Source organism: Cribrihabitans marinus (assembly GCF_900109035.1).
Taxonomy (GTDB): Bacteria; Pseudomonadota; Alphaproteobacteria; order Rhodobacterales; family Rhodobacteraceae; genus Cribrihabitans; species Cribrihabitans marinus.
The window spans coordinates 53,346-108,367 of the sequence record NZ_FNYD01000011.1 but is presented as its reverse complement, the minus strand read 5'-3'; the positions used below and the strand labels follow the sequence as shown (position 1 = coordinate 108,367).

Here is a 55,022-nt window from a genome sequence, read left to right as displayed (position 1 = left end):
CGCCGCCGACCGGCTGGACCAGGGGCTGCCCGCCAACCGCGAGATCGCCTCGGCCAAGCTTTACGCGTCCGAGATGCTGGGGCGCGTGACGGATGCGGCGATCCAGATCCACGGGGGCATGGGGCTGATGGACGATTTCCCGCTGGAACGCTTCTGGCGCGACGCGCGGGTCGAGCGGATCTGGGACGGCACCAGCGAAATCCAGCGCCACATCATCAGCCGCGAATTGCTGCGGCCGCTGGGCGCATGAGCGTGGATCGAATGGGCCTTGCCCATCCGACAGGAGCGAGGGGCCAGCCCCTCGCGCTCCCCGGGATATTCTCAGCAAGAGGAAAAGGGGGCGGTCTAGTGACCACCCCCCGCAGAAAGAGTGTGACCTCTTCCCCTTGCACGGTCATCGGCGTCCCCGCCTGTACCGTGACACAAACTTGCCGCAGAAAGGTGAACAAACCCCTGCTTCCTCTTGCTAAAAATATCCCCGCCGGAGGCTCCCGTCGGTGCCGGGATCGCGAGGGACGGGGGTGATGTGCAACCTGTCGCGCCTGTTGCGGCCCGAGAGCATTGCGGTGATCGGGGGCGGTGACTGGGGCCGATCGGTGATCGAGCAATGTCGAAAGATGGGGTTCTCCGGGCCGATTTGGCCGGTGCACCCGTCGCGCGAAGAGGTCTCGGGATTGCCGGCCTGGCGATCGGTTGCGGATTTGCCGGGTGTGCCCGATGCTGCCTTTGTCGGCGTCAATCGTTTGGCCACGATCGAGGCGGTCCGGGCGCTTTCGGCCGGTGGCGCGGGTGGCGCGGTGTGTTTCGCCTCGGGCTTTCGCGAGGCATCGGCGGAGGATGAGAGCGGGGCCGGGCTGCAGGCGGCGTTGCTGGCCGCGGCGGGGGACATGCCGTTTCTCGGGCCGAACTGCTATGGGTTCATCAACTATCTCGATGGTGCGTTGCTGTGGCCGGACCAGCATGGCGGGGTCCGGACCGATCGCGGTGTTGCGATTGTCGCGCAGAGCTCGAATATCGCGATCAACCTGACGATGCAGACCCGTGGCCTGCCGCTGGCCTATATGGTGACCGCAGGAAACCAGGCCCGCTGCGGGCTGGCCGGGATCGGGGCGCATCTGATCGAGGATCCGCGCGTGAGCGCGCTGGGGCTCTACATCGAGGGAATCGGCGATCTGCGGGCGTTCGAGGCCCTTGCGGCGCGGGCCGGCGCGCTGGGAAAGCCGATCGTGGCGTTGAAGGTCGGCCGCTCGGACCAGGCCCGGACCGCCGCGGTCTCGCATTCCGCATCGCTGGCCGGAAGCGAGGCCGGCGCGCGCGCCTTCCTCGACCGTCTGGGGATCGCGCGGGCCGCCACCCTGCCGGAGTTCCTCGAGACGCTCAAATTGCTGCATGTTGCGGGGCCTTTGTCGGGAACCCGGATCGCATCCGTCAGCTGTTCCGGGGGCGAGGCCGGCCTGGTGGCGGATATCGCCCCCGAACATGGCCTGGGCTTCCCGCCTCTGACGCCGCACCAGCAGAGCGCGTTGCGGTCGGTTCTGGGGCCGATGGTCGCCCTGGCCAATCCGCTCGACTATCACACCCATGTCTGGCGCGATGTTCCGGCGATGACGCAGGTGTTTGCGGCGATGACCGGGGCGGACCTGGCGATGACCTTGCTGATCGCCGATTTTCCGCGTGCCGATCGGTGCGACGCTGCTGATTGGGACTGCGTCGTGGAGGCCGCAATCGGGGCGCATTTGCAAACCGGGCGGCCGATGGCGGTTGTCGCCACGCTGCCCGAACTGATGCCCGAAACGGTGTCGGCGCGCCTGATGGCGGCGGGGGTTGTGCCGTTCTCGGGCCTGTCCGAGGCGCTGGCCGCCTTTGCGGGCGGCCGCACCCCGCAACCGGCCCCGCCGCCGCCGGTGATGCTGCCGGAGCCCGTGGCGCCTGCCCCGGTTCTTGCCGAGGGCGAGGCCAAGCGGCGGTTGCAGGACTTCGGCCTGCGGGTGCCGCGCGGCCGGCGCTGCGCCGATGCTGCGGCTGCGGGCCGGGCCGCCGCGGCGCTGGGCGGTCGGGTGGTGTTGAAGGGCGAAGGGATGGCGCATAAGACCGAGGCGGGCGCCGTTGTCCTGAACCTGTGCGGAGCGGACGAGGTTGAAGGGGCGGCCCGCGCCATGCCGGCCGAACGGTTCCTGGTGGAGGAGATGGTGGGCGGCGCGGTAGCGGAACTGCTGATCGGCGTGGTCAAGGACGCGGCGCATGGCTATGTGCTGACGCTGGGCGCCGGCGGCATCCTGGCCGAATTGCTGGACGACCGGGCCTCGGTGCTGCTGCCCGCGACCGACGCGATGATCTGTGATGCGCTGGACGGGTTGCGCATCGCGCCGCTGCTCGCCGGGTATCGCGGGCGCCCGCCGGCAAGGCGTGACGCGATTCTCGCTGCGGTCCGGGCGGTTGCGGACTATGCTCGGGCCCATGCCGCAACCCTGGAAGAGATCGAGATCAACCCGCTCATCTGCACGCCGGACGATGCCGTGGCAGTGGATGCGCTGATAAGACAAAGGGAGTGAGCCATGACCGACGGCCCGGTGAAGACCCAACGCAACGGCGCGGTGCTGGAGGTGGTTCTGGACCGCCCCAAGGCGAACGCGATCGACCTGAACACCAGCCGGATCATGGGCGAGGTGTTTCGGGAGTTCCGCGACGACGACAGCTTGCGGGTGGCGATCCTGACCGGCGGGGGCGACAAGTTCTTCTGCCCCGGATGGGATCTGAAGGCGGCCGCCGAGGGCGATGCGGTGGATGGCGACTATGGCGTTGGCGGGTTCGGCGGGCTGCAGGAGCTGCGCGACATGAACAAGCCGGTGATCGCGGCGGTCAACGGAATTGCCTGCGGCGGCGGGCTGGAACTGGCGCTGAGCGCTGACCTGATCCTGGCCGCAGATCACGCCAGCTTTGCCCTGCCCGAGATCCGCTCGGGCACAGTGGCGGACGCCGCCAGTGTCAAGCTGCCCAGGCGCATCCCCTATCACATCGCCATGGAGCTGTTGCTGACCGGGCGCTGGTTCGATGCCGCCGAGGCGCATCGATGGGGGCTGGTCAACGAGATCCTGCCGCAAGAGCAGCTGATGGCGCGCGCCCGAGAGCTGGCCGACCTGCTGGCCGCGGGGCCGCCGCTGGTCTATGCCGCGATCAAGGAAATCGTGCGCGAGGCCGAGGATCTGAAGTTCCAGGACGCGATGAACCGGATCACCCGGCGGCAGTTTGCCACCGTCGATACCCTTTATTCGTCGGAGGATCAGCTGGAAGGCGCCCGCGCCTTTGCCGAGAAGCGTGCGCCCGAGTGGAAGGGGCGCTAGGGGGCTCCGTCCTCGCCGCCCTTCTGGCGACTCCCCTTGGGTGTTTCCAGACAGATGAAGGGCGGATCGCCGCTCAGGATTTCTCGAAGAGCGCGATCAGGGCGGTGTCGTCCTTGTTGGGGCCGGCGGCCAAATCGCCGTAGATCCGCACCTCGGTCAGGGTGAAGTCCGAGATCCGGTCCCTTTGAAGGTCGGCAAAGGCTGCATCGAAACCGGCCTCGGCATAGTGCTGCGCGTTGATCGAGATGGCGAATTGCGCGCCCCGGCGCGCAACGTCCAGAAGGTTGGGCAGGGCGGATGGGCCGACATGGCCGAGGGTGAATGTGCCCGAGGATACGATTCCCGCATAGCTGTCGGCGGGGGCGGGAATCCCCACGTTCAGATCGGCGACGATGGCGTCACGATAGATGTCCTTGGTCATCGCCCGGTCCAGCATCTCGGCGCTGATATCGGTGGCGTCGATGGGGCCAAGGCCGAACTGGGACAGGACCGCGCCGCACAGCCCGGTTCCCGCGCCGACATCCAGGACCGGCCCCTGGCCGCCGGCCGTGGCAAAGGCGCGCGCAGTGTGCAGCGGCAGCATGTAATCTTCGCGCGCGGCGAAACCCTGGTCGTAATCCTCGGCCCATTGCGCATAGAGGCGGCGGGACTCCTCGGGGGAGTCCAGCGCGTAGGCGGCATGCAGGTCCGGCGTCTTGCGGGTCATGCCCCATCAAGCGGTCATCGGGGGATTCGAATCAAGTGCGTCCATCCGGCGCTTGCATCCCGTGGGCCACCGCATCATCAATTGGCCATGACCGGCACACTGTTTTCCTTTGGACACGGATATTCCGCCCGCACTCTGTCGCGACGGCTTGCGCCGCAAGGCTGGCGCGTCATCGGAACGACCCGCGACCCTGCCCAGCTTGCGGCGATCCGCGCGTCGGGCGCCGAACCGATGGTTTGGCCGGGCGCGGCGCCAGACCTGGACGGGGTGAGCCACCTGTTGATCTCGACCGCGCCCACGGGTGAAGGCGACCCGGTTCTGGCCGCGCTGGGCGATCAGATCGCGGCGCGCGCGGGCCAGTTCACCTGGGTCGGCTACCTGTCCACCACGTCCGTCTATGGCGACCACGGCGGCGATTGGGTGGACGAGACGACACCGCCCGCGCCCACGGCCCGACGCGGCCGCTGGCGCGCCGAGGCCGAGCGGCAATGGGCGGCGATCCCCGGCCTGCCGCTGCACATCTTTCGCCTGGCCGGGATCTATGGCCCGGGGCGCGGGCCGTTCTCGAAGCTCAAGCGGGGCGGCCTGCGGCGGGTCATCAAGCCGGGGCAGGTGTTCAGCCGCATCCATGTGGACGACATCGCGCAGGTTCTGGCGGCCTCGATGGCGCGGCCGGATCCCGGCGCGATCTACAATGTCTGCGACGACGAACCGGTGCCGCCGCAGGACGTGATCGCCTATGCCGCCGAGTTGCAGGGGCTGCCCCTGCCGCCCGCGGTGCCATTTGAGGAGGCCGATATGACGCCGATGGCGCGCAGCTTCTATTCCGAGAACAAGCGAGTGCGCAACGACCGGATCAAGGCGGAGCTGGGCGTCGAGCTGCTTTACCCGGACTACCGGGCAGGGCTGGAGGCGCTGCAGGCCGATACCACGGCGCAGTAGCTAGGCCCGTTTCTCTCCGATCCGCGTCACGCCCAGCACGTCCAGCACCTTCGCCTCGATCTGCTCGGCATTCATGCCCGCGACCGCGTACATGTCCGCGGGGCTGGCCTGGTCGATGAAGATGTCGGGCAGGACCATCTGGCGGAACTTCAGGCCGCTGTCGAAGACACCCGCATCCGCCAGCAATTGCGCCACATGGCTGCCGAAGCCGCCGATGGCGCCTTCCTCGATGGTGATCAGCGCCTCGTGATCCGCCGCCAGTTGCAGGATCAGGTCGCGGTCCAAAGGCTTGGCGAAACGTGCGTCGGCCACGGTGGGGGTGATGCCCTTGGCCGCCAGCGCCTCGGCGGCCTTTTCGACCTCGGCCAGCCTGGTCCCGAAGGACAGGATCGCCACGCGCGAGCCGTCCCGGATCATCCGGCCCTTGCCGATCTCCAGCACCTCGCCGCGTTCGGGCAGCTCGACCCCCGCCCCTTCGCCGCGCGGGTAACGGAAGGCGATGGGGCCGTCGTCATGCGCCGCGGCAGTGGCGACCATGTGTTTCAGCTCGGCCTCGTCGGCAGCGGCCATGACCACCATGCCGGGCAGGGTGGCCATGTAGGCAATGTCGAAGGCCCCGGCATGGGTCGCGCCGTCGGCGCCCACCAGCCCGGCGCGGTCGATGGCGAACCGCACCGGCAGGCGCTGGATCGCCACGTCATGCACCACCTGGTCATAGCCGCGTTGCAGGAAGGTGGAATAGATCGCGCAGAACGGCTTCATCCCGCCCGCCGCCAGCGCCGCCGAGAAGGTCACGCCGTGCTGCTCGGCGATGCCCACGTCGAAACAGCGCGACGGGTAGCGTTCGGCAAAGAGGTTCAGCCCGGTGCCGTCCGGCATCGCCGCGGTGACCGCGACGATCTTGTCATCCCGAGATGCCTCGTCCACCAGCGCCTTGCCGAACACCGACGTATAGCTGGGCGCGTTTGAAGGCGCCTTTTTCTGCTCGCCGGTTACAACGTCGAACTTGGCGGTGGCATGGCCCTTGTCACGCGCGGTCTCGGCCGGGGCATAGCCCTTGCCCTTGCGGGTCAGCGCGTGGATCAGGATGGGGCCGGTGGCCCGCGTCTTGACCATGCGCAGGATCGGCAGGATCTGGTGCAGGTCATGCCCGTCGATCGGGCCGATATAGGAAAAGCCCAGCGACTCGAACAGCGTGCCGCCCATCGCCATGCCCTTGAGCATGTCCTTGGCGCGCTTGGCCCCCTCGCGGAACGGCTGGGGTAGCAGGGATACCGCGCCCTTGGCGGCGGCCTTGAGCTCCTGGAACGGTTCCTCGGCGTAGAGCCGCGAGAGGTAACTCGACAACGCCCCGGTGGGCGGGGCGATGCTCATCTCGTTGTCGTTGAGGATGACGATCAGGCGCTTGCCCAGATGGCCCGCGTTGTTCATCGCCTCGAAGGCCATGCCGGCGCTCATCGCGCCGTCGCCGATCACCGCTATGGCGTCGCCCAGCCCCTCGGGCGTCACCCCGCCCAGGTCACGCGCCACGGAAAACCCGAGCGCCGCACTGATCGAGGTCGAGCTGTGCGCGGCGCCGAACGCATCATAGGGGCTCTCGGCGCGCTTGGTGAAGCCGCTCAGCCCGTCCTTCTGTCGCAAGGTGCGGATCCGGTCGCGGCGGCCGGTCAGGATCTTGTGCGGATAGCACTGGTGCCCCACGTCCCAGACGATCTTGTCGCGCGGCGTGTCGAAAATCGCGTGCAGCGCCACCGTCAGTTCCACCACACCCAGCCCGGCGCCCAGATGCCCGCCGGTCTGCGACACGGCCGAAATGGTCTCGGCCCGCAATTCGCTGGCCAACTGCACAAGCTGGCCGTCCGAGAACTGCTTGAGATCCGCCGGGCGGCTTACCCGGTCCAGCAATGGCGTGTTCGGACGGTCAGACATCTTGTCCCCAATCGGCTAGCTGTCGCGGGCAATAACGAAGCGCGCGGCCTGCTGCAAGGTTTCGGCCCGGGCGCCATGCACCGACACCGCGTCGCAGGCCGCCTCCACCAGTTCGGCGGCCCGTTTGCGGGCCGGGTCCAGCCCCAGCAGCGACACGAAGGTCGCCTTGCCCGCGCTTGCGTCCTTTTGCAGGCGCTTGCCCGCCTTCCGCACATCGCCCTCGACATCCAGAATGTCGTCGGCGATCTGAAAGGCAAGCCCCAGAGCCCGGGCATATTGGCGCAACGGGTCCGGGTCGGCCCCGGCCAGACGCGCGCCGGCGGTGGCGGCCCATTCGATCAGCGCTCCGGTCTTGCCCGCCTGCAGCCGGGTGATCTGCTCCAGCGCCAGCGCCTCGGCGGCGCTTTCGGCGGCGATGTCCAGCGCCTGGCCCAGCACCATGCCCGCCATGCCGCCGGCGCGCGCCAGCGTCAGCGCCAGTTCGGCCCGGATCTCGGGCGGACCGGCCTCGGGGTGCGCGGCCAATTCGAACGCCAGCGCCTGCAGCGCGTCGCCCGCCAAAACCGCGGTCGCCTGGTCCCAGGCCACATGCACAGTCGGGCGGCCGCGGCGCAGGTCGTCGTCATCCATGCAGGGCAGGTCGTCATGCACCAGGCTGTAGGCGTGCATAGCCTCGATGGCGGTGGCGGGCCAGATCGCGCGCGCCTCGGCCACGTCATGCAGCCGCGCGCTCTCCAGCACCAGGAACCCGCGCAGGGCCTTGCCGCCCGTGGTGGCGTGGCGCATCGCGCGTGTCACCGGCAGATCGTCCAGACCACCCAGCACCCGGTCGAACTGCGCCTGCAGCCGGACGGCGTCGGCGGCCAGCGTGTCGCGGAACATCAGCCCGGGTCGACGGCTGCGGTCCCGGTCGGCTGGCCCTCGGCGTCCAGCGTGATCGCGGCCACCTTCTCCTCGGCGCGCTGCAGCTCGGCCTCGCAACGCTTCTTCAGCGCCGCGCCGCGCTCGTAGAGCGTGATCGACTGGTCCAGAGCCACGTCGCCGCGCTCCAGTTGGCCGACCACGGCCTCAAGCTCCTTCATGGCCTGTTCGAATGTCATTTCCTCAACGGGCGTGTCGCTCATCTCACCGCCTTTGTCAGTTCCTCAACATGCGCCCGGCACGCGGCCGCCAGCGCGTTCAGATCATACCCGCCTTCGAGAGTCGAGACGAGACGCCCGCCGCAAAGCGCGCCGGCCAGCTTGCACAGCTCGGCGGTGATCCAGGCGAAATCGCCGGTGGACCAGGCCAGATTGGCCAGCGGATCGTCCTGATGCGCGTCGAAACCGGCCGAGACCACGATCAGTTCGGGGCGGAAGGCGCGGAGGCGGGGAAACGCCTCGCGCTCGTATATCGCGCGCATCTCGGCCCCGCCCGATCCGGGATCCAGCGGCAGGTTCAGGATGTTGTCATGCGCGCCGGTCTCGTCGCGCCGCCCCGATCCGGGCCAGAGCGGCATCTGCTGGCTGGTCACGACCAACGCGCGCGGCTCGTCCCACAGCAGGTCCTGGGTGCCGTTGCCGTGATGCACGTCGAAATCGACCACCGCCACCCGGCTCAACCCGTGATGGTCCAGCGCATGTTTCACCGCCAGCGCGGCGTTGCCGAACAGGCAGAACCCCATCGCCGTGTCATGCTCGGCATGATGACCCGGCGGGCGGACCGCGCAGAAGGCGTTGGGCGCTTCGCCGCCCAGCACCATGTCGACCGCCCGTACGGCGGCGCCGGCCGCGCGGAACGCGGCGGCCAGGGATCCCGGCGACAGGAAGGTGTCGCCGTCGATCCGCGCGAAACCGCGCTCGGGACTTGTTCTGCGCAGCATGTCCAGATGGGCGGCCGGGTGAATGCGCAGGATGTCGTCCTCGGCCGCCATCGGCGCGGTGACCCGTTCCAGGTCGAGCGGCGCAAGCGCGTGCAGCACATGCTCGAGCCGGGCCACCCGCTCGGGATGGCCTTCGGGCGTCTCGTGCTCCAGGCAGTCGGCATGGGTGACAAGTGCGGTCTTCATCGCGATCCGTCCTTCATCTGGCCAGAAATACCTCCGCTGGCGGCACTAAATCGCCGCGCAGCGGCTACAGGATCAGTCAGGTGCCAGCATGTAACCCGCGCCGCGCACCGTCTGCAAATAGCGCGGTTGCTTGGGGTTGGGCTCGATCTTGCGGCGCAGGCGCGTCACCTGGACGTCCACCGCGCGTTCCTGCGCCTGGCCCCGGTCGCGGCCCAGGTCCTCGACCAGCTTGGTGCGGCTGACCGGTTCGCCGGGCTGTGCCGAAAAGATCTTCATCAACTGGCTTTCGGTCGCGGTCAGGCGCACCAGGTCCTCGCCCTGCCACATCTCGCCGCGCTCGATGTCGTATCGGATCGGGCCCAGCTGCAGGAATTTCGGCGCGTTGTCCTGTGCCGCGGTCTCGGGCATGCGCCGCAGGATCGCGTTGATCCTGAGCAGCAGTTCCTTGGGTTCGAACGGTTTGGGCAGATAGTCGTCGGCGCCGGCCTCGAGCCCGGCAATGCGGTGTTCGGTGTCGCCGCGCGCGGTCAGCAGCAGGACCGGCGTCTCCAGCGTCTCGCGCAGCGACCGGGTCAGGCTGACCCCGTCCTCGCCGGGCATCATCACGTCCAGCACGATCATGTCGAAATCCAGCCCCGCCAGCACCCGGCGGGCATGTTCGGCGTCGCGCGCGGCGGTGACCAGGAACCCGTTGCGGATCAGGAACTTCTTGAGCAGGTCGCGGATCCGCTCGTCATCGTCGACGATCAGCAGATGGGCGTCGAAATCGCTCATGCCGGGCCATCCCGCAGCTTGCGGTAGGCGCGCCGCATGTCCGGATCCATCATCGCCTCCAGCACCCGGCGGAATCCGGCGACCGCCTCGGGGCCGGCGGCGCGATAGGCGGCGCGCATGCGGGCGCGCTGGGCGTCCGACAGCTGCGCCTCCAGCGCCGCGCCGGCGTCGGTCAGGTAGAGATGCCGCTCGCGCTTGTCGATGTTACCCACCCGGCTTTCGACCAGCCCGTCGGCGATCAGGGTGCGCAGCACCCGGTTCAGCGATTGCTTGGTAACCCCGAGTATCGCCAAGAGGTTGTTCACCGTGGTGCCCGGCGCGCGGTTGATGAAATGCACGGCCCGGTGATGCGCCCGGCCATAGGCCAGTTCCGCCAGGATTCGGTCGGGATCGGCGGTGAAGCCGCGATAGGCGAAGAACATCGCCTCGATCCCCTGCCGCAATTGCTCGTCGGTCAGATACAGCAGGGTTTCCCCGCCATAGACCGGAGCGCCGCGCGCCTCTGTCATTCCGGACCTCTTTCTTGCCTGGCCATCACTTTATGTCAGTCTTATTGACACTCCAAGAGCGAACCGGTATCGAATCGCAGAATTTGCGCAACTTTATGTCCGATCCGGCCCTAGCCTGCGCAACAAACGGGAAAACACTCAGCTCAGGAGAATGGGCATGGCGGCATATGACGATCGCGACGGCGTGATCTGGATGGATGGAGAGATGGTGGACTGGCGCGAGGCGAAGGTCCACGTGCTGAGCCATGCGATGCACTACGCATCCTCGGTCTTCGAGGGCGAGCGCGCCTATAACGGCAAGATCTTCAAGAGCCGGGCGCATTCCGAGCGGCTGATCGCCTCGGCCGAGGCGCTGGACATGCCGATGCCGTGGTCGGTCGACCAGATCGAGGCGGCCAAGGCCGAGGCGCTGGAGGCCAGCGGGTTGCGCGACGCCTATGTCCGCGCGGTGGTTTGGCGTGGCTCGGGCGAGGACATGGGCGTGGCCTCGGCCCGCAACCCGGTACGGATGGCGGTCGCGGTCTGGCCCTGGGGCGCCTATTACGGCGACGCCAAGATGCAGGGTGCCAGGCTCGACATCTCGGAATGGAAACGGCCCAGCCCCGAGACCATCCCGGTGCATGCCAAGGCGGCGGGGCTTTACATGATCTGCACGATCTCCAAGCACAAGGCCGAGGCCAAGGGCTGTTCCGACGCCCTGTTCATGGATTACCGCGGCTACGTGGCCGAGGCGACCGGGGCCAACATCTTCTTCGTCAAGGACGGCGAGGTGCACACGCCGCTTCCCGATTGCTTTCTGAACGGCATCACCCGCCAGACCGTCCTGCAGATGCTGCGGGATCGCGGGATCAAGGTGCATGAGCGCCACATCCTGCCCGAGGAAATGTCGGGATTCGAGCAGTGCTGGCTGACCGGAACCGCCGCAGAGGTGACGCCGGTGGGCCAGATCGGCGACTACAGGTTCGAGGTCGGTGACCTGACCCGTCAGATCGCCGGCGCCTATGAGGATCTGGTGCGGGCCTGACCCGGCGCGGTTCGGGGGCGCTGCCCCCGCCGCCCTGCGGGCGACTCCCCCGAGGTATTTGCGGCGAGAGGAAAGCGGGGCGCGGCGTCAGAAATCTACGCCGCGCTGGGCCTTGATGCCGGCCTGGAACGGGTGTTTCACCTCGGTCATCTCGGTCACGAGATCGGCATAGTCGCACAGGGCTTCGGGCGCGTCGCGCCCGGTCAAGATCACGCCGGTGCGCTCGGAGCGGGCCTTGAGCCCGTCCAGAACCGCCTCGACGCTCAGATATTCGTAGCGTAGCGCGATGTTGATCTCGTCCAGCACCACCAGGTCGTAATCTCCGCCCGCCATCAGGTCACAGGCCTTGCCGAAGGCCGCCTGTGCCGCGGCGATGTCGCGGTCGCGGTCCTGGGTGTCCCAGGTGAAGCCTTCACCCATCGTGTGCCAGGTGACGCCGCCATGTTCCTCGAAGAACCGCCGCTCGCCGGTCTTCCACTTGCCCTTGATGAACTGGACGACAGCGACCTTCTGGCCCCAGCCCAGGGCCCGGATGACCACGCCCCAGGCCGAGGAGGATTTGCCCTTGCCCTTGCCGGTGTGGATCAGCACCAGGCCCCGGCCCGGATCGCGGGTTTCGGCCACCTTGGCGCGCTGCCGGGCCTGGACCGCTTTCATCTTGTCCTTGTGTTCCTGCGTGTCGCTCATCGGGAACCCCCTTTGCTGTCGTCGCCGCCACCCTAGGGGCTGAGGCGGAAACGTAAAGCTCAGCTTTTGGGGTCCGTGACCGCGCGTGCCTTGCCGCGTTCCAGGCCCAGCTGATGTTCGCGCCAGATCACCAGGACGTTGCCCGCGATCACCAGCCCGGCGCCTGCGAGCATCACCAGGGTCGGCAATTCGGCGAACCAGACATAGCCGATGGCGATCGCGAGCAGCATCGAGGTGTAGTCGTAGGGCGCCAGCATCGAGGCCTGGCCGAAGCGGTAGGAGGAGGTCACCAGGATCTGCGCCACGCCGCCGATCAGGCCGGTGGCGACCAGCATGATCGCCTGCCGGGGCGTCGGGACGACCCATCCGAAGAACACGGTCAGCAGGGCCAGCAGCGAGGCGGTCACTGAGAAGTAGAACACGATGGCCGCCGCGTGATCGACCTGCACCAATTGGCGGATGTGGATCTGCACGAAGGCTCGCGCGACCGTCGCGGCCAGGATGCAGAGCGCGCCGAGGGTCGCCGCGTCGGTCGCGGGCGTGCCGGATCCCAGCCGCGGCCAGAGCATGATGAGAACGCCCAGCAGGCCAATGGCCACCGCCCCGATGCGGATCAGGCGGATCCGCTCTCCCAGCATGATCGCGGCCAGGATCAGGGTGAAGATCGGCGTGGCATAGCCAATGGCCGTCACCTCGGGCAGCGGCAGCAGCCCCAGCCCGGTGAAGGTCAGGCCCATGGCCGTGGTGCCCAGCACCCCGCGCCAGAAATGCCCCATCGGGCGCTTGGCCACGAGGCCCCGGCGCAGCTCGCCCCGCGCCACCAGCCAGACCAGGATCACCGGAATGGCAAAGAACGAACGGAAGAAGACCGCCTCTCCGGCCGGGATATCCTCGGACAGCGCCTTGACCAGAGCGGACATGAAAGTGAACAGCACAAGGGCGCCCAGCTTGAGCGAGACCGCCAGAACCGGTCGATGCGATGTTAAGGAGTCCGGCATGGCCGGGAACCTGCGCCTTTCCCCGGCAAAGATCAACGACTTGATTCCCGCCCCCGCAATCCGCCACTGTGCACCCGCAGAAACAGGAGCCGCCGATGTATGACGCCAACCATCTGATCGCGCATCTGGGGGCTGCTTCGCGGGACCGGGACGCCGATGTGTTTGCGCGGTTGCCGGATGGCGGAACCGTATCCTTCGGCCAGCTCTTCGCCGGTGCCGAGCGGATGGCGGCGGCGCTGTCGGCGCAAGGGGTCGCGCCCGGGGACCGGGTCGCGGTGAAGGTCGCCAAGACCGTCGAGGCGATTCAGCTTTACCTGGGTACGGTGATGGCCGGCGGCGTGTTTCTGCCGCTCAACACTGCCTACACGGCAGCCGAGGTCGCCTATTTCGTGCGCGATGCCGGCCCCGCGGTGGTCGTCTGCGACCCTGCCCGGCAGGCGGAGACCGAGGGGATCGCCGATGATGCGACCGTGCTGACCCTGGATGCGTCCGGGCAGGGCAGTCTGCGCGATCTGGCCGATGCCAAGACCGGTTTTTCGCCGGTCCAACGCGGCCCCGGTGACCTGGCGGCGATCCTCTACACCTCCGGCACCACGGGGCGGTCCAAAGGGGCGATGCTGAGCCATGACAATCTGTCGTCCAACGCGCTGACACTCAGGGATCTCTGGCGCTTCACGGCTGCGGACGTTTTGATCCACGCGCTGCCGATCTTTCACACCCACGGCCTGTTCGTCGCAACGAACGTGGCGCTGGTGGCGGGGTCGCAGATCGTGTTTCTACCGGGGTTCGATGCCTCCGCCATCCTCGATGCGATGCCGGAGGCGACAGCGCTGATGGGCGTGCCGACCTTCTACACGCGGCTGCTCGCCGACCCGCGGCTGACCCGTGACCGCGCCGCCAACATGCGGCTCTTCATCTCGGGATCCGCGCCGCTTCTGGTCGAGACCCACGAGCAATGGGAGGCGCGGACGGGCCACCGCATTCTCGAACGCTATGGCATGACCGAGACCAACATGAGCACATCGAACCCCTATGATGGCGAACGCCGCGCCGGAACCGTGGGCTTTCCCCTGCCCGGGGTCGAGGCGCGCGTGATGCGCGAGGGCGAAGAGGTTCCGCAGGGCGAGATCGGAGTCCTCGAGGTGCGCGGACCCAACGTGTTCCAGGGCTATTGGCAGATGCCGGACAAGACGGCCGAGGAGTTGCGGCCCGACGGCTGGTTCATCACCGGAGATCTGGCCCGTATCGATGCCGATGGCTACGTCACCATCGTCGGGCGCGAAAAGGATCTGATCATCACCGGCGGCTTCAACGTCTATCCGAAAGAGGTCGAAGCCTTGATCGACGAATTGCAGGATGTGTCGGAAAGCGCCGTGATCGGAGTGCCGCATCCCGATTTCGGCGAGGCGGTTCTGGCCGTTGTTGTGCCCAAAACCTCCAATTTAGAGCCTGATACCGTACGTGAGAAACTGGCCGGGCAATTGGCGAAGTTCAAGCAGCCCAAGCGGATCATCCTGGTCGAGGAGCTGCCCCGGAACACGATGGGCAAGGTGCAGAAGAAGGCGCTGCGTGAGGAGTATGGGAAGGCGTTCGATGAGGGCTGAGATCGAAACGGCATTCGGGGCCGGCGCCTATCGCGTGACGGGGCAGGGTGCCTGGCGCTCGCGGTTCGGTGTGACCGGCCTGGCAGTGGCCTCGATGGGTGCGGTCGGTGCGGCGGTTGCCGACCTGATCGCGGCGCTGGGCCTGGGCGACCGCCCCGAGGTGAGCGTGGACCGGCGGCTCGCGTCGCTCTGGTTCGGCTGGTCGCTGCATCCGCAGGGCTGGCCGATGCCGTCGCTGTGGGATGCCGTTGCCGGGGACTACCGGGGCCGGGATGGCTGGATCCGGTTGCACACCAACGCGCCGCATCACCGGGAGGCGGCGCTTTCGGTGCTGGGCGTCAAGGCCGAGCGCGACCAGGTGGCCGCTGCGGTGCGCCGCTGGGATGTCGATGCGCTTGAACAGGCGGTTGTCGCGGCCGGCGGCGCCGCGGCGGCGATGCGCAGCCGCGCCGCCTGGTTGGCGCATCCGCAGGGGGCGGCAGTTGCGGCCGAGCCCCTGGTCGCCTGGCGCGCGGCTCACGGAACCCTGCGCGCCTGGCCGGCGACGCGCGAACGCCCTCTGGCAGGGTTGCGCGTGCTGGACCTGACGCGCGTGCTGGCCGGGCCGGTGGCCACGCGGACGTTGGCCGGGTTCGGGGCCGACGTGCTGCGGATCGACCCGAGGGACTGGACGGAGCCCGGCGTGATCCCCGAGGTGACGCCCGGCAAGCGCTGTGCCCATCTCGACCTCAAGTCCCCGGACGGGGTTGCCCGGTTCGAAGACCTGCTGTCGCGCGCTGATGTTCTGGTGCATGGCTACCGGCCCGGTGCGCTGGATGGGCTGATCGACCCGGCGCGGCGGGCCGAACTGGCCCCCGCGACGATCGAGGTCAGCCTTTGTGCCTATGGCTGGAGCGGACCCTGGTCCGGGCGGCGGGGCTTCGACAGCCTGGTCCAGATGAGCAGCGGCATCGGCGAGGCCGGCATGGGCTGGGCCGGGTCCGATCGCCCCCATCCCCTGCCGGTGCAAGCACTGGATCATGCCACCGGATATTTCATGGCCGCCGCCGTGCTGTCCGCCTTGGCCCGTGCCGTCGAAGGGCATGTGCCGCACCGCGCGCGCCTGTCCCTGGCACGCACCGCGGAACTCCTGGTCGGCATGGATCGGGATGACGCGGATCCGGTCATATCAGGCTCTGATAAGGGGGATCTAGCACCCGAGCCTGAGCAGACCGACTGGGGTCCGGCGCTCCGCCTGCGGCCTGCCATCGCTGTGGCGGGATGTCCGATGCGCTGGGACCGCCCGGCCAGCCAGCTTGGCAGCGCGCCTGCCGAATGGCCCTAGCCAAGCACGGCCAGGAAGCCCGAGAGTGTGAAAAACCCCAGCACCGTGGTCAGCAGCATGGCGACCGAGGCCATGCCTTCCTGGCCCTGTTCCTGCGCCAGCACCACGTAGATGCCGAACATCGGCATCGCCGCCGACAGGATGGCGGCGACCTGCCAATCCGGTGAGAGTGTCAGGCCCAGCGCGCCGAGCAGGGCGATGGCCAGCGCCACCATCGCCGGATGCACCAGCAGCTTGCCGGCCGCGATCTGCAGGGGGCGGGCCAACTGGCCGCGCAGCGGCAGACCGGCGAGCGAGCCGCCGATCACCACCAGCGACAGCGCCGCGGCCGAGGCGGCCAACATCGCCAAGAGCCGCGCGCCGGCCTCGGGGATCGGCACCCTGGCCAGGGACACCGCAAGGCCCAGAAGCAGGCCGATCACCATCGGGCGGCGCAGCACGCCCCACAGGATCGCCGCCAGCCGGCGCGGCAAGCCGCCCTGCGCCGGGCCGCGTGCGAGGTCCATGAGGATCAGGCAGATCGGAATCAGCACCACGTTCTCGACCAGCATGTTCAGCGCCAAGATCACCCCGGCCTGGTCGGGGAGGAGCAGCAGCATCACCGGAAACCCGATGAAGCCGGAATTCGGGCAGGACATGCCCATCACCGCAACCGCGCGCCGGGGCCGGTCGGCCCCGGTCAGGGTGAACCAGGCAAAACCCAGGGCGATGGTCGCCAGCCCGCCCAGCAGGAAGGCCAGCATGTAGACCGGCTCGAACACCTGGGCAACGTCGCGGCTGGCCACCGCGTCGAAGAGCAGCGCGGGCAGCGCGACGGTCATCACGTATTGACCCAGCACGCGCATGTCCGAAGGTGTGAACCACCCCGCCCGCACGGCCAGGTAGCCGATCGCGATGGCGGCATAGATCGGGAAGGTGATCGCGAGGATCGCGGTCACTTGGAGATCCACACAGGCGGCAGGTCCGTCCCGATCTCTTCGGCGAAATCGTAGAGAAAGCGCAGCATCAGCAGAACCCGCTTGCGCGCCAGCCGTCTGCCGGCATCGGTCAGCATATCTTCGGGCAGTGACAGCAGCTTGATCCGCCAGTGGTCCAGCGAGAACCTCGCATCGTCCGGCGCCCGCCGCTCGCAGAACGGGTCTGCGGGATCATAGAGCGCGCGGCCGAGCGAGCCCGAGACCGAGAAGTTGCGCGCGATGCCGATGGCGCCCAGCGCATCCAGCCGGTCGGCGTCGCGCAGGATGCGCGCCTCGGCGGTCTCGGGCGGGATGCCGGCCGAATAGCTGTGCGCGGCGATGGCATGGCCGGCGGCGGCGATTTCAGGCTCTGACAGGCCGAATTCGCGCAGAATCGGTGCAGCCGCCTCGGCCGATTGGCGGGAGGCCATGTGCCGGTCGGGGTCGTTCTTGGGCAGGTTGACCAGGTCGTGCAGGTAGCTGGCGGCCAGCAACACACGTTGGTCGGCCATGCCGTTGGCGATGGTCCGGGCGTTGACCCAGACCCGGTCGAGATGCGCCAGGTCATGGGCCGGATCCTGCGTCATCTGGTCGGCGACCAGGGCGCGCAGCCGCTGGCGCAGATCAGCCGATGCGGCCACGGTTTCCGCCGATCTGGCCGCGATGCAGCAACAGGTGGTCGAGGATCACGCAGGCCATCATCGCCTCGCCCACCGGAACCGCGCGGATGCCCACGCAGGGGTCGTGCCGGCCCTTGGTGACGATTTCGGCCGGCTCGCCGGATTTCGTGATCGTGCGCCGCGGGGTCAGGATCGACGAGGTGGGCTTGACCGCGAACCGCGCGACGATGTCCTGCCCGGTCGAGATCCCGCCCAGGATGCCGCCGGCATGGTTCGAGCTGTATTCCGGACCGTCCTCGCCCATGAAGATCTCGTCGGCATTGCCCTCGCCGGTCAATTCGGCCGCGGCCATGCCTTCGCCGATCTCGACGCCCTTGACGGCGTTGATGGACATCATCGCGGCGGCCAAATCCGTGTCCAGCTTGGCATAGACCGGCGCACCCAGCCCGGCCGGAACGCCGCGCGCCACGACCTCGATCACCGCGCCCACCGAACTGCCGGACTTGCGCAGGTCGTCGAGATAGCTGGCCCAGCCCTCGGCCGCCTGCGCATCCGGGGTCCAGAACGGGTTGGCGTTGATCTGGTCCCAATCGAAACGGTCGCGGTCGATCCGGTGCGGGCCCATCTGCACCATGTAGCCGGTGATCTGCACCTGCGGGGCCAGCGCGCCGATCGCGGCGCGCGCCAGCCCGCCCGCCGCCACCCGCGCCGCGGTCTCGCGCGCCGAGGAGCGCCCGCCGCCGCGATAGTCGCGGATGCCGTATTTCTGCCAGTAGGTGATGTCGGCATGGCCGGGGCGGAACTTCTCGGCGATGTCGCCGTAATCCTTGGAGCGCTGGTCGGTGTTCTCGATCATCAGCTGCACCGGAGTGCCGGTGGTCTGACCTTCGAACACGCCGGACAGGATCCGCACGGCGTCCGCCTCGCGCCGTTGCGTGGTGTATTTGTTCTGCCCCGGCTTGCGGCGGTCCAGCCAGTGCTGGAGCGCGGCCTCGTCGATTGGCACGCCGGGCGGGCAGCCGTCGACCGTAGCGCCCAGCGCCGGCCCGTGGCTTTCGCCCCAGGTGGTGACGCGGAAGAGATGGCCGAAGGCATTCATGGACATGGGCGCGCTCCTTTGCGATCCGTGCTTAGCCGGGCGTGGGCGGTGCCTCAAGCCGCTTTCTGTCCCGCCCCGGGGGGAGGGGGCGCTGCCCCCGCCGCCCTTGCGGGCGACTCCCCCGAAGTATTCTTCAAAAGATGAAGCCGGTCAGGCGGCTTCGGTCAGGCCGGAGCGCAGCGCCGCGATCCGCAGCGCGGCGGCGGCGGCCTCTTGACCCTTCTCGACGAAATGGGCCTGGAAGATGCCGGTGTGATGGGCGGTCTCCTGATACTGGTGCGGGGTCAGCGAGACCGAGAGCACCGGCACGCCGCAGTCCATCCCGGCGCGCATCAGGCCGTCGACCACGGCCTGCGCCACGAAGTCGTGGCGGTAGATGCCGCCGTCGACCACGAAGGCCGCGCAGGCGATGGCGGCATAGCGGCCGGTCCGGCCGAGATCGCGCGCCAGCAAGGGCATCTCGAACGCGCCGGGCACGTCGAAGACATCGACCTGTTCGGCCGGGATCCTCTGCAGGAACCCGTCCAGCGCGCGGTCGACGATGTCGGAATTCCAGTTGGCCTTGATGAAGGCAAAGCGGGTGTGTGTCATCGTGAACTCCTTTCGTAACGGACACGTCACCCAAGGCGATCACGAACAAGCCCGAGCCAGCGGGCACGGGGTTGTGCGTTCTCTTCCATCCGGACTATGACCGTCGGCTCCGGCCTCGCACCGGATCTGCTGTCACCCCGGGCCATTGGCCGGGGCCGCTCGCGGGCTCGCGGATCGGGATCCGCATACCGCCGGTGGGGAATTCCGCCCCGCCCTGAGAACGATGACAGCCTTGCCAAGCCCGCATCGGTTCTGCAAGGGATTTCGCAACCGACAGGAGCAGCCATGCACCCCAATCCGGTCTTTCGCACCGCCGGCCGCGACCGAAACCTGGCTTTTGCCCGCGACCGCGCCTTCGGGATGCTGGCGGTCGCGGACGATGCCGCACCGCTGCTGAGCCACGTGCCCTTTGTCCTGTCGGAGGCGGGCGGGCACGCCGATCTGCACCTGGTGCGGTCCAACCCGATCATTCGCGTGCTGGCCCGGCCGCGGCCGGCTCGGATCGCGGTCTCCGGGCCGGACAGCTATGTCTCGCCCGACTGGTACGGGGCCGAGGACCAGGTGCCGACATGGAACTATGTCGCTGTGCACCTGACCGGGCTGCTGGAGTTGCGGCCTGTGGACGAGCTCCCGGCGCTGCTCGACCGCCAGTCCGCGCGGTTCGAGGAGCGTCTGCAGCCGAAGCCGCCCTGGACGACGGCCAAGATGACCCCGGATGCCCTGGACCGGATGATGCGCGTGATCGTGCCCTGCCGTTTGCGGATCGAGGCGGTCGACGGCACCTGGAAGCTGAACCAGAACAAGGCCGAGGCCGAGCGTCTGCGGGCCGCGGAGGCGGTGGCCAAGGACGGGATCGGTCACGAGTTGCAGGCGCTGGCGCAACTGATGCGCGAGGCATAGACAGCGTCACGCGCCGATCCTAGGCTGGCGTGAAAGAACCGCCTGGGGAGATCGTCATGCGCCTCTATTTCAGCCCGACCTCGCCCTATGTGCGGAAAGTCATGATCGTGCTGCACGAGACCGGCCAGCTGGGCGAGGTCGAGCTTGTGACCGCGTCCGGCACGCCGCTGGCACCGGCCGAGGCGCTGCTGGGCAAGAATCCCCTGACGAAAGTGCCCGCGCTGGAGCGTGACGACGGGCCGACCCTGTTCGACAGCCGGGTGATCTGTGCCTATCTCGACGCCCGGGCCGGCGGCGGGCTCTATGGGTCCGGCGACGGGCGCTGGGACTCGCTGACGCTCGAGGCGCTGGCCGACGGGGTGCTGGACGCCGCGTTGCTGATGACCTACGAGGGCCGGCTGCGCCCCGAGGACAAGCGCTGGGACAGCTGGACCGAAGCACAATGGGACAAGATTGGCCGGGCCTGCGCCGCGCTTGAATCACGCTGGCTGAGTCACCTGTCGGGGCGGCTGGATATCGGCCAGATCGCCGTGGCCTGCGCGCTGTCCTATGTCGATTTCCGGCACGCGGCGCGCGACTGGAGATCAGCCGCGCCCGGTCTGGACGCGTGGCACCGGGAGTTCGAATCGCGCGCCGCTATGATCGCGACGCGCCCGCCGCCGGAGTGAAGGCCCAAGACCTTGATTTCCCGCGACGGGCGCCCGATATCGAAAAACTGGGTCCGTGCGACGTCCTGCGCGCCTTTGACCGCTGGACGAATGGCCATCTCCCGGCTAGATACCCGCGTTGAGGCACCACGTTTCGCGGTGCGCACGCTTATCTGCCCGTTCCGGGCGCTGGAATCGGAGAAAACCTCGTGTCCCACGCAGAAGACCACGAAGGCACCCGCAGAGATTTCCTCTACTACGCCACGGCTGGCGCAGGTGTCGTAACCACCGGGGCGGCCGTCTGGCCGCTGGTCGATCAGATGAACCCGTCGGCGGATGTTCAGGCACTGTCCTCGATCCGCGTGGACGTGGCCGATGTCGAAGTCGGCACGCAGATCAGCGTGAAGTTCCTGGGCAAGCCGGTGTTCATCCGCCGCCGCACCCAGGAGGAGATCGACGAGGCCCGGGCGGTCGACCTTTCGGACCTGCCCGATCCCGTCGCCCGCAACGTCAATTTCGGCGGCGAGGTTTCGGCCTCGGACGAGAACCGCAGCATGGACGAGGCCGGCGAGTGGCTGGTGATGGTGGGGGTCTGCACCCATCTGGGCTGTGTTCCGCTGGGCGATGGCGCGGGTGAGTTCCACGGCTGGTTCTGCCCCTGCCACGGCTCGCACTACGACACGTCGGGCCGCATCCGCAAAGGCCCTGCGCCCGAGAACCTGCTGATTCCGCTCGCGGAATTCATCGACGAAACCACCATCAAGCTGGGATAAGGAAGCGCGTCCATGTCCGGAATTCCGCACGATCACTACGAGCCGAAGACGGGTGGTGAAAAGTGGCTGCACAGCCGCCTGCCTATCGTCGGCCTGCTCTATGACACGATCATGATCCCCACGCCGAAGAACCTGAACTGGTGGTGGATCTGGGGGATCGTCCTGGCCTTCTGCCTGGTGTTGCAGATCGTCACCGGCATCGTCCTGGTGATGCACTACACGCCGCATGTGGACCTGGCCTTTGCCAGCGTCGAACACATCATGCGCAACGTAAATGGCGGGCACATGCTGCGCTATCTGCATGCCAACGGTGCATCGCTGTTCTTCGTCGCCGTCTACATCCACATCTTCCGCGGCCTGTTCTACGGCTCGTACAAGGCCCCGCGCGAGATCACATGGATCATCGGCATGCTCATCTACCTGAGCATGATGGGCACCGCTTTCATGGGCTACGTGCTGCCCTGGGGGCAGATGTCGTTCTGGGGCGCCACCGTGATCACCGGCCTGTTCGGCGCGATCCCGTTCATCGGCGAGGGCATACAGACCTGGCTTCTGGGCGGACCGGCGGTGGACAACGCCACGCTGAACCGCTTTTTCTCGCTGCACTACCTGTTGCCCTTCGTGATCGCGGCTCTGGTCGTGGTGCATATCTGGGCCTTCCACACCACCGGCAACAACAACCCCACCGGGGTCGAGGTGCGGCGCGGATCCAAGGCCGAGGCCGAGAAGGACACGCTCCCGTTCTGGCCCTATTTCGTGATCAAGGACCTGTTCGCCCTGGCGGTGGTCCTGGTCGTCTTCTGGGCCGTGGTCGGCTTCATGCCGAACTACCTGGGCCACCCCGACAACTACATCGAGGCCGATGCCCTGGTGACGCCTGCGCATATCGTGCCGGAGTGGTATTTCCTGCCGTTCTACGCGATCCTGCGCGCCTTCACCTCCGAAGTCTGGGTGGTGCAGATCGCCAGTTTCATCACCGGCGGCATCATCGATGCCAAGTTCTTCGGCGTGCTGGCGATGTTCGGTGCCATCATCGTGATGGCCCTGGCCCCGTGGCTGGACACCTCCTCGGTGCGCTCGGGCAAGTATCGCCCGATGTTCCGCTGGTGGTTCTACCTGCTGATCGTCGATTTCATGGCGCTGATGTGGCTGGGCGCGATGCCCGCGGAAGAGCCCTATGCTTCCTTCGCGCTGATCGCCTCGGCCTACTGGTTCGGCTATTTCCTGGTCATCCTGCCGATCCTCGGCGTGATCGAGAAACCGCTGCCGCAGCCCGAGACGATCGAAGAAGACTTCAACGCCCACTACGGCAAGAAAGCGGATGGCGCCGGTTCGGCCGAAGCCTCCCCCGCCGAGTAAGACAAGGGACCGGAAACATGCTCAAGAAACTTGCACTCGGTGCCGCCTTCGCCCTGGCCCTTGCCCCGGCCGCATCCTTCGCGGCCCCTGACGGCGAACCGTATGTCGAGGACTTCGCCTTCTCTTTCGAGGGGCCGTTCGGGAAATACGACCAGAACCAGCTGCAGCGCGGCCTGCAGGTATATACCGAGGTCTGCGCCGTTTGCCACGGCCTGCGCTACGTGCCGCTGCGTACTCTCTCGGCCGAAAGCGGCCCGGGAATTCCCGAGGAACAGGTGCGCGCCTATGCGGCCGAAAATTTCGAGGTCTTCGACGAAGAACTGGACGATTTCCGCCCGGCGACCCCCACCGACCACTTTCCGCAGGTGACCTCCGTAGGCGCTCCGGACCTGAGCCTCATGGCCAAGGCGCGTGCCGGGTTCCACGGGCCTTACGGGCTGGGCATCAACCAGCTGATCAAGGGCATCGGCGGCGCGGAATACATCGCCTCGCTGCTCGCCGGCTATACCGGCGAGGAAAAAGAAGAGGCGGGGGTGATCCTCTATGAAAACACTGCCTTCCCGGGCGGTTGGATCTCGATGGCGCCGCCCCTGTCGGATGAACTGGTGGAATATGCCGACGGTAGCGCCAACGACCTGAACAACCTGTCCGAGGACGTGGCGGCCTTCCTGATGTGGACCGCCGAGCCGAAGATGATGGCCCGCAAGCAGGCCGGCTTTGTGGGGGTGTTCTTCCTGACCGTGCTGTCGGTGCTGCTCTACCTCACGAACAAGCGCCTCTGGGCGCCGGTGAAGGGCAAGAAGGACTGAAGGTCCCGACCGTCTGACAAGGAAACCCCCGCGCCAACCGGCCGCGGGGTTTTCATTTGAGGTCCCGGCAGCGCACGCTGGTCGGCGCGGGCTGCCGCACGGGGAGCCGCAGGCCGGCTGGGACGGATCAGGTCCCGATCGCGCCAGCAAATCCGGTCTGAACGAAACACCGGTAAACCCCTTGCCTTGCCAGGATTTTTCGTTTTCCTGGGCGTATGGTGAAACTGGTCCTCCTGCACAAGGCAGACTCGATTTATGAGGACGAGCCGGATGTCGTCTATGATTTTCCGCGTACCTATCTGAAGGCCGTCGAAGCCGCTGTCGGAGATTGGGTTGTCTACTACGAACCCGTCAAGGCCGGTCCGCGCGGATATTTCGCGGTTGCAAAAATCGAAAGGGTCATCCCCAAGCCGGGCGTGGAAGGTCGGTTCCTCGCGATGATAGAGCCGGGAAGCTTCTTGCCCTTTGATCGCGAGGTGCCGAGGCTCATTCATGGCAGGCCGCTGGAAACGTCTCTCTCAGAGCCGGATGGTACGCCCAAGAGGGGCGGCGCCGTGCAGCTTGCCGTGCGCCGGCTGCCCGAGGCGGATTTCGCCCGCATCATCAATCTGGGCCTGCCACAGGATCTCGAGCGGATCGAGGCCGCGCGCTACGATCCGCGGCCTGCGGAATTCGCTGAAGCCGCGGATGTTTTCCATCGTCCCGTGGTCGAACGGCTCATGCGCCGGCCTTATCGAGATGTTGCGTTCCGCCGCAAGGTGCGCGAGGCCTATAGCTACCGCTGCGCCATGTCCGGATTGATGCTGCGCAATGGCGGCGGGAGGCCAGAAGTGCAGGCGGCACATATCCGTCCGGTGGAGCAGCAGGGCAGCGATTCCGTGCGCAATGGACTCGCCCTATCGGGCACGCTGCACTGGATGTTCGACAGAGGCCTGATCTCAGTCGCGGATGATTGCAGGACAATCCTTGTGTCCCGCAACAAAGTGCCGGGGGATGTCGTTGACCGTCTGATACGGCCCGGCGGCGAACTCTGCCTGCCGAAGGATCCGCAGAATACACCGCATCCGGAAAATCTGAGGTGGCACCGGGAGAACGTCTTTGGGCAGATCGTGGAGACTGGTCCGACGCCGTGGGGGTGAAGGACCCGATTCCCTTAGGGCCGCGCTGCGGCACACAAGCATTGCCCCGATCGGGACGGGGTTTGGGGCCGGGCCCCACTCGATCGTGGATAAGATGCTCCGACGGTGCACTTTCAAGCCGCCCGCACACCTTCACGAGGTCTTTTCGGCCAGGTGAAAGTCAGGTGCCTTGTCCGCGCGGGACGGCGCGCAGTCGGCCGTCCGCGTGGCCTCGGATTTCGGCGGTCACGATCTGCCCTTCGCTCTGGGGGTTCGCGAAGTCGACTTCGGTGAACTGCTCGGTGCGGCCCATATGCGGGTTCTCCATCAGCACGCGATGGACCTGTCCCGTCTGGGCGGCGAGATGGCGGGCGACCTGCACGTTGCCGGCGGTGCGCAACCGTGCGGCGCGGTCCTTGATCGCCCGACCATCGACCTGCGGCATGCGCGCGGCCGGCGTGCCGGGGCGGGGGGAATAGGGGAAGACGTGCAGCCAGGTGAGGTCGCACTCCTCGACCAGCTTCAGGGAGTTCTCGAACTGTGCCTCGGTCTCGGTTGGGAAGCCGGCAATGATGTCGGCACCGAAGGTCATCTCGGGCCGCAGACGACGCGCCTCTTGCGCGAAACGTATGGCGTCGTCGCGCAGGTGGCGGCGTTTCATGCGTTTCAGGATCAGGTCGTCGCCATGCTGCAGCGACAGGTGCAGATGCGGCATCAGGCGCGGCTCGGTGGCGATGGCCTGCATCAGGTTGTCGTCCACCTCGATCGAGTCGATGGACGAGATCCGCAGGCGTGGCAGATCAGGCACCAGCCGCAGGATCCGCATCACCAGATCGCCCAGTTTCGGCTGGGCCGGCAGATCGGCGCCCCAGCTGGTCAGGTCCACGCCGGTCAGCACCACCTCGTTATAGCCGCGATCCACCAGCCGCTTGATCTGGTCCACCACAACGCCCGCGGGGACGCTGCGCGAGTTGCCGCGACCGTAGGGGATGATGCAGAAGGTGCAGCGGTGGTCACAGCCGTTCTGGACCTGCACATAGGCGCGGCTGCGGGTGCCGAAACCGTCGATCAAATGTCCGGCGGTCTCGGTCACGCTCATGATGTCGTCGACCTGCACGGCCTCGGTCGTGCCGATGAAGTCCGCCGCAAGTCCGGCCCAGGTCTCGGGCCGCATCTTCTCGGTGTTCCCGATCACTGCATCCACCTCCTCCATTGCGGCGAAGGTCTGCGGTTCGGTCTGGGCGGCGCAGCCGGTGACGATCAGCCGGGCCTGCGGGTTTTCGCGCCGGAGGCGTCGGATCTCTTGCCTGGCCTTGCGCACCGCCTCGGCGGTCACCGCGCAGGTGTTGACGACCACCGCATCGCGCAGCCCGGCCTGACCGGTCATCTCCTTCATCGCCTCGGTCTCATAGGCGTTCAGGCGGCAGCCTAGGGTTGTGAAACGCGGCGCGCTCATGCCGGGCCTTCCGGAAAGTCGGGCCGCAACACGCCGGTAAACACGTGCGCCGTGGGTCCGGTCATCCAGACGCCATCCTCGCGCCACTCCACCCACAGGGTGCCTCCGTCCAGATCCACCTGCACGCTCCGTCCGGTCAGCCCGCGCCGCGCCGCCGCCACGGCCGTGGCGCAGGAGGACGAGCCCGAGGCCAGCGTGACGCCCACGCCACGTTCCCAGACACGCATCCGGATCCGGTCGGGTCCGGTGATCTGCGCGACCTGAACGTTGGTCCGCTCGGGGTAGAGCGGGTGGTGTTCATAGCGCGCGCCGAATTCCTCCAGCGGTATGGCCTCGGCATCGTCGACAAAGAAGGTGCAGTGCGGATTTCCCATTCCGGTCGCCACCGGCCCGCCCTCGATCGGCAGTTCCAGCGTGTCGGCGGCTTCGGCCAGCGGAATCTCCTGCCAGTCCAGTTGCGGCAGACCCATGTTGACCGAGGTGAGCCCGTCCCCGGCGTCGCGCGCCTGCAGAACACCGCGATCGGTGGCGAGACTCAGCGCGCTCTTGCCGGTTTCGTCCATCAGGTAGCGGGCTATACAGCGAGTGGCATTGCCGCAGGCTGCGGAGGTCGAGCCGTCGGCATTGTAGAATGTCAAGTGAATGCCGTCCGCGGCCTCTCGGATCACCGCAAGCTGGTCGAACCCGACACCGCGACGGCGATCGGATATCGCGCGGATCGCGGTTTCCGACAGTTCCACCGCCCGCGCGCGGGCATCGACCACGACAAAGTCGTTGCCCAGCCCGTGCATCTTCATGAATTGCAGTTCGCTGTCCGTCCGATCGCTCATGCCGGGCATATAACGCCGGCGCAGCGGTTTATCCAGACGGGCCCGCGAATTGGAGGAAAAAAGGGGTTGACCCACTTGCGACCTGCCCATAATTAGGCCGCCTATCGGGGCCCCGGGACGATCTGAACCGGGGGCCGGACAGCGGTTGTTTTGCCCTTGAACCGGTGGTTGAAAGTGGCCTAGACATCGCGCAGGTTCGGCAGTCCGAACAGAGAGTGGGCCGTTAGCTCAGTTGGTAGAGCAACTGACTTTTAATCAGTGGGTCGCAGGTTCGAATCCTGCACGGCTCACCACTTTCTCTCCTTCCCGGAAAACCACGGCGGCCAACCGGGCGTGGGTCGGTCTTGGACGATGCGGGCCCGTTACAGGCCCGCGATACCGGTTCGGATGCCGCCGTCAGAAATCCAGGTTTTCCACGCTGAGCGCGTTCTTCTGGATGAACTCGCGGCGCGGCTCGACCACGTCGCCCATCAGCTTGGTGAACAGGTCGTCGGCCTCGACCATGTCGTCCACGCGGACCCGCAGCAGCGTGCGGGCGTCGGGATCCAGCGTGGTTTCCCACAGCTGGTCGGGGTTCATCTCGCCCAGACCCTTGTAGCGTTGCAGCGACAGGCCCTTCTCGCCCTCCTCGAGGATCGCCCGAAGCAGGGTCAGCGGCCCGTGGATCAGCTGTTTCCGGTCGCGGCGGATCAGCGTGGCCGGAGTGTCATAGATGTCTTGCAGGCTCTTGGTGAAGCTGCCGGTCTTGCGCGCCTCGCCAGAACGCAGCATCGGGCCGTCCAGGGTTCGCACCTCTTCGACGCCGCGCAGGATGCGGGCCAGCCGGATGCCGTGGTCCTGGGTGATCCGGCCCTGCCAGCCGCGCTCGTACTCCAGTGCGATCAGGTCCAGCCGGGCGGCCACCTTGTCGGCCGCGCCCTGCAGGTCGGCATCCACCACGCCCGGCACGAAGGCGCCGGCGATGGCGGCCTGTTCCAGGATATGGCGCGGGTAATGCGTCGGGAATGCATCCAACACGCGCTTGAGCTGCCGCGCCTCTCCAACCACGCGCATCAGGTCGGTGCCGACGATCTCTTCGCCGCTGCCCAGCTGCAGGACCGCGCCCTCGACGCCCTGCGCCACCAGGTATTCCTCCATCTCGGACTCGTCCTTGAGATAGACCTCGGACTTGCCGCGGCTCACCTTGTAGAGCGGCGGTTGCGCGATATAGAGATATCCCCCCTCGATCAGCTCGGGCATCTGCCGGTAGAAGAACGTCAGCAGCAGCGTGCGGATATGCGCGCCGTCGACATCGGCGTCGGTCATGATGACGATCTTGTGGTAGCGCAGTTTCGAGATGTCGAACTCGTCGCGGCCGATCCCGGTGCCCAGCGCCATCACCAGGTTGCCGATCTCCTGGCTGCCGAGCATACGGTCGAACCGCGCGCGTTCCACGTTCAGGATCTTGCCCTTGAGCGGCAGGATCGCCTGGGTGCGGCGGTCGCGGCCGGTCTGGGCCGAGCCCCCGGCGCTGTCGCCCTCGACCAGGAACAACTCGGTCTTGGTGGCGTCCTTCTCGGAACAGTCCTTGAGCTTGCCGGCCAGGAAATTCACGTCCATCGCGGTCTTGCGGCGGGTCAGCTCGCGTGCCTTTCGCGCCGCCTCGCGGGCCAGGGCCGCCTCGATGATCTTGCCGACGATCAACCGCGCCTCGTTGGGATTCTCCTCGAACCACTCCGCCAGTTTTTCGTTCATCATGCTCTCGACCGCCGGGCGGACCTCGGAACTGACCAGCTTGTCCTTGGTCTGGGACGAGAATTTCGGATCCGGCACCTTGACCGACAACACGCAGGTCAGCCCCTCGCGCGCGTCGTCGCCGGTAAAACTCACCTTCTCCTTCTTGGCGATCCCGCTGGACTGGGCATAGCTGTTGATCGTCCGGGTCAATGCCCCGCGGAAGCCGGCGACATGGGTGCCGCCGTCGCGCTGCGGGATGTTGTTGGTGAAGGGCAGGACAGTCTCGTGATAGCTGTCGTTCCACCACATCGCGATCTCGACGCCGATGTCGTCGCGCTCCCCCCGGATATAGATCGGGGCATCCATTGCCGGGGTCTTGTGGCGGTCGAGATACTTGACGAATTCCTTGACCCCGCCCTCGTAGAACAGCTCGGTCCTCAGCGCCTCCGCCGGGCGTTCATCCTCCAGGATGATGCGCACGCCGGAATTCAGGAACGCCAGCTCGCGCAGGCGCTTCTCCAGGATCTCGAAGGAATACTCCAGGTTGCTGAAGGTCTTGGTCGAGGCCAGGAACCGAACCTCGGTCCCGGTGCGGTCGCCCGCATCACCGACCACCTTGAGATGCTCGGTCGTCTCGCCACCCTCGAACCGCGCGACATGCTCCTTGCCGTTGCGCCAGACCCGCAGTTCCAGCCAGTCGCTCAGCGCGTTGACCACGGACACGCCGACACCGTGCAGACCGCCCGACACCTTGTAGGAATTGCTGTCGAACTTCCCGCCGGCATGCAGCTGGGTCATGATCACTTCGGCCGCCGACACGCCTTCGCCGGCATGGATGTCGACCGGGATGCCGCGACCGTTGTCGCTGACCGAAACGCTGCTGTCGGCATGGATCTTGACGCTCACGTGATCGGCATGACCGGCCAGCGCCTCGTCGATGCCGTTGTCGACCACCTCATAGACCATGTGGTGCAGGCCGGACCCGTCATCGGTGTCGCCGATATACATGCCGGGCCGCTTGCGCACGGCCTCCAACCCCTTAAGAACCTTGATGGATTCCGCGCCGTATTCTGCGGGGGTTTGCTCGTTGCCGGACATACATGCCTTCCTTTGTATTTTTGTCATTTTATAGTCTTCCGCGGGGGGAATGTCACGCGTATTGCCCCTGTTTTTCGACCTCGGAAAGGTGCTGTCGGCATGGCGATTCGCGGCGCTCCAGGGGCGCCCGAATCAGGCCGGAAGTACCGAGGACAGGCCGTCGCGCTCGTCCACCGCGAACATCTGCGCCCGGCCGTCCAGGCCGTCGAACAGCTCGGGTCCGGTGCCGGTCATCCAGGCCTGGGCGCCCAAGGCGCAGATCTCGTCGAATAGCGCCGCGCGCCGGCCGGCATCCAGGTGCGCGGCAACCTCGTCCAGCAGGACGATGGGCGGCGCGCCGACGCGGGCCGCCAGGGCCCGTGCATTGGCCAGGATGAGCGAGATCAGCAGGGCCTTCTGCTCGCCGGTGGAGCAGTCCCGCGCCGGCACGCCCTTGGCGGCATAGACCGCGAAGAGGTCGGTGCGGTGCGGCCCGACCAGCGTCCGCCCGGCCGCCATGTCGCGGGTCCGGCCATCTGCCAGGGCCGCGCGCAGGTCCGCCGCGTTGTCCGGCATGTCGCCGTCACCCTGCTGCAACTCCAGGTCCGCCGCCGGAAAGGCGGTCTCGGCGGCCTCCTGCGCCGCGCGGATCAGCTCCAGCGCCGCAAGCCGCCCGTGATGGATGCGCGCGCCGGTCTCGGCCATCCGCGCCTCCAACGCGCCATACCAGTGATCGTCGCGGATCTGCTCCTTCAGAAGCCGGTTGCGCTCGCGCATGGATTTCTCATAGGTCAGCGACATCTCGGCGTGGTCAGGGTCGAAGCTCAGAGCGATACGGTCGAGGAAGCGCCGCCGCCCTTCGGCCCCCTCGATCCACAACCGGTCCATGGACGGGATCAGCCAGACCACCCGCGCCAAGCTGCCCAGCGCCAGTTGGCTGGCCGATTTCCCGTCAATGCGCACCTGCCGTGCACCGCCGCCCTCGGACCAGATCTCGATCTCGTGCCGCCGCTCCTCCGCGGCCAGCACGCCTGACAGCTTCCAGCCCAGCCCCTCGGGCCGTCGCGCCATCTCGGCCGCGCCGGCCCGCCGCAGACCGCGGCCCGGCGAGAACAGCGACACCGCTTCCAGGATGTTGGTCTTGCCCGCGCCATTGGGGCCGTGGATCGCCACCGGTTGGCCATCCAGCGACAGACGGGCCAGCCTGTGCGAGCGGAAATGCGATACGGTCAACTCGGTCAGGGCCAGTGCCATGACCCCTCCCTTCATCGTTCCCGAAGTACTCCCGCCGGAGGCATCGCGCGGCAGCGCGATATCATACGCGCATCGGCATCACGACATAGACGGCGCTCTGGTCGTTGCCTTCCCGCATCAGCGTCGGGTCGCCCGACGAGTTGAACAGGAAGACCGCGTTCTCGCGGTCCACCTGGCTGGCGATCTCCAGCAGGTACTTGGCGTTGAACCCGATCTCCAGCCGCTCGTCGCCATAGGCCACGGCCAGTTCTTCCTCGGCCGCGCCGCTGTCGGGCGCGTTGACCGACAGGATCAGCCGGTCCTCTTCCAGCTGCAGCTTGACCGCCCGCGACCGTTCCGACGAGACGGTGGCGACCCGGTCGACCGCATGGGCGAATTCCGAGGCATCGACTTCCATCCGGCGGGTGTTGGCCTGCGGGATAACACGGGTGTAGTCCGGGAAGGTGCCATCGATCACCTTGGATGTCAGCGTGATGTCGGGTGTCGCAAACCGCACCTTGGTCTCGCTGACCGAGACGGCGATGTCCATTTCGTCGTCATCCAGCAGCTTGCGCAGCTCGCCCACGGTCTTGCGCGGCACGATCACCCCGGCCATGTCGGCTGCGCCCTCGGGCAGCTCGGCGTCGATCCGCGCCAGCCGGTGCCCGTCGGTCGCCACGCAGCGCAGCGCCTTGCCGTTCTCGCCATCGGCCACATGCATGTAGACGCCGTTGAGGTAATAGCGCGTCTCTTCGGTCGAGATGGCGAATTTCGACTTGTCGAACAGCCGGCGCAGAACGGCGGCGTTGGCGGTGAAATTGGTCTCGTATTCCGACGAGGCCATCACCGGAAAATCCTCTTTCGGCAGGGTCGCCAGCGAGAAGTTCGACCGGCCCGCCTCGACCGTCAGGCGCCCCGCGGCGCTGTCGGCATTGAGCGTGACCAGCGCCCCGTCGGGCAGCTTGCGCACGATCTCGTGCAGCGTGGTGGCGGCCACCGTGGTCGATCCGGCGCGCTCGACCTGGGCGGGGGCCTTGTCGAGCACCTCGATATCCAGATCGGTGGCCCGGAACTGGACCTGGTCGCCCTCGGCCTCGATCAGCACGTTTGCCAGGATCGGGATCGTGTTGCGTCGTTCGACGACCGACTGCGCCTGGGACACGGCCTTGAGCAGCGCGCCGCGTTCGATGCTGATCTTCATACCCTCGTTTCCTTTGACATGGGCCGGGACCGGCAAATTAACGCCTGACACCCGCGGCACAAGGTTTTTCGGAATTTGTCGGTTGGAATTGGAGAAGCGTCAAGGGGCAGCGGCCCGACGCTCCGAACTTGATCGGCAACCGTGCAATACGGCCCACAGGGGCGGCGGCGCGGGACCGGCGCCCGCGCCCTGCCGTCAGGCTTCCAGCGCGCGGCGCAGCATCTCGACATCCTCGGCGATCTGGCCGTCGGTCGATTTCAGCTCTTCGATGCGGCGCACCCCGTGCATGACCGTGGTGTGGTCGCGCCCGCCGAAGCGGCGGCCGATCTCGGGCAGTGACCGGCTGGTCAGCTGCTTGCAGAGATACATCGCCACCTGCCGCGGCCGCGCAAAGGCCCGCAGGCGCTTGGGCCCGATGATGTCGCTCATCCGGATGTTGTAGTATTCCGAGACCTTGCGCTGGATCTCCTCGACGGTGATCTTGCGTTCCGAGGCGCGCAGAACGTCGGCCAGGCAATCCTGGGTCAGCCCCATGTCGATCTCGCGCCCGACCAGCGAGGCAAAGGCGAAAAGGCGGGTCAGCGCGCCCTCCAGCACCCGCACATTGGTCGAGATGCGGTGGGCGAGGAATTCCAGGACCCCGTCGGCAACCTGGAGATCGGGATAGGTCTGCCGGTGCGCCTGGACCTTGGACTGCAGGATGCCCAGCCGCAGCTCGTAGTCGGTGGGGTGCAAGTCCACGACCAGCCCGCATTGCAGGCGGGATTTCACCCGGTCCTCCAGGTCCTTGATCTCGCCCGGCGCGCGGTCGGCCGAGATGATGATCTGCTTGTTCTGGTCCACCAGCGCGTTGAAGGTGTGAAAGAACTCTTCCTGGGTGCTGTCCTTGCCGGCGATGAACTGCACGTCATCGACCATCAGCACATCGACCGAGCGGAACAGGTGCTTGAAATCCATCATCCGACGCTCGCGCAGCGCCTGCACGAAACGGTACATGAACTGTTCGGCCGACAGGTAGAGCACGTTCAGCTCGGGCTGCCGGGTCTTCAGCTCCCAGGCGATGGCGTGCATAAGGTGGGTCTTGCCCAGGCCGACCCCGCCATAGAGGACCAGCGGATTGAAGGTGACCGGCCCGCCCTCGGACACTCGGCGCGCGGCGGCGTGGGCCAATTCGTTCGGCTTGCCCACCACGAAGCTGTCAAAGGTGAAACGCTTGTCCAGCGGCGCGGTCTGGAACAGGTCCGACGGCTCGCCCGACTTGGCCGCGTCGACGGATGCGACCGGATCGGCGGCGACGGCCGGTGTCTCGGCGGAAACGGGCGCTTTGGCAGCGGTGGGCTTGCTGGGGCGTTCTGGCAGGTTGGCGGCGACGCGGAAGGACAGGCGCTGCACGGCTTCGCCGGACTTGTTCAGCTCATAGAGGATGAGGTCCGAGAAATTGCGGCTGACATAGTTGCCCATGAAATTCGTTGGAACCGAGAACACGGCCACGCCGTCCTCGAGGTTCTCGAACTCCAGCGGTTCGATCCAGGTCTTGTAGTTGTTCTGGCCAACCGTCTTGAGCAGTTTGCGGCGAAGTAGTCCCCATTTCTCTTGTGTCATCAAGCGCCTCACGCGTCCCTTATAGTGAGCCTGAAACCGGCTCTTATTGCCCATCCTGACCGGTTCGACCGGCCGGACTCACGCGCATAGGCCATGAGGCACCACACCGGTGAACCCGGATGCGGACGATCGGTTCCGATGCGTCCGGGCACGATGCACGTCAACACATCCGCTCTTGCGGCGGACGGGCCGAAAGCACGCTACCCGTTGCTTCATCTACAGACAGGGCCAGAATCCGGTTGCGCCGAACCCAAAGCAGACCAGCAGTCCCGGCGGAAGCCGGGTGCCGACATTCGTTTCCTTGAAATCCCGATGCCCGTCAGGATACCCCGGAAACAGCCTGTCCCCCCAAGCGAGTGAATCGCTGCATAGGTGGTAGCAACTTCCGTCGCAAAGCGGCAACGAAACTATGATATTGACTCAGGCTTTCGGCGCAAAGAATCTCCGGCCCCGCAGAAGCCGCGGCAGCGGTGCAACAGCACACGCAAAAAGGCGCCACGTTGCGCGGCGCCTTTGACGAATTCGAATTTGCGTGATCCGGGGTGGCGACTCGGGCCGCCCAGCCCGGTCTCAGCCCAGCGCTTTGACGCGGGCCGACAGGCGCGACATCTTCCGCGATGCCGTGTTCTTGTGAAAGACGCCTTTGGTGACGCCACGCATCAGTTCGGGCTGGGCGGCGCGCAGGGCTGCGGTGGCGGCATCCTTGTCACCCGAGGCGATGGCCTCTTCGACCTTGCGCAGGTGGGTGCGGATGCGCGAGCGGCGCGCCTTGTTGATTGCGAAACGCTTTTCGTTCTGACGGGCGCGTTTCTTGGCCTGGGGCGTATTTGCCATGCTGGTCTACCTTTCGGGTCCGGGTCTTCAGTGTTGTCGCGCAATCGGCGGCCCTGTCCGGACGGAACGATCCCAGGTGAGACTCTGGCCAGAGCGGGCCGCACGCGCATGTCTGAGCGCCGCGTTTAGTCAAGTTCGCGGCTTTTGCCAAGCCGATTCTTCGAAAAGAAAAAGGGCCGGCTGAAACCGACCCTTCGAGACCACCGGTGCAAACCGGTTCACTTGTCGCGGAACTGCGCCTGACGCTTCTCCAGGAAGGCCGCCATGCCCTCCTTCTGATCCTCGGTGGCGAACATCGAATGGAACACGCGCCGCTCGAACAGGATGCCCTCGCTCAGCGTCGTCTCGAAAGAGCGGTCGACCGCCTCCTTGGCCGCCATCGTGGTCAGCAGTGATTTCTCGGCGATCTTCTGGGCCGCGCCCAGCGCCTCGTCCATCAGCTTCTTGGCGGGCACCACGCGGCTGACCAGCCCGGCGCGCTCGGCCTCGTCGGCATCCATGAACCGGCCGGTCAGGTTCATGTCCATCGACTTGGACTTGCCCACATAGCGCGTCAACCGTTGGGTGCCGCCCATGCCCGCGATCACGCCGAGGTTGATCTCCGGCTGCCCGAACTTGGCGCTGTCGGCGGCGATGATGAAATCGCACATCATCGCAAGCTCGCACCCGCCGCCCAGCGCATAGCCACCGACCGCGGCGATGATCGGCTTGCGGATCGCCGAGATCCGGTCATTGGTCCGCGCAAAGAGGTTCTCGAAAAAGACCCCGACAAAGCCCTTTTCCGACATCTCCTTGATGTCGGCGCCGGCGGCAAAGGCCTTGTCGGACCCGGTGACGACGATGCAGCGGACCTTGTCATTGCCATCCGCGTCCTCCAGCGCCGAGCACAACTCGCCCAGCAGCTGGGTGTTCAGGGCGTTCAGGGCATCGGGCCGGTTCAGCTTGATGACGGCGACGTGGTCTTCGATTTCGACGATGATCGTCTCAAAAGCCATGAGCGAGGTGCTTTCGGTTGTTCCGTTCAGTCCCGAGTCCTTACCACGCAAGCCGCGCGGTTCAAGCTATCTTTGGCATTGCGCGCAGTAGAAGGAGGAGCGCCCGGACTGCACGATCCGCCTGACGATCGCGCCGCATCCGGGGGTCCGACACGGGGCGCCCTCGCGGCCGTAGACGTCGAAGCGGTGCTGGAAATATCCAAGCTCGCCATCGGCTTGGCGAAAATCCCGCAGGCTCGATCCGCCCGCCGCGATCGCATCGGCCAGCACCTGCCGGATGATCGGCACCAGCGCCGCGACCCGCGCCGGTGCGATCCGGCCGGCCTTGCGACGTGGCGACACCCTCCCGCGATAGAGCGCCTCGCAGACATAGATATTGCCTAGCCCTGCGACGATTCCCTGATCCAGCAGCGCCGCCTTGGCCGGCGTGTTCCGGCCCTGGAAGGCGGCGACCAGATGCGCCTCGTGGAAATCGTTGCCCAGCGGTTCGGGGCCCAGCGCGCGCAGCAGCCGGTGATCGGCGGCGTGTTCGGTCGACATCAGGTCCATCACCCCGAACCGTCGCGCATCGTTGAAGGTCACGCGGGCCCCGTTGGCCATGTGGAGCACGACATGATCGTGCCGCGCCTTCGGCGGGTGGTCATGGACGAACCGGCCCAGCGGGTCGCCCGACACCGTCATCCGCCCGGACATGCCCAGGTGGATGAGCAGCGTCTCGCCCCCGTCCAGATCCGCCAGGATGTATTTCGACCGCCGGCGCAGTTGCACGATCCGCTGGCCGGTCAGCCGCCGGGCCATCCGCTCGGGGAAGGGCCAGCGCAGATCCGGGCGGTTCACCTCGGCGCGGGCGATCTCGACACCTTCCATGACCGGGGCCAATCCGCGACGGACTGTCTCGACCTCGGGCAATTCCGGCATTTTGCTCTCCCAGATTCGCAGGGCCGCATTGTGTCCGGCCCGTGGCGGCCTATAACAAGGGCGAAATTCCAGAACGGCAAGGCGTATGTCCGACCAGAAAGACAAGACCACACATTTCGGGTTCGAAACGGTCCCGGAATCCGACAAGGCCGGCCGGGTTCAGGGCGTGTTCAACTCGGTGGCGTCGAAATACGACATCATGAACGACGTGATGAGCGCGGGCATCCACCGCGTCTGGAAGGACGCGATGATGGACTGGCTGGCGCCCCGGCCCGGCCAGCGCCTTCTGGACGTGGCCGGCGGCACCGGCGACATCGCGTTCCGCTTCCTGCGCCGCGCCGGTCACGGCCACGCCACGGTGCTGGACCTGACCGCCCCGATGCTGGAGGCGGGCCGCAAGCGCGCCGAGGCCGAGCGCCTGGCCGACAGCCTGGACTGGGTCGTGGGCGACGCGATGGCGCTGCCCTTCGAGGCCAACAGCTTTGACGTCTACACCATCTCCTTTGGTATCCGGAACGTCACCCGCCCCGCCGACGCGCTGGCCGAGGCCTTCCGCGTGCTGAAACCCGGCGGGCGGCTGATGGTGCTGGAATTCAGCCAGCTGCCGAATGACGGGCTGCAGAAGCTATACGACCTCTACAGTTTCAACGTGATTCCCCGCATGGGCCAGCTGATCGCGGGCGACCGCGACAGCTATCAATACCTGGTGGAATCGATCCGCAACTTCCCCGACCAGGAGGCGTTCCTGTCGATGATCCGCGCCGCGGGGTTCGGAAACGCCAAGTACCGCAACCTCAGCATGGGCATCGCCGCGCTGCACTCGGGCTGGAAGCTCTAGGATGCGCGGACCCCACAACATCATCCGCCTGATCCGCACAGGCGCGACGCTGGAGCGCACCGGGGCGATGAACGTGGTGCTGGACGCCTTCGAGGCGCCGCCGGCGCTGCGCTTCGTCGCCCGCGCGCTGGGCTGGCCGTTCCAGTGGCTGGGCTACAAGGGTGACCCCGCCATGCCGCCGGCCACCCGCGCGCTGACCGCGCTCGGCCCGGCCTATATCAAGTTCGGCCAGGTGCTCTCGACGCGGCCCGATGTGGTCGGCGACGAACTGGCGGCGCAGCTGCGGGTGCTGCAGGACAAGCTGCCGCCGTTTCCGCGGGACGAGGCGATGGCCGAGGTCGAGCGCGCGCTGGGCCAGCCGGTCTCCAATATGTTCGATTCCTTCAGCGAACCGATCGCCGCGGCCTCGATCGCCCAGGTGCACAAGGCGCGGCTGGTCAGCGACGGCCAGGCAGTGGCCGTCAAGGTTCTGCGGCCGCGCATCGAGCGTGCCTTTCAGAAGGACATCGACGCCTTCTACCTCGCGGCCCGCATCGTCGACCTGTTCGCTCCGGGCGCCCGGCGGCTGCGTCCGATGGAGGTGATCGAGCATTTCCACGGTGTCGTGCGCGGCGAGCTGGATCTGCGGCTGGAAAGCTCGGCGGCCTCGGAATTCGCCGCCAATACCGGCAATGACGCCGGATTCGCCCTGCCGCCGATCCTGTGGAACTACTCCGCCCGGCGGGTGATGACGCTTGGCTGGGCCGATGGCGTGCCGCTGGGCGACAACACCGCCCTCGACCTGGCCGGCCATGACCGCGTGGACCTGAGCGAGCGTGTGCTGCGCCTGTTCCTGCTGCACGCTCTGCGCGACGGGTATTTCCACGCCGACATGCACCAGGGCAACCTCAAGGTCGCGCCGAACGGCGATATCATCGCCTATGATTTCGGCATCATGGGCCATATCGACGAATACACCCGCCGGGTCTATGCCGAGATCCTGTTCGGCTTCATCCGCCGCGACTATCAGCGCGTGGCCGAGGTGCATTTCGAGGCCGGCTACGTGCCTGCCACCCAGGATGTCGACGAATTCGCCCGCGCCCTGCGCGCGGTGGGCGAGCCGATCTTCGGCATGGATGCCAGCCACATCTCGATGGGCCGGCTGCTCAGCTACCTGTTCGAGGTGACCGAGCGTTTCGGCATGGAGACCCGGACCGAGTTGATCCTGCTGCAACGCACGATGGTCGTGGTCGAGGGCGTGGCCCGGTCGCTCAACCCGCATATGAACATCTGGCAGGTCGCGCGGCCGGTGGTCGAGGATTACATCAAGAAATCCATCGGCCCGCGCGCCCTGGCCTCGGATCTGGGCAAGACGGCGCGGGTGCTGGCGCGGTTCGGCCCCCGCCTGCCGGGCCTGGTCGAACGCGCGCTCATTGCCCAGGCCGCCGATCCCGAGCCGGAACGCCCCGGCTGGCGGTCCTGGGTCTGGCCCGGCCTGGCCGGCGCGGCCCTGGGCGGGGCGCTGGTGCTGGCCGTCCAGACCCTCGGCTGATCGGCATTTCCTCTCGCTGAAAATACCTTCGGGGGGTCTGGGGGGCAGACAGCCCCCCAGCGGTGCCGGTCAGAGTCGTTCGATGGCGATCGCGATGCCCTGGCCGCCGCCGATGCACATGGTGATCAGCGCCTTGCGCCCGCCGATCCGTTCCAGCTCGTAAAGCGCCTTGATGGTGATGATGGCGCCGGTCGCCCCGACCGGGTGGCCCAGCGCAATGGCGCCACCATTGGGGTTTACCCGCGCGGCATCCAGCCCCAGCTCCTTGTTGACCGCCAGTGCCTGGGCGGCAAAGGCCTCGTTCGACTCGATCACGTCGAAATCCCCGGCTGACAGCCCGGTGCGCTCCAGCAGGTTGCGCACCGCGGGCACCGGCCCTATGCCCATCACCTCGGGCCGCACACCGGCATGGGCATAGCCCAGCACGCGGGCGCGCGGCTTCAGGCCGGCCTTCTCGGCGGCGTCGGCACTGGCCAGGACCAGGGCGGCCGCGCCGTCATTGATCCCGCTGGCATTGCCCGCCGTCACGCGGCCGTCCTTTTTGAACACCGGGCGCAGACCGGCCAGCGCCTCGGCGGTGGTCGCCTTGGGATGTTCGTCGGTCTTGAAATCCACAGTGTCCCGCCGGACCTTGACCTGCACCGGTGCGATCTGGCTGTCGAAATGGCCGGCCTCGATCGCCGCCGCGGTGCGCTGCTGGCTGGTCAGGGCGAAGCTGTCCATGTCCTTGCGGCTGATCTGGTGTTCGTCGGCCACGTTCTCGGCGGTGACGCCCATATGGCCGGTGCCGAACGGGCAGTTCAGCGCCCCCAGCATCATGTCGAGCGCGCTGATATCGCCCATCTTCTGGCCCCAACGGGTCGAGGGCACGATATAGGGGCTGCGCGACATGCTCTCGGCGCCACCGGCCAGGGCGAAGTCGGCGTCGCCCATCGACAGTGCCTGGACCGCCGAGACGATCGCCTGCGCGCCGGATCCGCAGAGCCGGTTCACGTTCATCGCCGGCACGCCTTCGGGAATGCCGGCCTGCATCGCGGCGACCCGGCTGAGATACATGTCGCGCGGCTCGGTGTTGATGACATGGCCAAAGACCACATGCCCGATCTGGCCGCCCTCGACGCCGGACCGCGCCAGCGCGGCTTCGGTCGCGACGGTGGCCAGGTCGATGGGCGCGGTCGAGGCCAGCGCCCCCCCGAATGTTCCGATGGCGGTCCGGGCGCCGTCCAGAATCACGATGTCGGTCATGGTGCTCCTCCTTTAGGTTTTGCGCAGTATGCACCTGCAGCGTGGTTTGTCGCCTGAGACGTGTCGTCACCGAAAGATCCGCCCCGGCCGTCATTCGGCCACGGGGGAATTGACAAATGCCGCCGGTGGGCGCAGGAATTCCGTCATGACGGAAGACACGGACGATATCTTGACGCGCCTGCCCGCGCGGCTCAAGGATGCCCGCCGGGCCCAGGGCCTGTCGCTGGAGGCCGTCGCCAATCTCAGCGGCGTCTCGCGCTCGATGGTCAGCCAGATCGAGCGCGGCGAGAGCAGCCCGACCATCGCGACCCTGTGGAACCTGACCCGCGCGCTGCAGGTCGATTTCGCCGGGCTTTTGGAAGATGGCGACGGCACCGACCGGATCGAGCTGTTGCGCCGCGATGACGTGCCCAGCATCGACAACATGGGGCAGGGCTGCCGCATCCGCATCCTGTCGCCGCCCGAAGAGGCCGGTGGGCACGAGGTTTACGACATCACCTTTGCCCGCCGAGGCGCGCTGCGCAGCCAGCCGCATGCGCGCGGATCACTCGAACAGCTGACCGTGCTGGAAGGCACGGTGACGGTCGAGGCCGGCACGGCGCGCGAACGGCTTGGCCCCGGAGACACCGCACGCTATGCCGCCGACATCGTGCATGCGATCCTCGCCGAGGACGGACCGGCCCGGGTGTTCCTGATCGTCAAATCGGCCTGAAGCGCCGCTTCACCCGTGCGGCGGTGGGTCGTCGGGCAGTTCGCTGGCCAGGAACCGCTCGAACGCGTCCAGGTTCACCGCCTCGAACTGGCCGAAGCCCTGCATCCAGACGCTGGCCTCGCGCAGCGCGTCGGGGTCGAGCTTGCACCACTTGACCCGGCCGCGCTTCTCCTGCTGGATCAGCCCGGCGCGACTGAGGATGCCCAGATGTTTCGAGATCGCCGCCAGCGACATCTCGAACGGCTCGGCCACGTCGGTCACGGCCATGTCATCCTCGAGCAGCATCGCGAGGATCGCGCGCCGCGTCGGGTCGGCGAGGGCCGCAAAGACGCTATCGAGCCGGTCGGACATGAGATGGCAGAACCACAGGCGCAAAGCATCGTCAACCATTCGGTTGAATATACTGAATGGTCCGGTTGCGGTCCGGAGGGGCTCGCGGCAGACGGGCGCAGGCCGAAACTGTCCAGAGAAAATCAAGCATAATCAAATCATTACCGGCACTCTGCCGCGACAAACAGGGCCGTTGACTCCGTGCCGCTGCGCGCATAGCACCTTGCTCAGCAAACGTGCGGGGAAAACCGGTGTCCGAAGACGACCAAAAGCAGCGCCTGTCGCAGCTTGAGGCACGGATCGCAGCGGCGAAAAAGACGCAGGCCCCGGCCGAACGCGCGGACAAGCACTATTCGCAGGGCGAGTTGGCCTGGCGGATGGTCATCGAGATGACGGCCGGCATCGCGATCGGCTTCGGCATCGGGTACGGGCTGGACAGCCTGTTCGGGACGATCCCGATCTTCCTGGTGCTGTTCACATTGCTGGGCTTCGCGGCGGGCATCAACGTGATGCTGCGCAGCGCCAAGGAGGTCCAGGCGAAGAAGATGGCTGATGACGCGGCCGAGAGAGACGAGAGGGACTAGAACGTGGCAGGGCAAGCGGAGACTGCGGCAGATGGCGCGGAAAAGGGTGGCCTGGTTTTCCACCCGATGGACCAGTTCATCGTCAAGCCGCTGTTCGGCGGTGACACGATCGCCTGGTACACCCTGACGAATGTCACTCTTTGGCTGGCGCTGGCGGTGCTGGCGGTGGTTGCCCTGCTGGTGCTGGGCACCTCCAAACGCGCTATCGTGCCGGGCCGCAGCCAGTCGATCGCCGAGCTGGCCTATGGCTTCATCTACAAGATGGTCGAGGACATCTGCGGCAAGGAAGGGCTGAAGTATTTCCCCTATATCATGACGCTGTTCATGTTCATCGTCAGCGCGAACTTCCTGGGCCTGATCCCGACCGCCTTCACGACCACCTCGCATTTCGCGGTGACGGTGGTCCTGGCGTTGGCGGTCTTCCTGACGGTGACGATTCTGGGCTTCGTCAAGAACGGAACGGCGTTCCTGGGCCTGTTCTGGGTGTCGAGCGCGCCGCTGGCGCTGCGCCCGATCCTGGCCGTGATCGAGCTGATCTCGTATTTCGTTCGCCCGGTCAGCCATTCCATCCGTCTTGCCGGAAACCTCATGGCCGGCCACGCCGTGATCAAGGTGTTTGCGGGCTTCGCCGCGGTGGCCGTGATCTCGCCGGTCTCGGTCCTGGCGATCACCGCCATGTTCGGGCTCGAGGTGCTGGTGTCCTTCATCCAGGCCTATGTCTTCACCATTCTGACCTGCGTCTACCTCAAGGACGCGCTTCATCCCTCACACTGACGGCGGGGAACCCCGCCGTTCCGCATCATCCCAACATCGAAACTTCCAATCGTAAGGAGAACTCATCATGGAAGGCGATCTCGCACATATCGGCGCAGGCCTGGCAGCAATCGGTTCCGGCGCAGCCGCAATCGGGGTGGGCAACGTGGCCGGCAACTTCCTGTCCGGCGCCCTGCGCAACCCGTCGGCCGCCGCCGGCCAGACCGCAACCCTGTTCATCGGTATCGCGTTCGCGGAAGCGTTGGGGATCTTCGCATTCCTCGTCTCGCTGCTGCTGATGTTCGCCGTCTGATCCGCGGAACCTGATCCTTACGCACGGGCGGGCCGCGGCCATAGCGGCCTGCCCGTGGATAAGATAACGTTCCGACGGAGGACAAAATGGCGACAGATACCACAGCAGCCGTCGGCTCCTGCGTCGATGCGGGTGGCAGCGCCATCGGCATGCCGCAGCTGTGCTTCGAATGGTTCCCGAACCAGATCTTCTGGCTCGTTGTCACGCTGGTCGTGATCTTCCTGGTGCTGTCCCGCGTGGCCCTGCCCCGCATCGGCGCCATCCTGGCCGAGCGCCAGGGCACGATCACCAACGACATAGCCGCCGCCGAGGATCTCAAGGCCCGTGCGGCCGAGGCCGAGAAAGCCTATGACAAGGCGTTGGCCGATGCCCGCGCCGAGGCGCAGCGCATCGCCGCCGAAACCCGCGCCGAGATACAGGCCGGGCTGGACGATGCCATCGCCAAGGCCGATGCCGAGATTGCCGCCAAGTCCGCCGAGTCGGAGAAGGCCATCGCCGAGATCCGTGCCGGTGCGCTGGAAAGCATCGAGGCCGTGGCCAAGGACACGACCGGCGACATCGTCACCGCGCTGGGCGGCAAGGCCGATGCCGACGCCGTGACCGCCGCGGTCGATTCGCGGATGAAAGGATAAGCGACATGCGCAACTTCCTCGCCCTTGTCCTGTCCGCCGGCGCCGCCAGCCCCGCGCTGGCCGCCGGTGGCGCGTTCTTTTCGCTGGGCAACACCGACTTCATCGTCCTGATCGCCTTCCTCGTCTTCATCGGCGTACTGGTCTATTTCAAGGTGCCGACACTGATCGGCGGTATGCTGGACAAGCGTGCCTCGGGTATCCAGTCGGAACTGGACGAGGCCCGAGCCCTGCGCGAAGAGGCGCAGACGCTGCTGGCTTCGTTCGAGCGCAAGCAGTCCGAGGTCCAGTCGCAGGCCGACGCGATCGTCAAGGCCGCGCGAGAGGATGCGGCGCTGTCGGCGGAACAGGCCAAGAAGGACCTGGAAGTGTCGATCGAACGCCGAATGGCCGCGGCCGAGGACCAGATCGCCTCGGCGCAGTCCGCCGCGGTGAAGGAAGTCCGCGACAAGGCGGTTGCAATCGCAGTGGCTGCCGCGGGCGACGTGATCGCCAAGCAGATGAGCGCGGCCGATGCCAACAAGCTGATCGACGCGGCCATTGCCGACGTGGATGCCAAGCTGCACTGAGCTGCGAGATATCGGACAGCCTCCGACGAACCGGCGCGCCAGACGCGCCGGTTTTTTCGTGCCGTCCCCGGCCGGCGATTTTGCCCGGTGGCGTCCCGCGCCGAATGGCGATAGGTGCTTGCCCGACGCCCGATCCAGATCCAACGGCCCCACATGACACGCATCCTCGTCACCGGCAGCGCCGGTTTCATCGGCTTCCACCTCTGCCGTCTGTTGCTGGACGAAGGTTTCGACGTGCACGGGTTGGACGGGATGACGCCCTACTATGACGTGTCGCTTAAACAGCGCCGTCATGCCCTGCTTCGGGCGCATCCGCGCTTCGGCGCAAGCGAGGTCATGCTGGAGGATCGCGCCGGGTTCGACGCTGCGGTGGACGCTTTCGCCCCGGACGTGATCGTTCACCTGGCCGCCCAGGCCGGCGTGCGCTACAGCCTCGAGGCACCGCGCTCATATCTCGACAGCAACGTGACCGGGACATTCAACGTGATCGAGGCGGCGCGGCGTCTGCGCGTGCGTCACCTGCTGATCTCGTCCTCCAGCTCGGTCTATGGCGCGAACAAGCGGATGCCGTTCACCGAGACCGACCGCACCGCGACACCGCTGAGCATCTACGCTGCCACCAAGATGGCCGGCGAGGCGCTGGCCCATTCCTATGCGCATCTGTGGGACATTCCGACGACGATGTTCCGGTTCTTCACCGTCTACGGTGCCTGGGGGCGGCCTGACCTGGCCTATTTCAAGTTCACCGAGGCGATCCTGGCCGGGCGGCCGATCGACGTCTACAACAACGGGCAGATGTTCCGCGACTTCACCTATGTCGGGGACCTGGTGCGCGGGATCCGGCTGCTGGTGGACGCCGTGCCAGTGCGGCCGGGCGGGCCCGAGGACATCCCTGAGGGCGACAGCCTGTCGCCGGTGGCCCCCTACCGCGTGGTCAATATCGGCACGTCGCGCAAGATCGGCCTGATGGAGTTCATCGCCGCGCTGGAAGAGGCGCTGGGCCGCAAGGCGGTCTGCAACTTCATGGAGATGCAGAAGGGCGACGTGCCGGCAACCTGGGCGGATTCCGAGCTTCTGCACCGGCTGACGGGGTTTCGCCCGCAAACCGACCTGCGCGCCGGGTTGGCTGAATTCGTCGAGTGGTATCGCAGCTATTACGAGGTCTGACTGCAGCGGCCGGTTTCCTGCTCCAGCCGCTGCTGTGCGATATCCTCGTTGCGCTCCGACCGCCGCTGGTCGGCCAGCGCCGCGCCGACGAAATCGAGATGCGTCTCGACCGCCGCCCGCGCCGCCTCAGCGTCGCGGGCCTGCAGCGCATCGTTTATGGCGCGGTGCTGGTCCAGCAAGGCCTGCCGCCGCGCCGGTTGGGCAAACATGACCTGCCGGTTGTAGAAGACTCCCTGCCGCAGCAGGTCGAACATCGACCGCATCATGTGCAGCATGACGACATTGTGGCTGGCCTCGATGATCGCCATGTGGAACTGCGCGTCCAGTTGCGCCTCGGCCTCGGCATCGCGGCCGGGCTGCGCGGCCTGCATCCGCTCGAAGATCGTTGCGATCACCGCCAGATCACCATCCGACCCCAGCCGCGCGGCCCGCGCCGCCGCCAGCCCTTCGAGGTCGCGGCGGAAGGCGATATAGTCGAACACCGCCTCGTCATGCACCGAGAACAGCCGGATCAGCGCGGGCGAGAAGGCCGAGCCCAACACTTCGGCCACATAGATCCCCGACCCCGCGCGCGAGGTCAGCAAACCCTGCTCCTGCAACTCGGCCACGGCGTCGCGCAGGCTGGGGCGAGACACGCCCAGGCGCTCGGACAATTCGCGCTCGGCCGGCAGGCGCTCGCCGGGGCGCAGGATGCCGCGCAGGATCAGCATCTGGATCTGTTTCACCACGGCGGCTGAGAGCTTCTCGGACTGCACGGGACGGAAGGGCATGGGTCTCTCGCGGGGTTTTGGTCAAATCATATGACCACGCAGCCCCGGCGGCTGCAAGCCGTGGCAGCGGTCTGAGGCAAGGCTTTCTTAACCGATCCGCGCGAGGGTTGGGGGCGTGATGTTTCGATGGGTACCCCTGCTCTGGTTGGCGGCCTGTTCCACGGCCAGCCCCTATTTCGGATCTGCACCCGCCACGCGGGTCGCGGTCGACGGCAACCTGTTCGACGTGCGGGTTCGCGGCAACCTGGCCGAGGCCGTGCGGCTGGACATGCAATACGCGCCGCGATTCGGGCCGATCCGCCACCGCGCGGGCGTGGCGATGGCGCATGTGTCCGGTTGCCCGGTTCTCGAAGTGCTGGGCGATGCGGCGGTCGCCACGGGCGTTCTGGGCTGCAACCGGGCCGATGGCGACTGGCTGTTGCGCACGGCGCTGGCGACGCCGGGCTATGACTGCATCGAGGTCTCGGGATGGGTCAACCGGGGCCCCGGCCCGGATTACGCCGAGTTCGAATGCTCCCCAAGATAGGCGAATATTGGCGAGATATTGTGGATAACTACGCCTGGGACCCCAGATACAGCGCCCGAGCGTTGACTCGGGGGCGGTGCCTCCCGCAGAGTTTCCCGACATGAGAATCACCGGGTGCCGCACTTGCGCTTCAACAAACTCAGACTGACCGGCTTCAAGAGCTTCGTCGATCCGACCGACCTGATCATTGCCGACGGGCTGACCGGGGTGGTGGGCCCGAACGGCTGCGGCAAGTCGAACCTGCTTGAGGCGCTGCGCTGGGTGATGGGCGAGAACCGGCCCACCGCGATGCGCGGCGGCGGCATGGAGGACGTGATCTTTGCCGGTGCGGCAACGCGCCCTGCGCGCAACTTTGCCGAGGTCTCGCTGATCCTGGACAATTCCGACCGCCTTGCGCCCTCGGGCTTCAACGACAGCGACGCGCTGGAAGTCGTGCGCCGGATCACGCGCGATGTCGGCAGCGCCTACAAGACCAATGGCCGAGATGTCCGCGCCCGCGACGTGCAGATGCTGTTCGCGGACGCCTCGACCGGCGCCCATTCGCCTGCCCTCGTGCGCCAGGGCCAGATCGCCGAGCTGATCAATGCCAAGCCCAAGGCGCGCCGCCGGATCCTGGAAGAAGCGGCGGGGATCTCGGGGCTCTACCAGCGACGGCACGAGGCCGAGCTGAAGCTCAAGGCCACCGAATCGAACCTGCTGCGGGTCGATGACGTGATCGAACAGCTGGGCGCGCAGCTGGCGCAGCTGGCCCGCCAGGCCCGGCAGGCGGCGCGCTATCGCGAGATCGGTGCGCAGCTGCGCCAGGCCGAGGGGATGCTGCTCTATCGCCGCTGGAAAGAGGCCGACGCGGCCCGCCTTGCCGCCGAAGAGCTCCTGCGCGGCCGGGTGACCGAGGCCTCGAAGGCCGAGCACGCGGTGCGCCAGACCGAGGCCGCCCGTGCCGAAGCCGACACGACGGTGCCGCCCCGGCGCGAGGAGGAGGCGATTGCCGCGGCGGTGCTGCAGAGGTTGTCGGTGCAGCGCGACCAGCTGACCGACAAGGAGGCCCGCGCGCGCCAGCAGATCGAGACCCTGAATGCGCGGATCGCACAGCTGACCCGCGACATCGAGCGCGAGACCGGGCTGAACCGTGATGCGGGCGAGACCATCGAGCGGCTGGAATGGGAGGCGCGCGAGCTGGAGAAGGCCGGCGCCGGCCATTCCGAACGGCTGAACGAGGCGGCCGAGGCCGCGCGCGAGGCGGCGTCCGTCCTGCAATCGCGCGAGGATCACCTGTCGGAGATCACCGAGGACGTGGCGCGGCTGGCCGCGCGGCACCACTCGGCCCAACGCCTGGTCGAGGACGGGCGCAAGACGCTGACCCGTTCCGAGCAGGAGGAAGCCCGGGCTCGCACGGCCATGGACACCGCCCGCACGACGCTCGAGGAGGCAAGCGCGGCGCAGGACACGGCGACCGTCGCGCAGGAAGAGGCCGAAGCGGCCGCCGAGTCTGCCGAGGAGGCGTTGGCCGCCGCCGATGAGCTGCGCGCCGACACCCAGGCCCGCGAGGCCGAGGCGCGGGCGCAACGATCCGAGGCCGAGGGCGAGGTCAGCGCATTGAGCGCCGAGACAACGGCCCTCGCCAAACTGGTCGAGCGCGACACCGCCGAAGGTGGCCAGGTGCTGGATCTGATCCGCGTCTCGCCGGGATATGAAAAGGCCCTGGGGGCGGCTCTGGCCGACGATCTGCGCGCACCGTTGGTCGATGCGGACGGCCCCTCGGGATGGACATCGGTTCAGGAATACGAGGTCGATCAGCCGCTGCCCGAGGGGGCCGAGCCGCTGGCGCTGCACGTGGCCGGGCCCGAGCGCCTGGGCCGGCGGATCGGCCAGATCGGCCTGGTCGATGCCGAGGCCGGCGCCCGGTTGCAGGCCGAGCTGCGCCCGGGTCAACGCCTGGTCTCGCGCGAGGGTGATCTGTGGCGCTGGGACGGGTTCCGCGCCTGGGCCGAGGACGCGCCGAGCGCCGCCGCCTTGCGCCTGGAACAGCTCAACCGGCTGGAGGCGTTGAAGCAGGACCTGGCCGCCGCCAACGCCCGCGCGGACGGGGCGCGCGGCGCGCATGAGGCGCTGTCGCGGCAGCTGGCCGAGGTGACCGAGGCCGACCGCCGGGCGCGCGAGGCCCGCCGCGCCGCGGATCAGCGCGTCGCCGAAGCCGCCCGTGCACAGAGCCGTGCCGAGGCCGATCGCAGCCTGGCGCAGGGCAAGCTGGAAAACCTGTCCATGGCGGTGGAGCGCCACAAGGAAGACGCGATGGAGGCGCGCATCCGCCTGCGCGAGGCCGAGGCGGCCCTGCAGGAGCTTGGCGATCTGGACACCGCCCGGGCGCAGGTCGAGAGCGTGAAGCAGACGGTCGAGGCGGCGCGGATCACCATGCTGACCCATCGCTCGACCCTGGACGAGGTGCGCCGCGAGGGCGAGGCGCGCACCCGCCGCAGCCAGGAAGTGACCAAGGAGCTGAGCGGCTGGCGGCACCGGCTCGAGAGCGCGGACAAGCGCATCGCGGAGCTGGCCGAGCGCAAGAGCGCCTCGGAAGAGGAATTGACCGAGGCGATGGCCGCACCCGCCGAGATCACCGAGCAGCGCGAGGAGCTGGCCGAGCAGATCGAGGCTGCCGAGGGGCGGCGTGCCCAGGCCGCCGACCGTCTGGCCGAGGCCGAAACGGCGCTGCGCGAGGCGACCGTCGCCGAACGCGAGGCGGCGCGCCTGGCCTCGGAGGCGCGCGAGGCCCGTGCCGCCGCCGAAGCCCGCGCCGAGGCCGCCCGCGAAGCCGTCGAGGCGAGCGCCGCGCGTATCCGCGATGAGCGCGAACAGACCCCCGGGCAATTGCTGGCCGCGCTGGACACCGATCCCGAATCCATGCCCGGCGCCGAGGCGCTGGAGGCCGAGGTCAACCGCCACAAGCGCCAGCGCGACGCGATGGGCGCGGTCAACCTGCGCGCCGAAGAGGACGCGCGCGAGGTGCAGGAGGAGTTCGACACCCTGTCCAGCGAAAAGGCCGACCTGGAGGAGGCGGTCAAGGCGCTGCGCAGCGGGATCGCCAGCCTCAACCGCGAGGGGCGCGAGCGGCTGCTGACCGCCTTCGAGCAGGTCAACGCCAATTTCTCGATGCTGTTCAAGCACCTGTTCGGCGGGGGCGAGGCCAACCTGGTGATGGTCGAAAGCGACGATCCTCTGGATGCCGGCCTTGAGATCATGTGCCAGCCGCCGGGCAAGAAACTGTCGACGCTCAGCCTGCTGTCGGGGGGCGAGCAGACGCTGACCGCGATGGCGCTGATCTTTGCGGTGTTCCTGGCCAACCCGGCGCCGATCTGCGTGCTGGACGAGGTCGACGCCCCGCTGGACGATGCCAACGTGAACCGGTTCTGCGACCTGCTGGACGAGATGTGCCGCCAGACCGACACGCGGTTCCTGATCATCACCCACCACGCGGTGACGATGGCGCGCATGGACCGCCTGTTCGGGGTGACGATGCAGGAGCAGGGCGTCAGCCAGCTGGTGTCGGTCGACCTGAAGAAGGCCGAGGCCATGGTCGCCTGACCGCGACGCGGCTCACCCCATCGTGATTCCCGATTGCGGCCGCGCGGCGTCATGATGGCGCTATGAAATTCCCGATTTTCCTGATTGCCTGCCTTGCCGCCATGCCCGCCCCGGCCGCCGAGTGGGACCTGCGTGACGGCGACGTGCCGCTCAGCCAGGGCGAGCTGCGGGCGCTGGCCGGCCGCACGCTGACCTTCTATGACGACGGACGGTCCAAGTATTCCGCGGGCGGCGCCTATTCCTATACCTTCTCCGAGGCCAATGGCGGCGGCACCGCATTTGGAACCTACCGGATCACCGAGGAGGGCAGCATCTGCACCGCCTTCCGCAACGGGTTCAGCCGCTGCGACCTCTACGTCCACAGCGGTGACCGGCTGATCCTGATCGACGAGGAAGGCCGGAGGTTTCCCGTGCGGCCCCAGTGAGGCCTGGGCGATACTCTAAAGCCGGTTCAGCAGTTCTGCCGTGGGCCAGGCATCCGCCGGCAAGCCCAGTCGGGCCTGTTCGGCCTGTACCGCCGCGCGGGTGCCGGCGCCCAGGATGCCGTCGATCTCGCCCACGTCATGGCCGCGCGCCTGCAGCTCGCGTTGCAGGTTCTTCAGCTGGTCCCCGGACAGGCCCGGCTCGGGATTGCCCGCGTCATAGACCGGCGCGCCCTCCAGCCGGGTGGCGAAATAGGCGGCGGTCAGGACATAGGTGAAACTCTGGTTCCACTCGAAGAAGACGTTGAAATTGGGATAGGCGATGAACGCCGGTCCCTTGCGCCCCTGGGGCAGCAGGATCGACGCCTGCAGCGCGGGATCGGCCAGATCGCCATTGCGCGCCCGCACACCCATCGCCGACCAGTCCGCGACGCTGGCGGCATGCTCCGTGCCGGTGCGCGACCAGTCCATATCGTCGGGCACCACGACCTCCTGCAGCCAGGGCGTCCCGGGCCGCCAGCCCAGATGCGACAGCATCTTGCCGCCCGACACCAGCGCATCCGGAGCCGAGGTCTTGAGCGACACCTTGCCGTCGCCATCGGCATCGACGCCGTTTTCCAGGATGTCGCTGGGCAGCATCTGCACCATCCCGATCTCGCCCGCCCAGGCGCCGGTGGTGCGGGCGGGATCGAAATCGCCCTGCTGGTGGAGCTTGAGCGCCGAGAAGATCTGCGGGCGGAACAGTTCGGGCCGCCGGCAGTCATGCGCCAGCGTGACCAGCGCATCGCGGGTGTTGAAATCGCCCTGGAAGCCGCCGTAGTCGGTCTCGAACGCCCAGAAGGCCAGCAGCACCCCGCGCGAGACGCCGTATTCTGCCTCGATCCGGTCGAAGACGGCTGCGTATTTGCGCGCCATCGCGCGGCCCTTGTCGATCCGGTTCTGCGAGATCAGGTGGCGCGAGAAATCGATGAACGGTTTCTGGAACACACCCTGGGCCCGGTCGGCGCGCAGCACCTTGGGATCCTGCCGGACGCCGCGGAAGAACCCGTCGATGGTGGCGGCGTCGAAGCCCCTTTCCCGCGCCTCGGATTTCAGGCCGGCGACAAACTCGGAAAACCCGCCGCCGCACTGGGCCAGGGCGGGACCGGTGAGGGTCAGGGCAAGACAGGCGGGCAGGAGGCGGCGTGCGATCTGTTTCATGCCCTCACCCATGTCAGAACACCAGCGCGACTGCCAGCCCCAACATGACCAGCCCCAGTGCCAGCGACCAGACCTGCCAGAGCAGGGTGGCGGCCCGTTCGATCTCGCGTGCGCCGATATCCTTGCGGGCGTCCTCGTTGACCCAGGCCAGGTGGCGGATGCGGCCGTGATAGCTGCGCGGTCCGGCCAGCGCGATATTCAGCGCGCGCGCCATCGCCGCCTCGGGCCACCCGGCATTGGGCGAGACGTGGCGCTGGGCGTCCTCGACAATGCCGCGCCAGTCCGCCCAGCGCCCCGAGACGGCCATCAGCAGGATACAGGTCAGCCGGGCGGGCACCAGGTTGAGCAGATCGTCGAGCCGTGCCGCCGCCCAGCCGAACCGGGCATAGCGGTCGTTCAGATAGCCGATCATGCTGTCGGCTGTGTTGATCGCCTTGTAGAACAGCAGCCCCGGCAGCCCGCCGACAAGGAACCAGAAGGCCGGCGCGATCACCCCGTCGCTGAGGTTTTCGGCGGCGCTTTCGATGGCCGAGCGGGCGACGCGCGGGCCGTCCATATCGGCGGTGTCGCGGGTGACGATACGCGCCACCATGCGCCGCGCTTCGGGCAGGGACAGGCGCAGGGCATCGGCCACCTCGGTCACGTGGCCGACAAGCGAGCGCTGGGCGAGCAGGATGGCGCAGGCCAGGATCTCGGCCACGGGGCCCAGCATCGACAGCAGGCCACCAAGCGCCAGTGCACCCGAGCCCAGCGCGGCCACCGCGACAATTCCGCGAAGGCGGCGGTGCCGGCCGCGGTTCAGCCGCATGTCCAGCCAGCGCACGCAATCGCCCATCAGGACCGCCGGGTGGCGCAGGCGCGACCACAGCCAGTCGGGCTCGCCCAGCATCGCATCCAGCAGCATCGCGCAGGCCAGGACGAACGCCGTCACCCGGGCGTCTCCGCACCCAGTCCGGCCTGTCCCCCGACCATATGTCCCGCGTGGATCGTCATCGCGCTGCGCCTTTCAACTCCCGAGGGTCTTTCAAGCGGATTTCTGCCGGACGCACAAGCGCCGGTGACGGAATCCCGCCAAGGGCCGAAGCCGTTAAGGGTTTGTTAAGCAAATCGGCCGAGACCGGATCAAGGGAGCGGCATGACTTTCAGCGTCTTTCGCGCATGGCCGGCAGTCTGAGATGAGAGTTCTGATCGTTGAAAGCAATCCGGACCTGGGCCTGCTGTGGCAGCGCCACCTGGAGCGGCAGGGCGCGGAAGTTGAGCGCGCAAGCTCGCAGGAGGGCGCGATCCTGTCGCTCTACGGCGAAAGCTTCGACATCATCGTTCTGGACCTCGTCCTCGAATACGGCAGCGCGCTGGCGGTGGCAGATTTCGCCAGCTACCGCCGCCCCGAGGCGCGGGTGATCTTCGTCACCAATACCAGCTTCTTCTCGGACGGCTCGATCTTCGCGCATAGTCCGAACGCCTGCGCCTATCTGCCCAGCGGCACGCCGCCCGAGGACCTGGCGGCGATGGTCGAACACTACGCCTTGCCGCGCTGATCCCGCCCATGCGGCGCGTCGTGGTCCAGGACCGGGTTGATCGGGATGATCCGGTGCGGATTGATGGACTCGTGGCTGTAGTGATAGTGGCGCACGATATGGTCGAAATTCACCGTCTGCGCGACGCCGGGCCATTGATAGAGCTCGCGGGTGTAGGCCCAGAGGTTGGGATAGTCGATCAGACGGCGCCGGTTGCACTTGAAATGCAGGTGATAGACCGGATCGAAGCGGATCAGCGTGGTAAAGAGCCGCCAGTCGGCCTCGGTGATCCGGTCGCCCATCAGATAGCGGTTGTCGGACAGCCGCGCCTCGAGCCAGTCGAGACTGTCGAACAGTGGCCCCACCGCGGCGTCATAGGCCTCTTGCGTCGTGGCAAATCCGCTCTTGTAGACGCCATTGTTGACGGTGTCGTAGACCCGGGCGTTGACCTCCTCGATCCCGTCCCGCAGCGCCTCGGGCCAGTAGTCTTCGGTATTCCCGGTCAACCCGTCGAAGGCCGAGTTGAACATCCGGATGATCTCGGAGCTTTCGTTGGAGACGATGGTTTCGCGGCTCTTGTCCCACAGGACCGGCACGGTGACGCGGCCGGTATAGGACGGGTCGACCCTGGTATAGATCCGGTGCAGCCGGTCCAGCCCATAAAGCGTGTCGCCGGTTGCGCCGGAGTGGTCCGTCTCGAAGGTCCAGCCCTCGTCCAGCATGTCGGGATGCACGACGGAGACCGAGATGAGATTAGCCAAACCCTTGATCTGCCGGAAGATAAGTGTGCGATGCGCCCAGGGGCAGGCGAGGCTGACATAGAGGTGGTAGCGGTCGGCTTCCGCCGCGAACCCGCCCTCGCCGCTGGGCCCGGGCGCGCCGTCGGCGGTGATCCAGTTCCGGTATCCCGCCTCGGAGCGCTTGAACGCGCCGCCGGTGGAGGCGGTGTCATACCATTTGTCGTGCCAGGTGCCGTCGATGAGCAATCCCATTGCGTCCTCCTTGTCGCGTCCTCTTTCAATCTAGGCGACGGGCGGCCCGGCGCCCAGCGTGGCGGCCGCGCAACTGGTCTGCGCTTCTGCACACTGCAGGGAATAGGGGCGTGAACCTGTCGTGCGCCATCGCGGGAAAACCTTGATTTATTTCGCCACAACAACAAACTGGGAATCGGTTTCCTGGGGGAGATACGTAATGAGTACCTATGTTTCGAAGGAGGTCCGCGAGGGCCTGGATGCGGCGCGGATCGCGGGGCTGAAGAAGATCAGCCGCCTGCGGGTCGAGATGGATGAGGCGCATTACCCGGTTCTGCGTCTGTGGCGGAACGGATTTTCCGTCGAGGCGGGATCGGTGCCGCGGCTGCGCGGTCTGGTCGATCTCTTTGACGGGGCGAACCATCTCTATCAATGCCTGATCGTCGCCGCCGAGGAGGATGCCGGCGAGATGTGCTATGAATTCAAGCGCAACACCGCCGCCACCGACAAGGCTCCGCTGGATTTCTACCGCGACCCCGACGCGCCGATCGCCCTGCTGGGGCCTGGCGACTGATCGATTGCCCCTCTATTGCAGGTCGGCAAAGGCGGCCTGAAGCCGCGCGCCGGCCTCTTCGACTCGGGCGCGGGACGTGGCGAAATTGATCCGCTGGAACAGCGCCCCGGGGCTGCCGAAGCTCGGCCCCGGCGAGACCGCGATGCGGGCGTCGTCGCGGATTCGGGCGGCAA

Annotated in this window: 56 protein-coding genes, 1 tRNA gene and 1 riboswitch (2 of these 58 cut by a window edge); of the genes, 28 read left to right on the top strand and 29 right to left on the bottom strand. The window is 67.1% G+C overall.

Annotated features, from left to right (window positions below; translation table 11 throughout):
• From BMX57_RS17200 to BMX57_RS17190, 3 genes are all read left to right on the top strand, one after another.
• Positions 1-250 carry the end of an acyl-CoA dehydrogenase family protein gene (locus BMX57_RS17200; protein WP_092370095.1) on the top strand. 911 nt of this gene lie to the left of the window's left edge, so 250 of the gene's 1,161 nt are visible here — the last part of the coding sequence; its start codon lies beyond the left edge, outside the window; its stop codon occupies positions 248-250.
• A gap of 274 nt (positions 251-524) precedes the next feature.
• Positions 525-2,552 (top strand): acetate--CoA ligase family protein, encoded by a 2,028-nt coding sequence (locus BMX57_RS17195; RefSeq protein WP_177175489.1) that lies wholly within the window; start codon positions 525-527, stop codon positions 2,550-2,552.
• Between the two features lie 3 nt (positions 2,553-2,555).
• Positions 2,556-3,341 (top strand): carnitinyl-CoA dehydratase, encoded by a 786-nt coding sequence (locus BMX57_RS17190; RefSeq protein ID WP_092370089.1) that lies wholly within the window; start codon positions 2,556-2,558, stop codon positions 3,339-3,341.
• Positions 3,342-3,414: 73 nt separating this feature from the next.
• On the opposite strand, the gene BMX57_RS17185 is transcribed toward BMX57_RS17190, so the two are convergent.
• Complete coding sequence (locus BMX57_RS17185) at positions 3,415-4,047, bottom strand: class I SAM-dependent DNA methyltransferase (RefSeq protein ID WP_092370086.1); 633 nt, start codon at positions 4,045-4,047, stop codon at positions 3,415-3,417.
• An 87-nt stretch (positions 4,048-4,134) separates the two neighbouring features.
• Here BMX57_RS17185 and BMX57_RS17180 point away from each other — a divergent pair, with 87 nt between their 5' ends.
• Complete coding sequence (locus BMX57_RS17180; RefSeq protein ID WP_092370084.1) at positions 4,135-4,989, top strand: SDR family oxidoreductase; 855 nt, start codon at positions 4,135-4,137, stop codon at positions 4,987-4,989.
• Here BMX57_RS17180 and dxs read toward each other — a convergent pair whose 3' ends face one another.
• The 6 genes from dxs to BMX57_RS17150 form a co-directional block, all read right to left on the bottom strand.
• Positions 4,990-6,918: a 1-deoxy-D-xylulose-5-phosphate synthase gene (gene dxs / locus BMX57_RS17175; RefSeq protein WP_092370081.1), complete on the bottom strand. Its 1,929-nt coding sequence runs from the start codon at positions 6,916-6,918 to the stop codon at positions 4,990-4,992.
• Positions 6,919-6,933: 15 nt separating this feature from the next.
• Complete coding sequence (locus BMX57_RS17170; RefSeq protein ID WP_092370078.1) at positions 6,934-7,800, bottom strand: polyprenyl synthetase family protein; 867 nt, start codon at positions 7,798-7,800, stop codon at positions 6,934-6,936.
• Positions 7,800-8,042, bottom strand: coding sequence for an exodeoxyribonuclease VII small subunit (locus BMX57_RS17165; RefSeq protein ID WP_092370076.1), 243 nt, complete (start codon positions 8,040-8,042; stop codon positions 7,800-7,802). Before BMX57_RS17165 ends, BMX57_RS17170 begins: the two co-directional genes overlap by 1 nt.
• The gene (locus tag BMX57_RS17160; protein ID WP_092370072.1) at positions 8,039-8,965 is read right to left on the bottom strand and encodes a histone deacetylase family protein; all 927 of its coding nucleotides are present in this window, start codon (positions 8,963-8,965) and stop codon (positions 8,039-8,041) included. The genes BMX57_RS17165 and BMX57_RS17160 overlap by 4 nt, the downstream gene beginning before the upstream one ends.
• A gap of 72 nt (positions 8,966-9,037) precedes the next feature.
• Positions 9,038-9,739, bottom strand: coding sequence for a response regulator (locus tag BMX57_RS17155; RefSeq protein ID WP_092370069.1), 702 nt, complete (start codon positions 9,737-9,739; stop codon positions 9,038-9,040).
• Positions 9,736-10,248 carry a MarR family winged helix-turn-helix transcriptional regulator gene (locus tag BMX57_RS17150; RefSeq protein WP_092370066.1) on the bottom strand — a complete coding sequence of 171 codons (513 nt, stop codon included), beginning with the start codon at positions 10,246-10,248 and terminating at the stop codon, positions 9,736-9,738. The genes BMX57_RS17155 and BMX57_RS17150 overlap by 4 nt, the downstream gene beginning before the upstream one ends.
• Before the next feature lie 157 nt (positions 10,249-10,405).
• Here BMX57_RS17150 and BMX57_RS17145 point away from each other — a divergent pair, with 157 nt between their 5' ends.
• Complete coding sequence (locus BMX57_RS17145) at positions 10,406-11,272, top strand: branched-chain amino acid aminotransferase (RefSeq protein WP_092370063.1); 867 nt, start codon at positions 10,406-10,408, stop codon at positions 11,270-11,272.
• Between the two features lie 87 nt (positions 11,273-11,359).
• Here the strand turns inward: BMX57_RS17145 and cobO are convergent, their stop codons facing one another.
• Together cobO and BMX57_RS17135 are read right to left on the bottom strand one after the other, a co-directional pair.
• Complete coding sequence (cobO, locus tag BMX57_RS17140; protein WP_092370059.1) at positions 11,360-11,959, bottom strand: cob(I)yrinic acid a,c-diamide adenosyltransferase; 600 nt, start codon at positions 11,957-11,959, stop codon at positions 11,360-11,362.
• A gap of 59 nt (positions 11,960-12,018) precedes the next feature.
• Positions 12,019-12,957: a DMT family transporter gene (locus tag BMX57_RS17135; RefSeq protein ID WP_092370057.1), complete on the bottom strand. Its 939-nt coding sequence runs from the start codon at positions 12,955-12,957 to the stop codon at positions 12,019-12,021.
• A gap of 95 nt (positions 12,958-13,052) precedes the next feature.
• On the opposite strand from BMX57_RS17135, the gene BMX57_RS17130 reads away from it, so the two are divergent.
• Positions 13,053-14,561 carry a malonate--CoA ligase gene (locus tag BMX57_RS17130; RefSeq protein WP_092370054.1) on the top strand — a complete coding sequence of 503 codons (1,509 nt, stop codon included), beginning with the start codon at positions 13,053-13,055 and terminating at the stop codon, positions 14,559-14,561.
• On the top strand, positions 14,551-15,885 hold the full coding sequence (locus BMX57_RS17125) for a CoA transferase (RefSeq protein WP_177175488.1): 1,335 nt from the start codon (positions 14,551-14,553) through the stop codon (positions 15,883-15,885). The genes BMX57_RS17130 and BMX57_RS17125 overlap by 11 nt, the downstream gene beginning before the upstream one ends.
• Here BMX57_RS17125 and BMX57_RS17120 read toward each other — a convergent pair.
• From BMX57_RS17120 to BMX57_RS17105, 4 genes are all read right to left on the bottom strand, one after another.
• Positions 15,882-16,823 (bottom strand): AEC family transporter, encoded by a 942-nt coding sequence (locus BMX57_RS17120; protein ID WP_092370048.1) that lies wholly within the window; start codon positions 16,821-16,823, stop codon positions 15,882-15,884. The genes BMX57_RS17125 and BMX57_RS17120 overlap by 4 nt on opposite strands.
• The gene (locus BMX57_RS17115; protein WP_092370045.1) at positions 16,820-17,482 is read right to left on the bottom strand and encodes an HD domain-containing protein; all 663 of its coding nucleotides are present in this window, start codon (positions 17,480-17,482) and stop codon (positions 16,820-16,822) included. Before BMX57_RS17115 ends, BMX57_RS17120 begins: the two co-directional genes overlap by 4 nt.
• Complete coding sequence (aroC, locus tag BMX57_RS17110; RefSeq protein WP_092370042.1) at positions 17,466-18,566, bottom strand: chorismate synthase; 1,101 nt, start codon at positions 18,564-18,566, stop codon at positions 17,466-17,468. The genes BMX57_RS17115 and aroC overlap by 17 nt, the downstream gene beginning before the upstream one ends.
• A 144-nt stretch (positions 18,567-18,710) precedes the next feature.
• Positions 18,711-19,151, bottom strand: a complete 441-nt coding sequence (locus tag BMX57_RS17105) for a 6,7-dimethyl-8-ribityllumazine synthase (protein WP_092370039.1) — start codon at positions 19,149-19,151, stop codon at positions 18,711-18,713.
• A gap of 73 nt (positions 19,152-19,224) precedes the next feature.
• A riboswitch (FMN riboswitch) is annotated at positions 19,225-19,377 on the bottom strand.
• A 59-nt stretch (positions 19,378-19,436) separates the two neighbouring features.
• Between BMX57_RS17105 and BMX57_RS17100 the strand changes: the two genes are divergently transcribed.
• From BMX57_RS17100 to BMX57_RS17075, 6 genes are all read left to right on the top strand, one after another.
• Positions 19,437-20,051 (top strand): FMN-binding negative transcriptional regulator, encoded by a 615-nt coding sequence (locus tag BMX57_RS17100; protein ID WP_092370036.1) that lies wholly within the window; start codon positions 19,437-19,439, stop codon positions 20,049-20,051.
• Between the two features lie 56 nt (positions 20,052-20,107).
• Entirely contained in the window at positions 20,108-20,719 is a 612-nt protein-coding gene (locus BMX57_RS17095; protein WP_092370033.1) for a glutathione S-transferase, read from the top strand.
• Positions 20,720-20,907: 188 nt separating this feature from the next.
• Complete coding sequence (gene petA, locus BMX57_RS17090) at positions 20,908-21,471, top strand: ubiquinol-cytochrome c reductase iron-sulfur subunit (RefSeq protein ID WP_092370030.1); 564 nt, start codon at positions 20,908-20,910, stop codon at positions 21,469-21,471.
• A gap of 12 nt (positions 21,472-21,483) precedes the next feature.
• Positions 21,484-22,830 carry a cytochrome b gene (gene petB / locus BMX57_RS17085; RefSeq protein WP_092370027.1) on the top strand — a complete coding sequence of 449 codons (1,347 nt, stop codon included), beginning with the start codon at positions 21,484-21,486 and terminating at the stop codon, positions 22,828-22,830.
• Positions 22,831-22,847: 17 nt separating this feature from the next.
• On the top strand, positions 22,848-23,639 hold the full coding sequence (locus tag BMX57_RS17080; RefSeq protein ID WP_092370024.1) for a cytochrome c1: 792 nt from the start codon (positions 22,848-22,850) through the stop codon (positions 23,637-23,639).
• A 215-nt stretch (positions 23,640-23,854) separates the two neighbouring features.
• Complete coding sequence (locus tag BMX57_RS17075) at positions 23,855-24,778, top strand: HNH endonuclease (protein ID WP_092370021.1); 924 nt, start codon at positions 23,855-23,857, stop codon at positions 24,776-24,778.
• A 160-nt stretch (positions 24,779-24,938) separates the two neighbouring features.
• Here BMX57_RS17075 and mtaB read toward each other — a convergent pair whose 3' ends face one another.
• Both mtaB and dapF read right to left on the bottom strand, forming a co-directional pair.
• On the bottom strand, positions 24,939-26,213 hold the full coding sequence (gene mtaB / locus BMX57_RS17070) for a tRNA (N(6)-L-threonylcarbamoyladenosine(37)-C(2))-methylthiotransferase MtaB (RefSeq protein WP_092370018.1): 1,275 nt from the start codon (positions 26,211-26,213) through the stop codon (positions 24,939-24,941).
• The gene (dapF, locus tag BMX57_RS17065) at positions 26,210-27,052 is read right to left on the bottom strand and encodes a diaminopimelate epimerase (protein ID WP_092370015.1); all 843 of its coding nucleotides are present in this window, start codon (positions 27,050-27,052) and stop codon (positions 26,210-26,212) included. The genes mtaB and dapF overlap by 4 nt, the downstream gene beginning before the upstream one ends.
• Positions 27,053-27,260: 208 nt before the next feature.
• On the opposite strand from dapF, the gene BMX57_RS17060 reads away from it, so the two are divergent.
• Positions 27,261-27,336: transfer RNA gene (locus tag BMX57_RS17060), tRNA-Lys, on the top strand.
• Positions 27,337-27,439: 103 nt separating this feature from the next.
• On the opposite strand, the gene gyrB is transcribed toward BMX57_RS17060, so the two are convergent.
• The 7 genes from gyrB to mutM form a co-directional block, all read right to left on the bottom strand.
• Complete coding sequence (gene gyrB, locus BMX57_RS17055) at positions 27,440-29,857, bottom strand: DNA topoisomerase (ATP-hydrolyzing) subunit B (protein WP_092370012.1); 2,418 nt, start codon at positions 29,855-29,857, stop codon at positions 27,440-27,442.
• Positions 29,858-29,989: 132 nt separating this feature from the next.
• The gene (gene recF, locus BMX57_RS17050; RefSeq protein ID WP_092370009.1) at positions 29,990-31,090 is read right to left on the bottom strand and encodes a DNA replication/repair protein RecF; all 1,101 of its coding nucleotides are present in this window, start codon (positions 31,088-31,090) and stop codon (positions 29,990-29,992) included.
• 61 nt (positions 31,091-31,151) lie between these two features.
• Positions 31,152-32,270 carry a DNA polymerase III subunit beta gene (dnaN, locus tag BMX57_RS17045; RefSeq protein ID WP_092370006.1) on the bottom strand — a complete coding sequence of 373 codons (1,119 nt, stop codon included), beginning with the start codon at positions 32,268-32,270 and terminating at the stop codon, positions 31,152-31,154.
• 195 nt (positions 32,271-32,465) lie between these two features.
• On the bottom strand, positions 32,466-33,872 hold the full coding sequence (gene dnaA / locus BMX57_RS17040; RefSeq protein ID WP_218142435.1) for a chromosomal replication initiator protein DnaA: 1,407 nt from the start codon (positions 33,870-33,872) through the stop codon (positions 32,466-32,468).
• 570 nt (positions 33,873-34,442) lie between these two features.
• Positions 34,443-34,706, bottom strand: coding sequence for a 30S ribosomal protein S20 (rpsT, locus tag BMX57_RS17035; protein WP_092370000.1), 264 nt, complete (start codon positions 34,704-34,706; stop codon positions 34,443-34,445).
• Positions 34,707-34,924: 218 nt separating this feature from the next.
• Positions 34,925-35,701: an enoyl-CoA hydratase gene (locus BMX57_RS17030; RefSeq protein WP_092369998.1), complete on the bottom strand. Its 777-nt coding sequence runs from the start codon at positions 35,699-35,701 to the stop codon at positions 34,925-34,927.
• A 66-nt stretch (positions 35,702-35,767) separates the two neighbouring features.
• Positions 35,768-36,619 (bottom strand): bifunctional DNA-formamidopyrimidine glycosylase/DNA-(apurinic or apyrimidinic site) lyase, encoded by an 852-nt coding sequence (gene mutM / locus BMX57_RS17025; RefSeq protein WP_092369996.1) that lies wholly within the window; start codon positions 36,617-36,619, stop codon positions 35,768-35,770.
• A gap of 85 nt (positions 36,620-36,704) precedes the next feature.
• Here mutM and ubiE point away from each other — a divergent pair, with 85 nt between their 5' ends.
• On the top strand, positions 36,705-37,457 hold the full coding sequence (gene ubiE / locus BMX57_RS17020) for a bifunctional demethylmenaquinone methyltransferase/2-methoxy-6-polyprenyl-1,4-benzoquinol methylase UbiE (RefSeq protein ID WP_092369993.1): 753 nt from the start codon (positions 36,705-36,707) through the stop codon (positions 37,455-37,457).
• A gap of 1 nt (position 37,458) precedes the next feature.
• Entirely contained in the window at positions 37,459-38,988 is a 1,530-nt protein-coding gene (gene ubiB, locus BMX57_RS17015; RefSeq protein ID WP_092369990.1) for a 2-polyprenylphenol 6-hydroxylase, read from the top strand.
• Between the two features lie 69 nt (positions 38,989-39,057).
• On the opposite strand, the gene BMX57_RS17010 is transcribed toward ubiB, so the two are convergent.
• Positions 39,058-40,233: an acetyl-CoA C-acyltransferase family protein gene (locus BMX57_RS17010; protein ID WP_092369987.1), complete on the bottom strand. Its 1,176-nt coding sequence runs from the start codon at positions 40,231-40,233 to the stop codon at positions 39,058-39,060.
• A 145-nt stretch (positions 40,234-40,378) separates the two neighbouring features.
• Here BMX57_RS17010 and BMX57_RS17005 point away from each other — a divergent pair, with 145 nt between their 5' ends.
• The gene (locus BMX57_RS17005) at positions 40,379-40,945 is read left to right on the top strand and encodes a helix-turn-helix domain-containing protein (RefSeq protein ID WP_092369984.1); all 567 of its coding nucleotides are present in this window, start codon (positions 40,379-40,381) and stop codon (positions 40,943-40,945) included.
• 9 nt (positions 40,946-40,954) lie between these two features.
• On the opposite strand, the gene BMX57_RS17000 is transcribed toward BMX57_RS17005, so the two are convergent.
• Complete coding sequence (locus BMX57_RS17000) at positions 40,955-41,296, bottom strand: ArsR/SmtB family transcription factor (RefSeq protein WP_092370253.1); 342 nt, start codon at positions 41,294-41,296, stop codon at positions 40,955-40,957.
• 230 nt (positions 41,297-41,526) lie between these two features.
• Here BMX57_RS17000 and BMX57_RS16995 point away from each other — a divergent pair, with 230 nt between their 5' ends.
• The 6 genes from BMX57_RS16995 to BMX57_RS16970 all read left to right on the top strand — a co-directional run bounded on the left by BMX57_RS16995 (position 41,527) and on the right by BMX57_RS16970 (position 45,290).
• On the top strand, positions 41,527-41,859 hold the full coding sequence (locus BMX57_RS16995; RefSeq protein WP_092369981.1) for an AtpZ/AtpI family protein: 333 nt from the start codon (positions 41,527-41,529) through the stop codon (positions 41,857-41,859).
• 66 nt (positions 41,860-41,925) lie between these two features.
• On the top strand, positions 41,926-42,633 hold the full coding sequence (locus BMX57_RS16990) for a F0F1 ATP synthase subunit A (protein ID WP_092369978.1): 708 nt from the start codon (positions 41,926-41,928) through the stop codon (positions 42,631-42,633).
• A 67-nt stretch (positions 42,634-42,700) separates the two neighbouring features.
• On the top strand, positions 42,701-42,925 hold the full coding sequence (locus BMX57_RS16985) for a F0F1 ATP synthase subunit C (protein WP_089276753.1): 225 nt from the start codon (positions 42,701-42,703) through the stop codon (positions 42,923-42,925).
• A gap of 86 nt (positions 42,926-43,011) precedes the next feature.
• Positions 43,012-43,557, top strand: coding sequence for a F0F1 ATP synthase subunit B' (locus BMX57_RS16980; protein ID WP_092369975.1), 546 nt, complete (start codon positions 43,012-43,014; stop codon positions 43,555-43,557).
• 5 nt (positions 43,558-43,562) lie between these two features.
• Positions 43,563-44,123 (top strand): F0F1 ATP synthase subunit B, encoded by a 561-nt coding sequence (locus BMX57_RS16975; RefSeq protein WP_092369972.1) that lies wholly within the window; start codon positions 43,563-43,565, stop codon positions 44,121-44,123.
• Between the two features lie 153 nt (positions 44,124-44,276).
• Positions 44,277-45,290: an NAD-dependent epimerase/dehydratase family protein gene (locus BMX57_RS16970; RefSeq protein WP_092369969.1), complete on the top strand. Its 1,014-nt coding sequence runs from the start codon at positions 44,277-44,279 to the stop codon at positions 45,288-45,290.
• Here the strand turns inward: BMX57_RS16970 and BMX57_RS16965 are convergent.
• Positions 45,278-46,060: a FadR/GntR family transcriptional regulator gene (locus tag BMX57_RS16965; protein ID WP_092369966.1), complete on the bottom strand. Its 783-nt coding sequence runs from the start codon at positions 46,058-46,060 to the stop codon at positions 45,278-45,280. The two genes, BMX57_RS16970 and BMX57_RS16965, sit on opposite strands and share 13 nt — an antisense overlap.
• Before the next feature lie 118 nt (positions 46,061-46,178).
• On the opposite strand from BMX57_RS16965, the gene BMX57_RS16960 reads away from it, so the two are divergent.
• The 3 genes from BMX57_RS16960 (at position 46,179) to BMX57_RS16950 (ending at position 50,590) form a co-directional block, all read left to right on the top strand.
• Entirely contained in the window at positions 46,179-46,586 is a 408-nt protein-coding gene (locus BMX57_RS16960) for a hypothetical protein (protein WP_229724281.1), read from the top strand.
• 123 nt (positions 46,587-46,709) lie between these two features.
• The gene (locus tag BMX57_RS16955; RefSeq protein ID WP_092369963.1) at positions 46,710-50,165 is read left to right on the top strand and encodes a chromosome segregation SMC family protein; all 3,456 of its coding nucleotides are present in this window, start codon (positions 46,710-46,712) and stop codon (positions 50,163-50,165) included.
• Between the two features lie 62 nt (positions 50,166-50,227).
• Positions 50,228-50,590: a hypothetical protein gene (locus BMX57_RS16950; protein WP_092369961.1), complete on the top strand. Its 363-nt coding sequence runs from the start codon at positions 50,228-50,230 to the stop codon at positions 50,588-50,590.
• Between the two features lie 15 nt (positions 50,591-50,605).
• On the opposite strand, the gene BMX57_RS16945 is transcribed toward BMX57_RS16950, so the two are convergent.
• Entirely contained in the window at positions 50,606-51,787 is a 1,182-nt protein-coding gene (locus BMX57_RS16945; protein WP_092370250.1) for a lytic murein transglycosylase, read from the bottom strand.
• A 13-nt stretch (positions 51,788-51,800) separates the two neighbouring features.
• Positions 51,801-52,718: an adenosylcobinamide-phosphate synthase CbiB gene (gene cbiB, locus BMX57_RS16940; protein WP_268236039.1), complete on the bottom strand. Its 918-nt coding sequence runs from the start codon at positions 52,716-52,718 to the stop codon at positions 51,801-51,803.
• Between the two features lie 244 nt (positions 52,719-52,962).
• Between cbiB and BMX57_RS16935 the strand changes: the two genes are divergently transcribed.
• Entirely contained in the window at positions 52,963-53,325 is a 363-nt protein-coding gene (locus BMX57_RS16935) for a response regulator transcription factor (RefSeq protein WP_092369958.1), read from the top strand.
• Here the strand turns inward: BMX57_RS16935 and BMX57_RS16930 are convergent.
• Entirely contained in the window at positions 53,307-54,296 is a 990-nt protein-coding gene (locus BMX57_RS16930) for a glutathione S-transferase family protein (protein WP_092369955.1), read from the bottom strand. The two genes, BMX57_RS16935 and BMX57_RS16930, sit on opposite strands and share 19 nt — an antisense overlap.
• 199 nt (positions 54,297-54,495) lie before the next feature.
• On the opposite strand from BMX57_RS16930, the gene BMX57_RS16925 reads away from it, so the two are divergent.
• A complete protein-coding gene (locus tag BMX57_RS16925) occupies positions 54,496-54,849 on the top strand; it encodes a hypothetical protein (RefSeq protein WP_092369952.1) in 354 nt (117 codons plus the stop codon).
• Positions 54,850-54,861: 12 nt separating this feature from the next.
• Here BMX57_RS16925 and BMX57_RS16920 read toward each other — a convergent pair whose 3' ends face one another.
• Positions 54,862-55,022, bottom strand: partial view of a MalY/PatB family protein gene (locus BMX57_RS16920; protein ID WP_092369949.1) — the 3' end only. Its footprint extends 1,012 nt past the window's final position; 161 of the gene's 1,173 nt are visible here — the last part of the coding sequence; its start codon lies off the right edge, out of view — the gene reads right to left on this strand; it ends in the stop codon at positions 54,862-54,864.

Bases quoted from the DNA above. Each gene is read 5' to 3' on its own strand.
- dapF (WP_092370015.1), bottom strand. From the start codon at position 27,052: ATGCCCGGCATGAGCGATCGGACGGACAGCGAACTGCAATTCATGAAG.
- BMX57_RS17155 (WP_092370069.1), bottom strand. From the start codon at position 9,739: ATGAGCGATTTCGACGCCCATCTGCTGATCGTCGACGATGACGAGCGG.
- BMX57_RS17190 (WP_092370089.1), top strand. From the start codon at position 2,556: ATGACCGACGGCCCGGTGAAGACCCAACGCAACGGCGCGGTGCTGGAG.
- dnaA (WP_218142435.1), bottom strand. From the start codon at position 33,872: ATGACACAAGAGAAATGGGGACTACTTCGCCGCAAACTGCTCAAGACG.
- BMX57_RS16970 (WP_092369969.1), top strand. From the start codon at position 44,277: ATGACACGCATCCTCGTCACCGGCAGCGCCGGTTTCATCGGCTTCCAC.
- BMX57_RS16960 (WP_229724281.1), top strand. From the start codon at position 46,179: ATGTTTCGATGGGTACCCCTGCTCTGGTTGGCGGCCTGTTCCACGGCC.
- BMX57_RS17100 (WP_092370036.1), top strand. From the start codon at position 19,437: ATGCACCCCAATCCGGTCTTTCGCACCGCCGGCCGCGACCGAAACCTG.
- dxs (WP_092370081.1), bottom strand. From the start codon at position 6,918: ATGTCTGACCGTCCGAACACGCCATTGCTGGACCGGGTAAGCCGCCCG.
- BMX57_RS16985 (WP_089276753.1), top strand. From the start codon at position 42,701: ATGGAAGGCGATCTCGCACATATCGGCGCAGGCCTGGCAGCAATCGGT.
- aroC (WP_092370042.1), bottom strand. From the start codon at position 18,566: ATGTCCATGAATGCCTTCGGCCATCTCTTCCGCGTCACCACCTGGGGC.
- mutM (WP_092369996.1), bottom strand. From the start codon at position 36,619: ATGCCGGAATTGCCCGAGGTCGAGACAGTCCGTCGCGGATTGGCCCCG.
- BMX57_RS16975 (WP_092369972.1), top strand. From the start codon at position 43,563: ATGCGCAACTTCCTCGCCCTTGTCCTGTCCGCCGGCGCCGCCAGCCCC.
- BMX57_RS16935 (WP_092369958.1), top strand. From the start codon at position 52,963: ATGAGAGTTCTGATCGTTGAAAGCAATCCGGACCTGGGCCTGCTGTGG.
- BMX57_RS17075 (WP_092370021.1), top strand. From the start codon at position 23,855: ATGGTGAAACTGGTCCTCCTGCACAAGGCAGACTCGATTTATGAGGAC.
- BMX57_RS17135 (WP_092370057.1), bottom strand. From the start codon at position 12,957: ATGCCGGACTCCTTAACATCGCATCGACCGGTTCTGGCGGTCTCGCTC.
- BMX57_RS17195 (WP_177175489.1), top strand. From the start codon at position 525: ATGTGCAACCTGTCGCGCCTGTTGCGGCCCGAGAGCATTGCGGTGATC.
- BMX57_RS16965 (WP_092369966.1), bottom strand. From the start codon at position 46,060: ATGCCCTTCCGTCCCGTGCAGTCCGAGAAGCTCTCAGCCGCCGTGGTG.
- recF (WP_092370009.1), bottom strand. From the start codon at position 31,090: ATGGCACTGGCCCTGACCGAGTTGACCGTATCGCATTTCCGCTCGCAC.
- ubiB (WP_092369990.1), top strand. From the start codon at position 37,459: ATGCGCGGACCCCACAACATCATCCGCCTGATCCGCACAGGCGCGACG.
- BMX57_RS17145 (WP_092370063.1), top strand. From the start codon at position 10,406: ATGGCGGCATATGACGATCGCGACGGCGTGATCTGGATGGATGGAGAG.
- gyrB (WP_092370012.1), bottom strand. From the start codon at position 29,857: ATGTCCGGCAACGAGCAAACCCCCGCAGAATACGGCGCGGAATCCATC.
- rpsT (WP_092370000.1), bottom strand. From the start codon at position 34,706: ATGGCAAATACGCCCCAGGCCAAGAAACGCGCCCGTCAGAACGAAAAG.
- BMX57_RS17165 (WP_092370076.1), bottom strand. From the start codon at position 8,042: ATGAGCGACACGCCCGTTGAGGAAATGACATTCGAACAGGCCATGAAG.
- BMX57_RS17005 (WP_092369984.1), top strand. From the start codon at position 40,379: ATGACGGAAGACACGGACGATATCTTGACGCGCCTGCCCGCGCGGCTC.
- BMX57_RS17130 (WP_092370054.1), top strand. From the start codon at position 13,053: ATGTATGACGCCAACCATCTGATCGCGCATCTGGGGGCTGCTTCGCGG.
- BMX57_RS17160 (WP_092370072.1), bottom strand. From the start codon at position 8,965: ATGAAGACCGCACTTGTCACCCATGCCGACTGCCTGGAGCACGAGACG.
- BMX57_RS17180 (WP_092370084.1), top strand. From the start codon at position 4,135: ATGACCGGCACACTGTTTTCCTTTGGACACGGATATTCCGCCCGCACT.
- BMX57_RS17095 (WP_092370033.1), top strand. From the start codon at position 20,108: ATGCGCCTCTATTTCAGCCCGACCTCGCCCTATGTGCGGAAAGTCATG.
- ubiE (WP_092369993.1), top strand. From the start codon at position 36,705: ATGTCCGACCAGAAAGACAAGACCACACATTTCGGGTTCGAAACGGTC.
- BMX57_RS17080 (WP_092370024.1), top strand. From the start codon at position 22,848: ATGCTCAAGAAACTTGCACTCGGTGCCGCCTTCGCCCTGGCCCTTGCC.
- cobO (WP_092370059.1), bottom strand. From the start codon at position 11,959: ATGAGCGACACGCAGGAACACAAGGACAAGATGAAAGCGGTCCAGGCC.
- BMX57_RS16990 (WP_092369978.1), top strand. From the start codon at position 41,926: ATGGACCAGTTCATCGTCAAGCCGCTGTTCGGCGGTGACACGATCGCC.
- BMX57_RS16925 (WP_092369952.1), top strand. From the start codon at position 54,496: ATGAGTACCTATGTTTCGAAGGAGGTCCGCGAGGGCCTGGATGCGGCG.
- BMX57_RS17105 (WP_092370039.1), bottom strand. From the start codon at position 19,151: ATGACACACACCCGCTTTGCCTTCATCAAGGCCAACTGGAATTCCGAC.
- BMX57_RS17000 (WP_092370253.1), bottom strand. From the start codon at position 41,296: ATGTCCGACCGGCTCGATAGCGTCTTTGCGGCCCTCGCCGACCCGACG.
- BMX57_RS16930 (WP_092369955.1), bottom strand. From the start codon at position 54,296: ATGGGATTGCTCATCGACGGCACCTGGCACGACAAATGGTATGACACC.
- BMX57_RS17030 (WP_092369998.1), bottom strand. From the start codon at position 35,701: ATGGCTTTTGAGACGATCATCGTCGAAATCGAAGACCACGTCGCCGTC.
- BMX57_RS17125 (WP_177175488.1), top strand. From the start codon at position 14,551: ATGAGGGCTGAGATCGAAACGGCATTCGGGGCCGGCGCCTATCGCGTG.
- mtaB (WP_092370018.1), bottom strand. From the start codon at position 26,213: ATGAGCGCGCCGCGTTTCACAACCCTAGGCTGCCGCCTGAACGCCTAT.
- BMX57_RS17170 (WP_092370078.1), bottom strand. From the start codon at position 7,800: ATGTTCCGCGACACGCTGGCCGCCGACGCCGTCCGGCTGCAGGCGCAG.
- petB (WP_092370027.1), top strand. From the start codon at position 21,484: ATGTCCGGAATTCCGCACGATCACTACGAGCCGAAGACGGGTGGTGAA.
- BMX57_RS16980 (WP_092369975.1), top strand. From the start codon at position 43,012: ATGGCGACAGATACCACAGCAGCCGTCGGCTCCTGCGTCGATGCGGGT.
- BMX57_RS17010 (WP_092369987.1), bottom strand. From the start codon at position 40,233: ATGACCGACATCGTGATTCTGGACGGCGCCCGGACCGCCATCGGAACA.
- BMX57_RS16945 (WP_092370250.1), bottom strand. From the start codon at position 51,787: ATGAAACAGATCGCACGCCGCCTCCTGCCCGCCTGTCTTGCCCTGACC.
- BMX57_RS17150 (WP_092370066.1), bottom strand. From the start codon at position 10,248: ATGACAGAGGCGCGCGGCGCTCCGGTCTATGGCGGGGAAACCCTGCTG.
- BMX57_RS16950 (WP_092369961.1), top strand. From the start codon at position 50,228: ATGAAATTCCCGATTTTCCTGATTGCCTGCCTTGCCGCCATGCCCGCC.
- dnaN (WP_092370006.1), bottom strand. From the start codon at position 32,270: ATGAAGATCAGCATCGAACGCGGCGCGCTGCTCAAGGCCGTGTCCCAG.
- BMX57_RS17185 (WP_092370086.1), bottom strand. From the start codon at position 4,047: ATGACCCGCAAGACGCCGGACCTGCATGCCGCCTACGCGCTGGACTCC.